Source organism: Streptomyces sp. NPDC046712, assembly GCF_040645695.1.
Taxonomy (GTDB): domain Bacteria; phylum Actinomycetota; class Actinomycetes; order Streptomycetales; family Streptomycetaceae; genus Streptomyces.
On the sequence record NZ_JBEYYW010000020.1, the window covers coordinates 1 to 57,671 of the forward strand.

Sequence of the window (57,671 nt, forward strand, 5' to 3'; positions counted from 1 at the left end):
GCACCTGGACGGCCTCGGGGTGCGGGGCCCTGGAGCGGAACGCGCCCGCAGGGGCGCCGTCCCGTGTGCCCACCCGTCCCGCCCCAGCGGGACGAATGCCCACACGGGGGGTGGGGAAGGCGGGACGTGCCCACACGGCGGGGGAAGGCGGGACGGTTGCCCGCACGCCGGGTGGGGGACGGGGTGGCGGGCCAACGCGCGGGGTGCCGGGGCCGCGGGGTCAGGGGAGGACGCGGCAGAGGGCCGCCAGCGCGCCCGTCCAGCCGCTGTCCGGCGGTGTCGCGTAGCCGACCACCAGGCCGTCCTGGGTCGTCGGCACCTCCGGGTGGCGGAAGCGGTTGAGGCCGAGGAGCGCCAGGCCCTGCCAGGCGGCCGAGCGCAGGACCGCGGGCTCGAGGCCCGGCGGGAGTTCCAGGACCGCGTGGAGGCCGGCCGCGATGCCGCTCACCCGGGTCTCCGGGGAGTGCGCGGCCACCGCCTCCACCAGCTCGTCCCGCCGCCGCCGGTAGCGCAGCCGCATCGCCCGGACGTGCCGGTCGTACGCGCCCGAAGCGAGGAACTCCGCGAAGGTCAGCTGCTCGAGCGAGCTGGACACCCAGTCCACCCGCCCCTTCGCCGCCACCACCTCGTCGACCAGGCTGTCCGGCAGCACCATCCACGCCAGCCGCAGCCCCGGCGCCAGGGACTTGCTGGAGGTGCCCATGTAGACGACCCGCTCGGGATCGAGGCCCTGGAGCGCGCCCACGGGCTGGCGGTCGTAGCGGAACTCGCCGTCGTAGTCGTCCTCCAGGACCAGGCCGCCCGAGGCCCGCGCCCAGTCGATCGCCGCCACCCTCCGGTCGGGATGCAGCGCGCCGCCGAGCGGGAACTGGTGAGCGGCCGTCAGCAGCACCGCTCCGACACCCTTCATGGAGGCCAGCCCCTCGGTCCGGGTGCCGAGCTCGTCGTACGGCAGGGCGGGCAGCCGCAGCCCCGCGCGGGTCAGCAGCTCCCAGTGGGCGTCGAGCCCGTACGACTCGACCGCCACCTCCCGTACGCGGCGGGCCCGCAGCACCTGGCCCATCAGCATCAGCCCGTGCACGAACCCGGAGCAGATCACGATCCGTTCCGGCCGCGCGTGGACACCCCGCGCCCGGGCGAGGTACTCGGCGAGCACGGTGCGCAGTTCGATCCGGCCGCGCGGATCGCCGTAGCCGAAGGCCTCGTGGGGCGCGGCCGTCAGCGCGCGCCGGGACGCCTTGAGCCATTCGGCGCGCGGGAAGGACGCGAGGTCCGGCACGCCCGGCTTCAGGTTGTACGTCGGCCGGGCGGGGTCCGGCCGGGCCGCCGCCGGGGGCCGCGCACCCGGCCCGGCCGGCCGCCGCGGCACCGCCCGCTGGGCGACCCGCGTCCCGGAGCCCTGCCGGGCGGTCAGCCATCCCTCGGCGACCAGTTCGGCGTACGCGTCGGCGACGGTGTTGCGGGCCACGCCCAGGTCCGCCGCGAGCGAGCGGGAGGACGGCAGCCGCACCCCCGCCTCCAGGCGCCCGCCGCGCACCGCCTCCCGCAGGGCGTCCATCAGTCCCGTACGCAGACCCGATCCGCGCAGCTCCAGATGGAGGTCGGCCCCGAAAGTGGCCCAGTCATTCGCCATATGAATGGACCATACTCCTGAGCCATCCCGACCGTACGGTGATGACCATGACGACGACGACGAACGACAGCGTGACGACCGGCGGGGTGAAGACCGAGTACGCCCACGAGCACGGCCCGCGCCTCAACCTCGCCGAGCAGGTCCCCGACTTCTACCGGGCGATGATCCGGCTGGAGCAGGCCGCCGCGAAGGACATCGACCCGACGCTCTACCACCTGATCAAGATCCGGGCCTCGCAGATCAACCACTGCGCGTTCTGCATCGACATGCACTCCAAGGACGCGCTGGCGGAGGGCGAGTCGGTCGCGCGGATCGTCCAGCTGTCGGCCTGGGAGGAGTCCCGGCACTTCTACACCGAGCGCGAGCTGGCCGCGCTCGCGCTGACGGAGGCCGTCACCGTCCTCACCGACGGCTTCGTCACCGACGAGGTGTACGCACAGGCCGCGGCCCACTTCGACCCGGCCGAACTCGCCCGGGTCATCGCCGCGATCACCGTCATCAACGCCTGGAACCGGATCGGTGTCACCACCCGGCTGACGCCCGGCCACTACACCCCCGGGCAGTACGCCAAGTGAGCCCCGAGACCCAGGCCGACGCGTTGCGCGCCCTGCACTCCGGGCGAAGCGCCGGCGATCCGCTGGTCGTGCCGGGTCCATGGGACGCGGCGAGCGCCCGCGTCTTCGAGGAGGCCGGCTTCCCGACGCTCGCGACACCGAGCGCCGGGATCGCCGCCTCGCTCGGGTACGAGGACGGGTCGACCCCGCCCGAGGAGATGTTCGCGGCCGTGACGAGGATCGTCCGGGCCGTCTCCGTACCGGTCACGGCCGATCTGGAGGACGGCTACGGCCTGGCTCCGAAGGAGCTCGTGGCACGGGTCCTGGAGACCGGGGCGGCCGGCGTGAATCTGGAGGACTCCGACCGCTCCGGTGGGCTCAAGGACCCGCGGGAGCAGGCCGCCTGGCTGGCGGAGGTACGCGCGGAGGCCGGGCCGCGGCTCTTCGTGAACGCGCGCGTGGACACGTATGTGCGCGGGGTGGACGACCCGGACGCCGCGATCGAGCGGACGAGGCTCTACACGGCGGCCGGCGCGGACTGTGTCTACCCGATCAACGCGCCGGCGGCCCACCTTCCGCTGCTGCGCGCCGCGACCGACGCGCCGCTCAACGCCCTCGCCCTGCCCGGCGGTCCGTCGTTCGCCGAGCTCGGACGGCTGGGCGCGGCCCGGATCACCTTCGGCCACGGGCTGTTGCTGCGCACCTTGCGGGGCCTCGCGGACCTGGCGGGAGAGCTGGCCGGCGACTGAACCGCCCGTACCCTCCGCCGACTTGGCGCCACAACGGGCTCCGCCCCCGGTCGCGGACGACCGGGGGCGGAGGAAAGCGGTTCGGCTCAGATGAGGCCGAGCTCGCGCACGGCGTCGCGCTCCTCGGCCAGCTCGCGGACCGAGGCGTCGATGCGGGTGCGGGAGAACTCGTTGATGTCCAGGCCCTGGACGATCTCGTAGGCGCCGTCCTTGCAGGTGACGGGGAACGAGGAGATCAGGCCCTCCGGGACGCCGTAGGAGCCGTCCGAGGGGATGCCCATGGAGGTCCAGTCGCCCGCGGCGGTGCCGTTGACCCAGGTGTGGACGTGGTCGATGGCGGCGTTGGCGGCGGAGGCGGCCGAGGACGCGCCACGGGCCTCGATGATCGCGGCGCCGCGCTTGGCGACGGTCGGGATGAAGGTGTCGGCCAGCCACTTCTCGTCGTTGACGACCTCGGCGGCGTTCTTGCCGGCGATCTCCGCGTGGAAGATGTCCGGGTACTGGGTCGCTGAGTGGTTGCCCCAGATGGTGAGGCGCTTGATGTCCTCGACGGACGCGCCGGTCTTGGCCGCCAGCTGCGAGAGCGCGCGGTTGTGGTCCAGGCGGGTCATCGCGGTGAAGCGCTCGGCCGGGACGTCCGGGGCGGCGGCCTGGGCGATCAGGGCGTTGGTGTTGGCCGGGTTGCCGACGACGAGGACCTTGATGTCGTCCGCGGCGTGGTCGTTGATGGCCTTGCCCTGCGGCTTGAAGATGCCGCCGTTGGCGGCGAGCAGGTCGCCGCGCTCCATGCCCTTGGTGCGCGGGCGGGCGCCGACGAGCAGGGCCACGTTCGCGCCCTCGAAGCCCTGGTTCGGGTCGTCGAAGATGTCGATGCCCTTGAGCAGCGGGAAGGCGCAGTCGTCGAGCTCCATGGCGGTGCCCTCGGCGGCCTTGACGCCCTGCGGGATCTCGAGGAGGCGCAGCTTGACCGGCACGTCCGCGCCGAGCAGGTGGCCGGAGGCGATGCGGAAGAGCAGCGCGTAGCCGATCTGGCCGGCCGCGCCGGTGACGGTGACATTCACGGGAGTGCGGGTCATGGCGATCTCCGTAAGACAGCTGGCGGTGGGGGTCCCTGCCCCTGGTGCTGGATACCCCTTGCGATCGACGATCGATCGGCCGATGGACGATCGATGTCTCGACGTGAAGAGATATCCAGCGGTCAGGCTATCCGACCCGGGACCCGCTCAACCCCCACCCCCTTGTGGTGCGGCTCACTGCCACCCGACTGCCTCCGCGCCCGGGCCACGGACGGTCATCGCTCCCCGGTGCACCCCTTCGCCCCGCTCCTGAGCGTCGCGCACGCCGTCGCGTCGGTTCCCTTGGCCACGGCGACCATCGGGGTGTACGCGTCGGCGTCGGCGTCCACGACCGCGTTCTGGCTGGTACCGGCGGCGGTGACGCGGACGGTGTCGCCGGGACCGGCCCCGGTGATCCGGGCCCATGCGGCGCCGCACGTCCGGCTGTACCTCACCTCCACCTGGCCGGCGGTGCCGACGCGGGCGCGGGCGACGGTGGTGGCGAAGGCGCCGCCGCAGCCCATCGCCTCCGGGTCCTGGCCCGCGCAGCCGGCGCCGGCGCATTTCACCCCTGCGGGGAGGGTGGTGCTCGGCGGGGCGCTCGGGCTCGCCGTGGGCGTACCGGCGGCCTTCTTCCCGTCGTCGCCGGTGGCGCCGCCCCCGAGGTCGGTGAAGAGGACGGCGGCGGCGATGACGAGCAGGGCGCCGAGGACGCCGGTCAGGATCAGGGCGGCGCGGCGCGGGCGGGACGCGCCGGAGGGCTGCCGGGGCGGTGCGGCGGCCGGCGGCGCCGGTCCCGCGGGGGCGCCGGTGCGCCGGGCCGGGGTCCCGTTCCCGCCGATCCCACTCCCGCTCCCGCCGCTCCCGCCGCTCCCGCTTCCGCCCCTCGTCTCGGTCGAGGCGTTCGCGCCGGCGGTGGGGCCGGGGTCTCCGAGGGCGGCGCGTGCCTGCGAGATCCGCAGGGCTTCCATGGTGAGGTCGTGCCGCAGTTCGGAGCGGCTCCAGGCGCGCTCGGCGAGCTCCCACATCGTTGTGAGGTGGCCGATGTCGGTGCCGGTCACCTCGGCGAGCGCGACGACGGCGCCCCTGGGCGCGAGGAGCCGACCGTTGAGATATCGCTCCCATGAGGTCTTGCTGTAGCCGGTGCGGTCCGCGACGGCGGCGATGCTCAGTCCGCTGCGGTCGATCAGCCGTCGTAACTGACTCGCGAACTCGCGTATCTGTGGGTCGAGTTCGTCCGGCAGCGCTTTCCAGCGAGGCATGCGCGTTCCCCCCTTGTCCCCCTTTGTGTTCCCCCCAGAAGGATGCTCGGGGCCAGGATGGCAGTTCCCGGGTCAGGAGCGCACGGGTGCGTACGAATCGGGCGTGCGCCCCCGAGGGGTAGCGGAATGGTCACTTCCGTGCCACAAGCCGCTGACGACCCTTGAACCACATTGGCGCGTACATGACGCTCGAAAGCAGGCGGCGCCCGTCCTCCCTCGGGGGAGAGGACGGGCGCCGCCGTGACGTCGCGAGCACCTGAGCGAGCACCTGACCGCAGGTGTCTAGGTGATCGTGAGATGGAGGATGTCCTCCAGGAAGGGGATCCTCAGCCAGGGGCCCGGCTGCACCATGAGCGCCAGCAGCACGATGAGCCCGCCCATGACCCCGTACGTGACCATGTCGGTGAACCGCGACCGTACGGCGAGCATCCCGACGGACGGCAGCGCGCGCCGCAGCCCCGCGCCCGTGAGCAGCGCGACCCCGACGAGGATCGCCCCGACCCGGAACGACTGCGCGAACAGATCCGTCCCGACGACGAGCAGCCCCAGCGTGGCCAGCCCGAGCACGGTCAGCAACGGCCACTGCCGCGCCGGCGCGGGCGCCCCACCGGGGGCGGCCCGCCCGCCGCCCTCGGGCCGCGCGGTGTCGGTGGTCATCGCGGGCGGACGCCGGGACCGCCCGGGGGCGTCCGCGGCGGGGGCCTTGGCGCCGGAGGCGTCCTTCGGCACGACGACCTCCAGGCCCTCGCTCAGGTCCCCGCCCAAGCCCTCGTCCAGGCCCTCGCTCAGGTCCCCGCCCAAGCCCTCGCCCGGGTCCTCGGCGCCGGTGGCGCCCTGGGCGCTCACGCGCGACGTCATGGTCAGAGCGCCGCGGCCGCGCGCTCCGCGGCCTCGACGACGTTGACCAGGAGCTGGGCACGGGTCATCGGGCCCACGCCGCCCGGGTTCGGCGAGATCCAGCCGGCGATCTCGGTCACACCGGGGTCGACGTCGCCGAGGATCTTGCCCTCGCCGTTCCGCGAGACACCGACGTCGAGCACGGCCGCACCCGGCTTCACGTCCTCCGGCTTGATCAGATGTGGCACACCGGCCGCGGCGACGATGATGTCGGCGCGCTTGAGGTGCGCGGAGAGGTCGCGCGTGCCGGTGTGGCACTGCGTGACCGTCGCGTTCTCGGAGCGGCGGGTGAGCAGCAGCGGCATGGGGCGGCCGATGGTGACGCCGCGGCCGACGACCACGACCTCCGCGCCGTTGATCTCCACTCCGTGCTCGCGCAGCAGCTGGATGATCCCGTACGGGGTGCACGGCAGCGGCGCGGGCTCGTTCAGTACGAGACGGCCGAGGTTCATCGGGTGCAGACCGTCCGCGTCCTTGGCCGGGTCCATCAGCTCCAGGATGCGGTTCTCGTCGATGCCCTTGGGGAGCGGGAGTTGGACGATGTAGCCGGTGCACGCCGGGTCCTCGTTGAGCTCCCGTACGACCGCCTCGATCTCTTCCTGGGTGGCGGTGGCGGGCAGTTCGCGCTGGATGGAGGCGATGCCGACCTGCGCGCAGTCACGGTGCTTGCCGGCGACGTACTTCTGGCTGCCCGGGTCGTCGCCGACCAGGATCGTGCCGAGGCCGGGCGTGACGCCCTTCTCCTTCAGGGCCGCCACACGGGCGGTCAGGTCGGACTTGATCGCGGCTGCGGTGGCCTTGCCATCGAGAATCTGGGCGCTCATGAGCCCATCCTCCCGGATGACCCCTCGCTTGTTCCAATTCGACTGCGCACGGCCTTGCGGGCTGGGGGTCCCCCCACGCCCTCAGGGCACAGGGGGCGCGTCCGGAGAGGTTGCACTTGCACAACTCCCGGCATTCCGACTGGACAAAAAGTCGATGCTACGACGACGATGACCGCGCAGTGCCGCGGGCAGTGCCGGGGGGCAAATCACTCATAGGCCGTGAAAGTACCTCCGCGCGGGCCGCGTCGTCCCCGCACAACCCACGGAGGAAACCCGCGATGAGCTTCGGCGAACCGAACAACCCCTACGGCCAGCCGCAGGGCCAGCAGCCCGGATACGGTCAGCCGCAGGGTCAGCAGCCCGGATACGGCTACCCGCAGCAGGCTCCGCAGGGTGTCCCCCCGCAGTACGGCTACCCGCAGGCGCCGCCGGTCCAGCAGCCGTACGGCGCGGCCGGTTACCCGCAGGGTCCGGCGAAGATGCCCGGTCTCATGACCGCGGCCCGCGTGATCATGTTCATCCTGGCGGGCCTGCAGATCATCGTCGCGATCATCGCCGGCATCGGCATCGCGGCCGCCTCGGAGGCCGTCGACTCGGACGCCGCGACCGGTCTGGCCGGCCTGGGCTTCGTGCTCGTCTTCATCCTGCTTCTCTTCGCCGGCCTGGGCATCTTCCTGGGCGTGAAGTTCTCCACCGGCGGCACCGCGATCCGCGTCCTCACGATCATCTACGCCTCGCTGATGCTCCTCGGCGGCCTCGGCAACTTCGCCTCCGGTGAGGCCACCGGCGTCCCCGGCGGCGTCATCAGCCTCGCCATCGGCGGCATCATCCTCGCCTCGATGGTGAACTCGCAGGCGTCCGCGTGGTTCAACCGCCCGCGCCAGCAGTACTGATCCGCACGGATCCACTCACGCGAAGGGGCCCGGTTCCGTCTGGAACCGGGCCCCTTCGCGTACGCGCACGCTCGTACGCGCGAAGTACAGCGAGCACATGGAGCGTCACACGCGACGCAGCACCGCGAACTGTCCCGCGCGCACCGACACCTCGTACCGCGCCTCCGGGTGCAGCGACGCCGCCAGCTGGACCGGGTCGGTCACCGGCTGGGACCAGCCCGAGTCGAGGTCGAGGGCGAGGAAGTCGGGGCTGACGCCCTTCGCCCCGCCCACCCAGTAGACGGTGCGGTCCGCCGTGAGGTGGGCCATGAGCGTCACATTGGTCTCCACGCTCGCCCCCTTCGGCACCGCGTCGACCGCCCGCCGGGCGTCCAGCGTCCGGGTGTCCGTGCGGTACGTCTCCGAGCGGAGCAGCTCCCGCAGCGGCAGGTCCAGGGCGACCACGATCGAGACCGCCGTGACGACGGGAACGGCGACCTTCCCGTACGCGACGAGCCAGCTCCGCGGCGAGGTGCGGACGGCCCGGACGGCGTCGACCAGGGCGAGGAAGACGACCGGCATCAGGATGGCGCTGTAGTGCCAGATCATCCCCCAGTGGTTCGGGTCCTGGGAGAGGAAACGCCAGCCGAGCGTCGGCAGCACGAGCAGCATCAGCGGGGAGCGCAGGGCGAGGAAGCCGGTGATCCCGACGAGGAAGAAGAGCATCTCCCACTTGACGTCGGAACCGAGCGACGAGAGCACGGCGTGCGCGAAGGAGACGTCGGCGCCCTCGCTCGACTTCTCGATCTTGGCCCAGTAGTCGTACTGGCCGACCCGGCTCGCGGCGGGGATCAGGACCAGGACCGTCAGGGCGAAGAAGGCGGCGCCGAACGCGGCCAGGGCGGCGCCGAGGCGCTTCTGCCCCCGTACGAAGAGGACCGCTCCGACCATGGCGACGGTGAGGCCCATGTCCTCCTTGACGAGGACGAGGGGGGCGGACCAGGCGACGGCGGCAGTCCAACGCCCCAGGAGCAGGGCCCGGCAGGTCAGGGCGAGGAGCGGGACGGCGAAGGCGATCTCGTGGAAGTCGGACTTGACCGCCTCCTGAAGGCCCCAGGAGAGGCCGTAGGCCACGGTGAGGCCGAGGCCGGCCGCGCGGCTGCCGAGCACCTGCTGAGCGGTGCGGCCGACGACGACGGCGGAGGCGGCGAAGAGCGCGGCCTGCGCGAAGAGGAGCGCAAGCGGGGAGGACCAGATCCAGTACAGGGGCGCGAGGAGTGCGGTGACCGGACTGAAGTGGTCCCCGAGTATGAGGAAGCCGGGGCCCTTGATGTCGACGACGGGCGCCCGGAGCTCGGCGTAGGCCCTGACGGACTGATTGAAGATCCCGAGGTCCCAGGAGGGCGTACGGAACTGCTCGTACTGGACCCACGAATAGAGGAAGTACAGGGCGCAGAGCACGCCCGCCACGAGGACGTACGGGCGTAGGGGCACGCCGGGAGGGCTGCCTTCCGGCGGCCCGGCGCCGGTCTCCGGGGCGGCGGTCTCCGCCGCAGCCCCGCTCTGTACATCCAACACCGCGCCCCCACTTAGCAGCCGCCGACAAAAGAGCAACCCATTAGACCAGAGAGGACACGACCGGCGGAATCGCCGGTCAAACCCGCACGGAAGGGGAAACCCGGAAAGAGGATCAAGGGAGTGTGACCGGCGTCACATTGACCGGAGTTGGAATTCACCACTCCACTCCCACCCACCCCCCATCTGTCCGCGATTCCCACAGGCTGCACGCGGAACGGATGAGCCGGCTCACGGATTCGTCACGAACGGAATCATTCGATCACGCCACGATATTTCGGCCACGTTTCAACGATGCTGGCCCGAACTCGCCCTGCGGAGCAAAAAGTTCCGTCCGAGGGCCCGAATCGCTGTGCTAGCTTCCTCGACCGGCAAGACCCGTTTCTCCCACTCACAGCACGTGAAAGGAAGAGCACATGGTCAAGCGCAGAGTGATGTCCGCCGTTCTCGGCACCGCGGCCGCGGCCGGACTGACGATGGTCGCCTCGGCTCCCGCCCAGGCTGTCGACCGGAACTGCTACGACGGCAACTTCTGTGTCTATCAGGCGCACGAGTTCAACACGAACTACCCGATGTACCGCTTCAGTGGTGCCGACTCCAACTGGTCCGACCAGTCGGCGATCTACGACAACGACAGTTCCTGGCGGAACCGCTGGAGCGTCACGGTGAAGGTGTACGCCTACGCCGGCTACTCCACCGTGAACACCTGCTTCAACCCGGGCTACCAGCTGGGCTCGGGCGGCAGCTCGCAGAACGACAACGGCCGCTCGCACAAGTGGGACGGCACCAGCTGGTGCTGACCCGCCGACCGGCGGACCGAGTCTTCGCACCACGGTGAACAGCCGGATGCCTCCCCCTCATCGCAGGAGGGGGAGGCATCCGGCCCCCACCATAGCCCCGAGAGGACCCAGATGCTCCCCCGTCACCGGATCGGCGCCGGCCTGGTCGCCGCCGCCGCCCTGACCGCACTCGTCGGCTGCAGCTCAGGCTCCGACACCGGCCGCGACGAGGCGGGCGCACCGTCCGGCGGCCCGGCGGCCGCCCCCGACGCGGCGAGCGCCGCCAAGGCCACGCAGGCCTTCAACTCGGCGAAGGAACTCGGCCGCCAGGTCGGTGCGATGGAGCTGCAGATCACCAAGAAGTGCATGGTCGCGCAGGGGTTCACCGTGCATCCGCCGGACCCGGCACCCATGCCGGACGCGGACGGCGCGGACGCCCCCGAGGGGCGCGTCTCCCCCACGTCCGAGCAGGCCGCGCAGCGCGGATACGGCGCCGCACCGGACGCCGGCGGCGGGCAGCCGGAGAACTCCACCCAGGAGCAGGCCGGCCCCTGGCGGGACCTGCCCGACACGGAGAAGCAGCGGTACACCCTGGCCAAGAGCGGCGACCCCGACCAGTTGGTCAGCTACGAGACCGGGGAGGGCAAGTTCTCCTCCCCCAGCGGCGGTTGCATGGGCGAGACCCGCAAGAAGCTCTACGGCGACATGCCGAAGTATCTCCGCCTCATGTGGATGACCGACAACGGAATGCGCCACGAGGCCGGCCGCCAGGCCGAGCAGTCCGACGCATTCCTCAAAGCCGTCGGAAACTGGTCCTCCTGCATGGAGAAGGCGGGATACGGCGGACTGAAGTCGCCGACCGACGCGGTGAAGAAGGCCAAGGATTACTACGGCGGAAAAGACTCCGGAAAGAACCTGGACGCGGCGGCCGTGGAAACCGGCCGGAAGAATGAGATCGCCCAGGCGAAAGCCGACGCGAAGTGTGCCGACACCTCGAAGTACGACACGGTGTGGCGCACCGCGAATCAGAAAGCACTGAGCGCGCTCTACGTCAAGAACGAGGCCGACCTGGTCGCCTATCAGGAAATCCTGACCGAGGCGCAGAAGAAGGCCCAGAAGATGCTGGAGTCCTGAGGTGGAGATCAGCGGCGGGGGCCGCACCGCGGACGAGGAGTCCGTCGGCGGCGAGCACGGCGAGGTAAGCGCGAGCCCGCGCCGCCGCTGGGGCCGGGTCGCGGCCGCGACCGGTGTCGTCGTCGCGCTGGCGGCCAGCGGCAGCGCCTGGCTCGCCGCCTCCCAGGCCCGTACGCCCGAGCAGCGCGCCGCCTCGGCCGCCGCCCCGCCGCGCTCCAGCGTCACCGTGCCCGCGGAGGCGGGGCCGCTGGTCGACCGCAGGACCTGGGACGGCACCCTGGCCCGCAGCAGCAACCTCGTCGTGCGCGGTCCCGAGTCGGGCGAGGGAGCGGCCCGGCAGGTCGTGACCCGGCTGTCGGTGAAGCCCGGCACCAAGCTGGCCAACGGCTCGCTCGGGGCGGAGATCTCCGGCCGTCCGCTGTTCCTCCTCGAAGGGGCTTTCCCGGCCTACCGCGATCTGCGCGAGGGCATGCAGGGCCCGGACGTACGCCAACTGCAGCAGGCGTTGCAGCAGTTGTACGGGACTCCCGTCACGGGCACGTTCGACGACCGCACGGCGCGGGACCTGAAGCGGTTGTACCGGAGCGCGGGATACCGGCCGCTCCTCGGCAGCGAGGGCGACACGGACCCCGGTGGGGCCGGCGGCTCCACCGGCTCCGGCGGCACGAGCGGCAAGACGGGCGGGAGCGGGAGCGGCGGGGGCGACACCGGAGCGACGACCGGGTCCGGCGGCTCTTCCGGGTCCGGAGCGACCGACGGTTCCGGGTCCGGAGAGACCGCCGGGTCCACCGGGACGCCGCCCGCCACCCGGACCGTCGTCACCCTCCCCATGTCCGAGGTCGTCTTCATGGGCTCGCTCCCGGCGACCGTCGGCGAGGTCTCCGGCCGGGTCGGCGCCAACGCCTCGGAGCCCCTCTTCACCGTGACCGGCGGCCGCTGGCAGATCAAGATCCCGGTGACGGACACGGCGCTGCCCGACTTCACCACCCTGCCCCAGGGCACGCGCGCGAAGATCTCCGGCGACCGGCTCGGCGGTGCCACGCTCCAGGGTTCGTACGAGAGGGTGTCGACCGGCACCACGCGGCACGCGTTCTTCGACGTCACCGGGACCGTGCCGGACACGGCGCTCGGCAGCCCGGTCAAGGTCGAGGCCATCCGCCGCAGCAGCTCGCCGGACTCCCTGATCGTCCCCGTCTCCGCGCTGTGGACCGACCCGGCCGGGCTCGTCTCCGTGACCGTCGTCCAGGGCGACCGGCGTCGGCACGTACCGGTGGACGTGGGCCTCACGGTCGGCGGCCGGGCGGCGGTGACCGGCGCCGATCCCGCCCTCGCGAAGGGCGCGCACCTGCTCGTCGGGTACGCCTATCGGGAGGCCGGACTTGGCTGACGAAGCCGCCCCCGGGCAGCGGGTGGTGATCTCGATGAGCGGGGTCTCCAAGACCTACCCGGCCGCCACACCCGTGACCGCCCTCAAGGACGCGACGCTGGAGATCCGTACCGGCGAGATGGTCGCCATCACCGGCCCCTCCGGCTCGGGCAAGTCCACCCTCCTCAACATCCTCGGCCTCCTCGACACCGCGACCGGCGGCACGTACGCGATGGACGGCGTCGACGTCCGCACGCTCGGCGAGCGGGAACGGACGCGGCTGCGGGCGACCCGGCTCGGGTTCGTGTTCCAGTCCTTCCATCTGGTGCCGTACCTGACCTGTCTGCGCAATGTGCAGCTGCCGCTGGTGCACACCCGCCACCCGCGCGCCGAGCGGCGGGAGCGCGCCGAGACGGCCCTGCGGTCGGTCGGGCTCGGCCACCGGATCTCCGCCCGTCCCACGACGCTGTCCGGCGGCGAACGGCAGCGCGTCGCCCTCGCCCGGGCCGTGGTGCACCAGCCGTCGGTCCTGCTCTGCGACGAGCCGACCGGGAACCTGGACTCGGCCAACACCGACCAGGTGATGACCTTGCTGCGCGGACTCGTCACCCCGGAGCGCACGGTCGTCGTCGTGACCCACGAGCGGGACGTCGCGGAACGGGCCGACCGTGAACTGAGGGTCGTGGACGGACATGTGGTCTGAACGGCGCGGCGGCGGGAAGGGGCGGCGGGAGCGGACCGGGACGGCGTTCACGGACATCGTCGTCCAGGCGGTCCACGCCGTCCTCGGGCGCCGCCTGCGCTCCGTCCTGACCGTCCTCGGCATCGCGCTCGGCATCGCCGCCGCGCTGGCGACCACCGGCATCACGGCGAGCGCCGCGGACGCCGTGTCCGGGCGCTTCGACGCGTTGAAGGCGACGGCCGTGACCGTTCGGTTCCACAACGAGGCGGCGCGGCCGACGACCGCGGCGGCGGTACGGGCGCGGAAGCTGAACGGCGTGCGGTCGGCCGGTCTGCTCTGCACGGCCGACGAGCGTCCGACGATCTCTGCCCTCGGCCCCGGCTACGACTGGGCGACCCCGCAGGAGTTGCGTGTGCTGGCCGCCGACGAGGGCGCCCTCGCGGCCCTCGGTGTCACCGCCCGCTCGGGGCGACTGCCGGACGCGGGGCACATGGCGCGCGGCGACGCGGTGGCGCTGGTGGACACGGTGGCCGCCAAGGCCCTCGGCCTGGACGCCCTCCTCGAACAGACGCCGGAGGCGGCCCCTTCGGTCCACATCGCGGGCCGGCCCTTCACGGTGATCGGCAGTTTCCGGGCCCCGGCCGGTGAGGCCCGGCTGACCGGCAGCGTGATCGTCCCGTACGCCTCCTGCGCAACGGACGGCGGCGTCCTGAACCGCCCCCAGCAGGCCGGAAGCGACAGCGGCGGCGGGGAGAAGAGCGCGGGCCGGAAGCTGGTCTTCGGCGCCACCGAGGCGGTCCTGCGCACCGAACTGGGCGCCGCGCAGCAGGTCGGGCAGGAGGCCCCGCTGGCGCTCTTCCCGGAGGGACCGGACCGGCTCGCGGCCATCGTCCCGGCCGATCTCGGCACGTTCCGCGGAGGCGTGGAGAGCGAGACCCGGGCCCTGTTCCTCGGCCTCGCCGGAGTGTCCCTGCTCATCGGCGCGCTCGGCGTCAGCAACACCACGTACGTGTCGGTGGTCGAGCGCCGTGCCGAGATCGGTCTGCGCCGGGCTGTCGGCGCAGGCCGGGCGGCGGTGTCGGCCCAGTTCCTCGTGGAGTGCGGGCTCCTGGGCCTGGTGGGCGGGGTGCTGGGGACGGCCGTCGGGGTGGATGTGACGGCCGGTACGGCGTTGGCGAAGGGCTGGCTGGTGGTCCTCGACCCCCGGCTCACCGCCGCCGGTCCGCTGCTCGGCCTCGCGGTCGGCATGCTGGCGGGGGTCTACCCGGCCCTGGCGGCGTCCCGTATCGCTCCCGCGGAGACACTGCGCGGCTGAACTCCCGTGCCGCCCCGCACATACGAAGGCACCGCGGGCCGGCGTGTGCCGGCCCGCGGTGCCTCATGCCTCGTGCCTCATGCCTCACCGAGGCGCGAAGATCAGTGGAAGAAGTGACGCGTACCCGTGAAGTACATCGTCACGCCCGCCTTCTTCGCCGCCTCGACCACCAGCTCGTCCCGGACCGATCCGCCCGGCTGCACGACCGCCTTGACGCCCGCCGCCGTGAGGATCTCCAGGCCGTCCGGGAACGGGAAGAACGCGTCCGACGCGGCGTACGAACCGCGGGCCCGCTCCTCTCCCGCCCGCTCGACCGCGAGCTTCGCGGAGTCGACGCGGTTGACCTGGCCCATGCCGACGCCGACCGAGGCGCCGTCCTTGGCGAGGAGGATCGCGTTGGACTTGACCGCGCGGCAGGCCTTCCAGGCGAAGGACAGCTCGGCCAGCTCCTGGGCGGAGAGCGCGTCTCCGGTCGCGAGGGTCCAGTTCGCCGGGTCGTCACCCTCGGCCTGGAGGCGGTCGGTGACCTGGAGCAGCGCACCGCCGTCGATCGGCTTGACCTCGACCGGGTTGGCCGGGGCGCCCTCGGCGCGCAGCACGCGGATGTTCTTCTTCTTGGCCAGGACCTCGACCGCGCCGTCCTCGTAGCCGGGCGCCACGATGACCTCGGTGAAGATCTCGGCGACCTGCTCGGCCATCGCCACGGAGACCGGGCGGTTGACGGCGATCACGCCGCCGAAGGCCGACAGCGGGTCACAGGCGTGCGCCTTGCGGTGCGCCTCGGCGACGTCCGCGCCGATCGCGATGCCGCACGGGTTGGCGTGCTTGATGATCGCGACGCAGGGCTCGGAGTGGTCGTACGCGGCCCGGCGCGCGGCGTCGGTGTCCGTGAAGTTGTTGTACGACATCTCCTTGCCGTGCAGCTGCTCGGCCTCGGCCAGGCCGCCGGTGCCGTCCACGTACAGCGCGGCACCCTGGTGCGGGTTCTCGCCGTAGCGCAGCACGTTGCTCCGCTCGTACGTGGCGCCCAGGAAGTCGGGGAAGCCGCTGTCGTCGGCGGCCGCGTAGTCGTCCGCGAACCAGGAGGCGACGGCCACGTCGTACGCGGCGGTGTGCTGGAAGGCCTCGGCGGCGAGGCGCTTGCGCGCGGCCAGCTCGAAGCCGCCCTCACGGGCCGCGGTCAGGACGTCCGCGTACCGCGCCGGGCTGGTGACCACGGCCACGGAGGGGTGGTTCTTGGCGGCGGCGCGGACCATCGACGGGCCGCCGATGTCGATCTGCTCGACGCACTCGTCAGGGGTGGCGCCGGAGGCGACGGTCTCCCGGAACGGGTAGAGGTTCACGATCACCAGGTCGAAGGGCTCGACACCCAGCTCGGCGAGCTGGTTGCGGTGGTCCTCCAGACGCAGGTCGGCGAGGATGCCGGCGTGCACGCGCGGGTGGAGCGTCTTGACGCGGCCGTCCAGGCACTCGGGGAAGCCGGTGAGCTCCTCGACCTTGGTGACCGGGACGCCGGCCGCGGCGATCTTCGAGGCGGTGGAGCCCGTGGAGACGAGGGAGACACCCGCCTCGTGCAGGCCGCGGGCCAGCTCCTCAAGGCCGGTCTTGTCGTAGACGCTGACGAGCGCGCGGCGGATGGGGCGCTTCGTACCTTCGGCGGTCACGGGATTGTTACCTTTCGTCCCTCAATGCGGTAGCCGTGCCGGGCCAGACGCCCCACGACCTCGACGAGCAGCGATCGCTCGACTTCCTTGATGCGCTCATGGAGCGCGGCTTCATCGTCCTCGTCCCGGACCTCGACCACGCCCTGGGCGATGATCGGGCCGGTGTCGACACCGTCGTCGACGAAGTGGACGGTGCATCCGGTGACCTTCGCGCCGTACGCGAGTGCGTCCCGCACTCCATGGGCACCGGGAAAACTGGGCAGCAGCGCCGGGTGGGTGTTGACGACCCGACCGCCGAAGCGGGCGAGGAACTCCTTGCCGACGATCTTCATGAAGCCGGCCGAGAGGACGAGGTCGGGCTCGTACGCGGCGGTGGCCTCGGTCAGGGCGCGGTCCCACTCCTCGCGCGTGGCGTGGTCCTTCACCTTGCACACGAAGGTGGGCAGTCCGGCGCGCTCGGCGCGCTCCAGGCCGGCGATGTTCTCGCGGTCGGCGCCGACGGCGACGATCTCCGCCCCGTACCCCTCGGGGTCGGCGGCGATGGCGTCGAGCAGGGCCTGGAGGTTGGTGCCGGACCCGGAGACCAGGACGACGAGGCGGGCGGCGGCCACTCGGTCACTCTTTCCGTGGTGTTTGTACGGTCGCACAAAGGAATCGTGCCTCCGAATACGGGGAACCCTACGAAGGGCCCGACCGTCAGCAACGATACCGGCACACCGGACGGCCCCCACGGGACGGGGGCGTGGCCGGGGGGTAGCGTCAGGGATCGACGACACTTGAGACACCCGCTGAGACACCAGTTGAGACGGCAGTTGAGACAGCAGTTGCGACGACAGAGGGAAGACGTTCAGCAGATGCCGGAACGCCAGTCCACGGACGACAACAACCCGTTCGCGCCGCCGCCCGAGGGGCAGCCGGACCAGCCGTGGCAGCCGCGGCGGCCGGAGGGCTCGGACGACGACGCGTCGTCCGGATCCTCGGGCGGCTCCGGAGACTCCGGAGGCCGCTGGAGCAGCCGCCAGCCGGGCCGCTCCTCCGACGGCTTCGGCCGCCGTCCCGAACGCCAGGGCGGCCCTGAGGGCCAGCGGCCGGGCCCGAAGTGGGACCCGACGGACCCGGCGCAGCGGCGGGCCCGGTACGCGCTGCTCGCGGGTATGTGGGCGTTCTTCTTCGCCATCTTCGAGATCCAGGAACTGGCGCTTCTCCTGGGCGCGCTCGCCCTGTACTGGGCGATCAGCGCGCTGCGGGCCAAGCCCAAGGCGGCCGCCACGGATCCCTCCACGCCGCCCGCGCCCGCCAACCCGGCCACCACCCTCCCCGCCCGGGCACAGCGCACGGCGGCCATCAGCGGCCTGGTCGCGGCGACCCTCTCCCTGCTGATCGTCGCGGGAAGTTTCACCATCCAGCTCGTCTACCGCGACTTCTACACCTGCGCCGACGACGCCCTGACCAAGTCCGGGCAGCTGGCCTGCAACGACCTGCTGCCGGAGCCACTGCGGGACGTGTTCGGAGTACGGGAGTAGATACGCCGCCTACTCGTCGGCCGGCGCCGGGGCAGGGGCGGGAGCAGTCGGGGGCGGGGTAGGCGCGGGAGGAGCCGGGGGCGGCGGCAACGTCGGCTCCCAGGCCGCCGGAAGGAAGTCGTAGGGCTCGAACCCGCTCTCGTCGTCGTCCTCGTCCTCGGTCTCGACGAGCGGCTCGCGTGCGGGCGCCGGGGCGGCGGCGGGCGGTACGGCCTCCGGCACGAGTGCGGCGCGCTCCGGCTCGGAGCCGCGCCGCAACCAGGCCCGTACACCCAGGGCGCGCTCCGGCCCGGAGCCGCGCCGCAACCAGGCCCGTACACCCAGGGCGCGCTCCGGCCCGGAGCCGCGCCGCGCCCAGGCCCGTACGCCCAGGGCCACCGGTACCCCCACCGCCATGCACCACAGCACCGCCGCCGCCCCCGCCTGCCACCACACCGGGCCGAACGCCGACAGCCGGCCCGACCCCAGCGGGCCGCCCGCGGCCGCGGCGAGGACCGCCACCGCCGCGCCGCACAACCAGGCCGCGACCAAGGCCGTCAGCGCCGTCTCCCGGCCCGTCCAGGCCCGCGCCGACCGCCCCACGTACCCGCCCAGGACCAGCACGGAGACGAGCGGGATCGAGACGGCGGCCCAGTGCGGCCAGGTGCCGTGGCCCTCGGCGGGCAGGGCGGCGAGCAGCGGGAACGGCGGCACGGCGGCGGTGCCGGTGAGACCGAGCGGCGTCGCCGAGGCACCCGCGCCGAGCGCGAACCCGGACCCGAGACCGTACGACACACCCCACACCGCCGCGTTCGGCACCAGCGCGACGGCCAGCAGCAGGACCGAGGCCCTCCCCGACCACTCCCCCGCGAGCCCGGCGAACGACTCCTGCGCGTCGCCGGCGTGCCACACCAGCGACGCGCCGAACAGCGCCGCTCCGCCACCGAGCAGGGCGAGGAGCACCGTCCCGGCCGAGCGCAGCGCCACGACCGCCTGCTCCTGTTCCGGCAAGGGCCGACCGATCGCCGTCCAGACGCCCAGGCCCGCCGCCGCGGTCACCGTCGCGGGCAGCCAGAGGCCGGCCGACAGCAGGTCCGCCGGGAGCGAACCGCTCGCCGCGTAGACCACGACGCCGGCCGCGACCAGCAGATATCCCCCGCAGACCGCGGCCACCGCACCGCCCGCGGAGTTTCCAGGCCCGGCCTTCTCGTCGGAGTACTGCTGCTCCACGGTCTCCCGTGCGGCCCGGAAGATCAGCCAGCCCGGCAGGGCCATGAGCAGCAGCGGGGCGATACCGAGGGGCGCGGGGACGCCGGAGAGGGTCTCCGTGCGGACCAGGTCCACCCCGTGGGCGAGCAGCCACAGCCCGGCCGCCGTGTGCAGGGCCCCACCGGGCCCGCTGTCGGGGTACGGCGAGCTGATCCACGCCGCCATCACCAGGACGGCGAGCGCGCCGAGCCCGAGTCCCGCCGCGACCCCGCCCCGCACGAAGGCGGCGGCCAGGGCGGCGGAACGGGCGCCCTGGACCAGCGGATCGGCCGTCGGCAAGGGGCTCTGCTCGGTCACGTGGGTCACGCGCCCATACTCCCAACGACACGCGCTTTTCACGCGTAACAGGCAAACCGCCGTTGTGTCGCTCAAGATACGTTTATGTACTTTTCCGCCCGGAGCGGCTCTGCGGGAGGTTGTCGCCGATGAGTCCGACGAGTCGGGGAACAGCCGATTCCGCATCCGCTTTCTCGCTGCCGTCGCCCAAGGAACGGCGCAGGCTGCGTGAGGCCAAGGGCCTGAGCGAGGAAGAGGTGGCCGGCGCGATCGGCGTCACGCGGGCCACCGTCCGGTCCTGGGAGACCGGCCGCACCGATCCGCGGGGTCGAAAGCGGGAGGCGTACGCGAGGCTCCTGAGCGCGTCCGAGGACGACCTCACTCCCTCCCCCGCGCCCTACGCGCCGACATCACCGGCCTCCACACAGACCCTCGCCGCGCCCCCTGCCGGCACCCGTCCCAAGGCGGCGGCCAAGCGGGCCGCGAAGCCGCCCGAGGCACCGGCGGCTGCCGCTCTCGGGCCGGGCGGGAAGACCTCATGGTCCGGCCCGGCCCTCCAGCCCCAGGAGCAGCCGACACCGGCGGAGACGGCCCCCGCGGAGCCCTCCCTCACGCCCGAGGAGGCCTTCGACGCGCTCTACGCGCACGCGGCCCCGGGTCTCATGCACCAGACCTACCTGCTGACCGGCCGCCGCCGGCTGTCCCGCGAGTCCGTCGAGCAGGCCTTCCACCACGCCTGGGAGCACTGGCCCGAGGTCGCGGTGGACCGCGACCCCGTCGGCTGGGTGCGGGCCGCGGCGTACGAGTACGCCCTCTCCCCCTGGCACCGGCTGCGCCGCACCCACAAGCATCCCGACGCCCCGCCCGCCGACGCCGACCGGCGGGAGCTGCTCGCGGCCCTGCTCGAACTGCCGCCGCCGTACCGCCGGACCGTCATGCTCTACGACGGGCTCGGCCTCGACCTGCCCGAGACGGCTGCCGAGACCGAGGCGAGCACCCCCGCCGCCGCCAACCGGCTGCTGCACGCCCGTACCGTCATCGGGGAGCGCGTGCCCGCGCTCGCCGACCCCGACGTCCTGCACGAGCGGCTCCACGCCCTGGTCGCGGAGGCGCCGACGGCGACGCTCGCGGAGCCCCGGGCCGTACGGACGGGCAGCGAGCGGCGCACCCGGATGTGGACCCGGATGGTGCTCGGGATGACGGCGCTGCTCATCGGCGCGACGGCCTTCACGGCCGCGACCGCACCCACGCAGTACCTGCCGCTGCACCACCCCGGCGAGGCGGTCGACGGCGTTCCCGTCCGCGGTGGCTCGCAGAAGCTCACCCAGGAGGACAAGAAGCTGCGGGAGATGCTCCGCAGCCGGCCCCACCCCGGGCCGGAGCGGCTCGTTCCCGAGCCCGCGTAGGCGGATACGCGAGTGGGCCCCGCCCCCACCCGGTTTCCCGGGTGGGGGCGGGGCCCACCTGTGCGGTTCAGACGATGCTGCTTCAGCCCGCGAGGATCGCGCGCGCCAGCTTGGCCGTCTCGGTCGGCGTCTTGCCGACCTTGACGCCCGCGGCCTCGAGGGCCTCCTTCTTCGCCTGGGCGGTGCCGGAGGAGCCGGAGACGATGGCGCCGGCGTGGCCCATGGTCTTGCCCTCGGGCGCGGTGAAGCCCGCGACGTAGCCGACGACCGGCTTGGTGACGTTCTTCGCGATGAAGTCCGCCGCACGCTCCTCGGCGTCGCCGCCGATCTCGCCGATCATGACGATCAGGTCGGTGTCGGGGTCGGCCTCGAACGCCGCGAGGGCGTCGATGTGCGTCGTACCGATGACCGGGTCGCCACCGATGCCGACGGCGGACGAGAAGCCGATGTCACGGAGCTCGTACATCATCTGGTACGTCAGCGTGCCGGACTTCGAGACCAGGCCGATGCGGCCCGGCTTCGTGATGTCGCCCGGGATGATGCCGGCGTTGGACTGGCCCGGGGTGATGAGACCGGGGCAGTTCGGGCCGATGATGCGGGTCTTGTTGCCCTTCGACTGCGCGTACGCCCAGAAGGCGGCGGAGTCGTGGACGGCGATGCCCTCGGTGATGACGACCGCGAGCGGGATCTCGGCGTCGATCGCCTCGACCACGGCGGCCTTGGCGAAGGCCGGCGGGACGAAGAGGACGGAGACGTTGGCGCCCGTCTTCTCCATCGCCTCGGCGACGGAGCCGAAGACCGGGACCTCGGTGCCGTCGAAGTCGACGGACGTGCCGGCCTTGCGCGGGTTCACGCCACCGACGATGTTGGTGCCGTCACCCAGCATGAGCTTGGTGTGCTTCATGCCCGTGGCACCGGTCATGCCCTGGACGATGACCTTGCTGTCCTTGGTGAGGAAGATAGCCATGATGTGCTTGACCTCGTCCCTTACTTCGCAGCCGCGAGCTCGGCGGCCTTGTCGGCCGCGCCGTCCATGGTGTCCACACGCTGCACGAGCGGGTGGTTCGCGTCCGACAGGATCTTGCGACCCAGCTCCGCGTTGTTGCCGTCGAGGCGCACGACCAGCGGCTTGGTGACCTCTTCGCCCTTGGAGGCGAGGAGCTCCAGGGCCTGGACGATGCCGTTGGCGACCTCGTCACAGGCGGTGATGCCACCGAAGACGTTGACGAACACGGACTTGACGTCCGGGTCGCCCAGGATGATCTCCAGGCCGTTCGCCATGACCTCGGCGGAGGCGCCGCCGCCGATGTCGAGGAAGTTGGCCGGCTTCACGCCGCCGTGGTTCTCACCGGCGTACGCGACGACGTCCAGGGTCGACATGACCAGGCCGGCGCCGTTGCCGATGATGCCGACCTCGCCGTCGAGCTTGACGTAGTTGAGGTTCTTGGCCTTGGCAGCAGCCTCGAGCGGGTTGGCTGCGGCCTTGTCCTCGAGGGCCTCGTGCTCCGGCTGGCGGAAGTCGGCGTTCTCGTCGAGAGACACCTTGCCGTCCAGGGCCAGGATGTCGCCGGAGGCGACCTTGGCCAGCGGGTTGACCTCGACGAGGAGCGCGTCCTCGGCGATGAAGGTCTTCCACAGGGTCACCATGACCTCGGCGACCTTCTCGGCCACCTCGGCCGGGAACGCCGCCTGGGCGACGATCTCGCGGGCCTTCTCGATGGTGACGCCCTCGTTGGCGTTGACCGGGACCTTGGCGAGCTTCTCGGGGGTCGTCGCGGCGACCTCCTCGATGTCCATGCCGCCGGCGACCGAGGCCATGGCCAGGAAGGTGCGGTTGGTGCGGTCGAGGAGGTACGAGACGTAGTACTCCTCGAGGATCTCCGGAGCGGTCTCCGCGATCATCACCTTGTGGACCGTGTGGCCCTTGATGTCCATCCCGAGGATGTCCGTCGCGCGAGCGACGGCCTCGTCCGGGGTGGCGGCCAGCTTCACGCCGCCGGCCTTGCCGCGGCCGCCGACCTTCACCTGCGCCTTGACGACCGACTTGCCGCCAAGACGCTCGGTGGCCTCGCGCGCCGCCTCAGGCGTGTCGATGACTTCACCGGCCAGCACCGGTACACCGTGCTTGGCGAAGAGGTCCCTCGCCTGGTACTCGAACAGGTCCACGCGCGTCCGTCCCTTTTCTGATGATCGCGGTTCGTTGTCTGCGTGGGCGTGCCGCGGAGGGCAACGTGACTGCGCTGTCACAAGGGAGGCGTACACGGTGTCCGTGGACGCGGCATGTCCGTCTCGCAGGTTATCCCCGAGGGACGTGGGTCCCTAAATCGCAGATCACAACAGAGCGGTGATACGGGTCACAGATCGTAGGGATCCCTAGGCGGTCCGTAGGGGGCCCCGGGGGTGCCCCCGGGGCCCACGACACAGGTGGGAACCGGGCGTTGCGGGCCTCACGACGCGCCCGGCCGCGGGGTGAGGGCTCCGCGGGCCCGGTTGTGATATGGGCCTCAGTGCGCCCGCACGAGCCCGGTCGGGTGGTGATCCGGCTGCGGATTCCGCAGCGCTAGGGCCTGTCCGGCACCGGCAGCGGGCGTTTCTCGATCGCCGCCGCCATCACCTCCGGGAAGAGGTCCGGGGTGCAGGCGAACGCGGGGGCGCCGAGCGCGGCGAGGGCGGCCGCGTGCTCGCGGTCGTACGCGGGGGCTCCCTCGTCGGAGAGCGCGAGCAGGGCCACGAACTGCACGCCGGACGCCTTCATCGCCGCGACCCGCTTCAGCATCTCGTCGCGTATGCCCCCTTCGTAGAGGTCGCTGATCAGGACGACGACGGTGTCGGCCGGCCGGGTGATCTGCGACTGGCAGTACGCCAGGGCACGGTTGATGTCGGTGCCGCCGCCGAGCTGGGTTCCGAAGAGGACGTCGACCGGGTCGTCGAGCTGGTCGGTCAGGTCGACGACCGCCGTGTCGAAGACGACGAGGCGGGTGGCGATCGAGCGCATGGAGGCGAGGACCGCGCCGAACACCGAGGCGTAGACGACCGAGGCCGCCATCGAACCGGACTGGTCGATGCAGAGGACGACGTCCTTCTTGACCGACTGCGCCGCCCGGCCGTAGCCGATGAGCCGCTCGGGGACGACCGTGCGGTACTCGGGCAGATAGTTCTTGAGGTTCGCGCGGATCGTGCGGTCCCAGTCGATGTCCCGGTGCCGGGGGCGGCTGATCCGGGCCGAGCGGTCGAGCGCGCCGGTGAGGGTGGCCCTGGTGCGAGTCGCGAGGCGCTTCTCGAGGTCGTCGACGACCTTGCGTACGACGGCCCGGGCCGTCTCCTTGGTCGTCTCGGGCATGGCCTTGTTGAGCGAGAGGAGCGTGCCGACGAGATGGACGTCCGCCTCGACGGCCTCCAGCATCTCGGGCTCGAGGAGCAGGGTGGACAGGCCGAGCCGGTCGATGGCGTCGCGCTGCATGACCTGGACGACGGAGCTGGGGAAGTACGTCCGGATGTCGCCGAGCCAGCGGGCGACGGAGGGGGCCGAGGCGCCGAGGCCGGCCGAGCGGTCACGTCCGGTGGAGCTCTTCGTGCCGCGTCCGTAGAGGGCGGTCAGGGCTCCGTCCATCGCGGAGTCCGTGCCTGCGAGGGAGCATCCCGTACCGTCCGCCTCGCCGCCCCCGAGAACCATGCGCCAGCGCCGCAGCCGCTCGTCGTTCCCGGTTCGTGCCCCGGTTCCGGTTCCGGTCCCTGATCCGGTTCCGGATCCTGTGTCCACTCCGGTTCCGCGCCCGCTTCCGGGTCCGGTTCCAGGTCCGGTTCCAGGCCCGCTTCCGGCTGTGTCGACTCCGGTTCCGTTCATCGGCCCACCCCTTGCAGCTCGTCGTGTCCGAGGATCAGCCGGAGGACCGGCAGCACGCCGTCGGCCCGTTCCTCGTCGATGTCCGCGGCGAAGCCGGCCAGGCCCGTGTCCGGACGGGCCGGCCCGCCGCGCGACGGGCCGCGGGCGACCAGCTCGCCCAGCGTGCGGCGGACGCCCGGTTCGTACGCGGAGAAGGTGCGCCGCAGCAGCGGCAGCACGTCGGTGAAGGTGTCCCCCGGGACACCGGTCAGCCAGTCGTCGACCAGCGCGAGCAGCCGCTCGTCGTGGACGAGGATCATGCCGCCTCCCGCGGCGCCTCCGACGAAACCCTCGATCCAGCCGGCGGCGTCGGCTGGCGCCGTCCCCGGCGAGAGGGCGAGGCCCATGAGCCGCGCGGCCTCGTCCTCGTCGAGCCGCCCCTCGTCGAGGAGCAGCCGGGCGGCCCGGCCCCGGATGATGCCGGGCACGCTGTCGCGGGCGACGAGCCTGCGGAGGACTCCGGTCCAGCGGTCGGTGCGCTCGGCGCTCTCGGGGAGCAGTCCGAGGGCGCCGTGGACCGCGTCGAGATGGCCGCGCATCTCGGTGGCGGCGTCGGTGTCGAGCCCGGCGCAGGCCGGCGGCAGACCGACGCAGATCCGTTCGGCGAGCCCCGCGGCGACCTCGCCGAGCGCGGCCGTGTCGGTGGCGCGGACGTCTCCGTAACGCAGGGAGCGGGCGAGTGCGGGCAGCGCCTGGGCGAGGTGTCCGACGTCGGAGTCGAGCGCGGCCCGGTCGGCGAGGGCGGTCATGACGACCGGCAGCGCCTCGCCGAGTCCGCCGAGCAGGCAATGCTCGGCGAGCGCGGTGACCTCGGCGAGTGTCGTGGCCTCCAGGGCGCGGGCCTCGGCCTTGGCGGTGGCGGCGGAGTCGACGGTGGTGCCCCAGACGCCGGCCTCCGCGACCCGGACGTGCAGCTCGGGCTCCCAGCGCAGCCGCCAGCTCTCCCGGAAGGTGCCGGTGCTGCCGCGGCCGGCGACCGGCTCGCCCCAGCCGACTCCGAGCAGCCGGAGTCGGTGCAGCAGTCTGCTGCGGGCGGCGTCGTTCTCCTTGCGCAGATCGAGCTCCAGCTCCCGCTCCTCCGCCTCGGGCTTGAGACGCAGCCCGCGCTGCAGCCGGGCGAGGTCACGCTGGAGCGGTACGGCGGGGGCGTCGGCCGGGACCTCGCCGAGGACGTCGCCGACCACGAGGCGGTCGCGGACGAGGTCGAGCGGGACGTCGGAGCCGTCGCACATGACGGCGCGTACGGCGTCGGTGGTCTCGCCGAGCCCGGCCAGCGGTCGGCCGCGCATCGCCGCGAGCGTCTCGGCGAGCCGTACGGCCTCGATGACATGGGCGGAGGACACGATCCGGTCCTCCTCCCTCAGGAGGCCCGCGACCTTGGTCATCCAGCGCTCGATCGGGCGGTCGGGGGCGGCGAAGAGATGTCCGTACCAGCCGGGCGCGTCGATGCCCGCGCCGTACCCGGAGCGGCGGGCGAGCCGGCGGTGGGTCCAGGGCACCCACGTCATCTCGGTCTTCACCTTGGGCAGGCCCTTGAGCAGGGCGCGGTCGGCGCCGACGGTCGCCCTGCGGGACAGCGCGGGCACGTGCCAGGCGCCGCAGACGACGGCCACGGCGTCCGCGAACTCCTTGCGGGCTGCGCGCAGTTGGAGCCGCATGTACGCCTCGCGGACCAGGTCGCGGGCGTGTCCGCCGGCGCCGTGGGCCTCGCGCAGGGCGCCCATGGCCTCGGCGAGCGCCTCGAACGGGGCCGCGGGGTCGGCGGGGGCGGTGGTGCCGCGGAGTTCCACCACGTCCTCCCACCAGCGCTCGGGGTCGTCGTACCCGGCGGTTCGCGCGAGCTCGCCGATCGGGTCGATCCGCAGCCCCTGATCCGCTTCGTCGCCGTCGCCCCAGGTGGGGTCGGTGGCGGCGAGGCTGTGCGTGGCGGGCAGGTCGATGAAGCGGACGGCGGCGCCGTGGGCCAGGGCCCAGCGGATCGCCACCCACTCGGGCGAGAACGCGGCGAACGGCCAGAACGCCGCCCGGCCGGGATCGTCCACGGCGTGGGCGAGGAGCGCGACCGGCGGCCGCATCCCGTCGTCGGCGGCGAGCGCGAGCAGCCCGTCCGCCTCGGGCGGCCCCTCGATCAGCACGCACGCGGGCCGCGCCGCCTCGAGCGCCGCGCGTACGGCGCGCGCGGACCCTGGCCCGTGGTGCCGCACGCCGAGCAGGAGGGGCCGGGGGACCGGCTGCCCGGACGGGCGTTCCCGCCTTGGCGGGGCCGCCCCCGGCGCCGTCGTCACCGAAGGTGTCGTCACGTGCTCACCTCGCGGCAGGCGCGGTAGAAGTCCTTCCAGCCGTCGCGCTCGCGGACGACCGTCTCCAGGTACTCCTGCCAGATGACACGGTCCGCGGCCGGGTCGCGGACGACGGCGCCGAGGATGCCGGCCGCGACGTCCGCGGGGCGCAGGACGCCGTCGCCGAAGTGGGCGGCCAGGGCGAGTCCGCCGGTGACGACGGAGATGGCCTCGGCCGTCGACAGTGTCCCCGAAGGGGACTTGAGCTTGGTGCGGCCGTCCGCGGTGACCCCGTCGCGCAGCTCGCGGAAGACGGTGACGATCCGGCGGATCTCCTCGACCCCTTCGGGGACGGCCGGCAGGTCGAGGGAGCGGCCGATCTGGTCGACGCGGCGCGCGACGATGTCGACCTCCGCCTCCGGGGTGGCCGGCAGCGGCAGCACCACGGTGTTGAACCGGCGGCGCAGCGCGCTGGAGAGGTCGTTGACCCCGCGGTCGCGGTCGTTGGCGGTGGCGATGAGGTTGAAGCCTCGGACGGCCTGCACCTCTTGGCCGAGCTCCGGCACGGGCAGGGTCTTCTCGGACAGGATCGTGATGAGCGTGTCCTGCACGTCGGCGGGGATGCGGGTGAGCTCCTCGACGCGGGCGGTCAGCCCCTCGGACATCGCGCGCATGACGGGACTGGGCACGAGCGCGTCCCGGCTGGGGCCGTGGGCGAGCAGCCGGGCGTAGTTCCAGCCGTAGCGGATCGCCTCCTCGGGCGTCCCCGCCGTGCCCTGCACCAGCAGGGTCGAGTCGCCGCTGACGGCGGCGGCGAGGTGCTCGGAGACCCAGGTCTTGGCGGTGCCCGGCACGCCGAGCAGGAGCAGAGCGCGGTCGGTGGCGAGTGTGGTGACGGCGACCTCGACGATCCGGCGCGGTCCGACGTACTTCGGTGTGATCACCGTGCCGTCGGGCAGCGTGCCGCCGAGGAGATAGGTGGCGACGGCCCACGGCGAGAGCTGCCATCGGACGGGCCGCGGACGGTCGTCGGCGGCGGCGAGCGCCTTGAGTTCGTCCGCGAAGGCGTGCTCGGCGTGCGGGCGCAGGGCCTCGGCGCCGGTACCGCTTCCGACGCCGGGCACGGCGCTCTCGATGGTTTCGGACACGGTCATGGATCCCCCTCCAGATCGTTCGACCTGATGTGTGATCCACCGTGCACCATGCCACTGACAATCGGCCGTCGCCGCAGGTCAGGGGCTAAATCCGCTGGTGCGGACGGGAGTTACCCGGCGATCGGGGAGACCGCGACGCAGCCCCCGGCCATCGCCTGCTCGCCCTTCGCCTCCTTGATGACCTTGCCCTTGTGGATGACCTTGCACGTGAGCTCGGCGGCCGGGTCGAGCGAGAGCGGCATGACGGCGGCGGGCATGATCCCCTTCAGCGTCACCGTCTTCTTCCACGGCGTGGCCGGCTTCGTCTCCTTCTCGAGCTTCGGCTCCATGGCCGTGCCGCTGCCACCGTGGTACTCGATCGACTCGATGTTCTTGCCGGTGACCTCGTACGTGACCTCGTAGGTCTCGTTGACGGCCTTGTCGACCTGGTCGGCGGCCTTGTCCGCGGCCTCGGAGCAGGCGCCGAGCCCGAACGCGAGGCCGGTGACGGCGAGGGCCGCGACGGCGGTGCGGATGGTGCGCTTCATGACAGGTCCCCCTGAGAGTTCTGTAGTTGGCCCTCGCAGACAACCGTAAAGGGAAAGTAAAGTCAAATGCCTTGTGAGACCTTCGCCGGGGTGCGAAACCGCAGGTCGGGGCCGATTGTCAGTGGGTCCCCCTAGCGTCGTGGACATGGATACACAGGGGGTGCGCTGGACGGCGGATCAGGTGCTGGCTCTGGCTCCTGACGACGCCTCACGCAAAGCGGGAAGCAAGCTCGGCACGGCCGGGCCGTGGTCCGGTGCGGGCAGCAGCGGCGAGGGTGCCGTCTGGGGACTGTGCAAGGGCAGCGGCAGCAAGCCGTACCACACAGTCGTCGACACCACGGGCCCGGCGTATTCGTGCAGTTGCCCCAGCCGGAAGTTCCCGTGCAAGCACGCGCTGGGGCTGCTGCTGCTCTGGGCCGAGGGCGGAGGGGACTTCGAGGCCGGCGACGCTCCCGGCTGGGCGGAGCGGTGGCTGAAGGGCAGGCGTGCGCGCGCCGAGGCGGCGCGGGCCGGGGCGGACGGTTCCGGCCGGACGCCCGCCGATCCCGAGGCCGTGCGCCGCAGGGCGGAGCGCCGGGCGGCCCGGATCACCGCGGGCGCGGAGGAGTTGGAGCAGCGGCTCGCCGATCTGCTGCGGGGCGGCCTGGCCTCGGCCGAGCAGGCGGGGTACGGCCTGTGGGAGGAGACCGCGGCACGGATGGTCGACGCCCAGGCCCCCGGACTCGCCGGCCGGGTCAGGGAGTTGGGTGCCATACCGGGGTCCGGGCCCGGATGGCCGGTCCGGCTCCTGGAGGAGTGCGCGCTGACCCATCTCCTCGACCGGGCCTGGCTCTCCGTCGACCGGCTCCCCGGCCCGCTGGCGGCGACCGTCCGCACCCGGGTGGGCCTGACCGCACCGGCGGAGGGCGCCTCGGTGCGGGACCGCTGGCTTGTGCTGGCCCAGTACGACTCCACGGACGGAAAGCTGACGACACGTCGTATCTGGCTGCACGGCAGGAAGACCGGACGCACGGCGCTGCTTCTCTCTTTCGGAGCCGCGGGGCGCGCACCCGAACTGTCTCTTCCGGTGGGCGTGGTGCTCGACGCCTCGCTCACCCTCCACGCGGGCGCGGGCGCGCTGCGGGCCGAGTTGGGCGAGCGGTTCTCCTCCCCCGCCAGGCTGGACGCACCACCCCGGGGCGGCACGGTCGGGGACGCGCTCACGGCCTACGGCCTCGCCCTGCGGGACGACCCCTGGCTGGACTCCTGGCCGGTGACGCTGACCGATGTCGTCCCGATACCGACGGACCACGGCTGGCAGCTCGCCGACGCGGCTCCGGTCACGGGCGGCGGCGAGGCGCTGCCGCTCAGCGGTCCCGCGCTCGGACGTCCCGGCCTGTGGCGGCTCGCCGCGCTCTCCGGGGGCGGTCCCGTGACCGTCTTCGGGGAGTGCGGGCACCGCGGGTTCACCCCGCTCGCCGCCTGGTCCGCCGACGCCCCCGGAGAGACGGTCCCGCTGCACTGACTCCGCACGACCGTCCGAACTACCGCCCGACGACAGCCTGGAGGACCTCGATGGACGCCTGGGAAGAACTCGTCACCTCGGCGCTGCTCGGCACCGACCGCCGCCCGCCCGCGCTCCTGGGGGCGGCGGCGGGAGACGCTCCCGTCGCGCTGCTCGACGCCGCGGCGCTGCACACCGTACGACGCAGGGCGGGGCTGCGGCCCGGGCCGGCCGGCGCGGCGCCGGAGCCCGCGCCCGAGGACACCCGCAGGCCCCTGCCCGAGCCCGCCCGCCGACGTCTCGTCCGGCTCCTCGCGGGCCGCGCGGCGGCCGCGCCGTCCGGGGGGCGGCGCGGAGCCTCGCCCGACCTCGCCGAGCTGCTTCCCCAGTGGCTCGCCGCCGCCGACGAACACGGCTACAAGGCACCTGCCTCGGCGCTGCCCGCCCTCCTCGACGCGGCCCGTGCCCGTACCGATCTGCGGCCGCAGGCCCTCGCGCTGGCCGGGCCGCGCGGACTGTGGCTGGCCCGGCTGAACCCGGAATGGAAGTTCGCGCTGCGCGGTGCGGGTGGGAGCTCCGCGCTCCCGGATCCCCGGGACGGCGAGTCGGTCCGAGCGCTGTGGGAGGAGGGGCTGTTCGCCGAACGGGTCGCGCTGCTCGCCTCCGTACGGGCCGAGGATCCGGCGGCGGCCCTGGAGTTGCTGCGTTCCACATGGGCGGCCGAGCGGGCCGAGGACCGGCTGATGTTCCTGGACTCGCTTCGGGCCGGACTCTCCGGCGCGGACGAGGAGTTCCTGGAGGCCGCCCTGTCCGACCGCAGTCGCAATGTGCGCTCCACGGCCGCCGAGCTGCTCTCCGCGCTGCCGGGCTCGGCGCTCGCGGGCCGGATGGCCCGGCGCGCCTCGTCCTGCGTCTCCCTGGACCGTACGGAAGGGGCGGCGACCGTCGTGGTCGAAGCGCCGCACGAATGCGACGAGGGGATGCAGCGGGACGGGCTGGCACCGACCCCGCCCTCGGGTCGCGGCGAGCGGTCGTGGTGGCTGGGCCAGCTGGTCGAGTCGGCGCCGCTGTCGTGCTGGCCGGCGCGGTTCGGCGGGCGGACGCCCGAGGAGATCGTCGCCCTGCCGGTCGCCGACGACTGGCAGGGGGAGTTGCACGCCGCCTGGTGCCGAGCGGCGGTACGGCAGCGGGACGCCGACTGGTCCCGGGCTCTGCTCGGCGCCCCGGCCGCCCCGCCGGCGACCGGCCCCGGCATCGCGTCCCTCGCGGAACGGGCGAAGCTCCTCTCGACGCTCCCGGACGAGGAACGGGCCCGCTGGGTGGCCTCGTTCATCGCGGCGAACGGACTGTCGGAGGCGTTCCAACTGCTCGGCGTGTGCACGGTGCCCTGGGCGGAACCGCTGGGCGGCGCCGTGATCGACGCCCTGGACATCGCCCGCGAGGCGGGCAGCTACCCCTGGAGCTTCAGCGGAGTGATGGGCCTCGCGGAACGCTGCCTGTCCCCGGACGCGGCGTCGCAGCTGGAATCCCTCACCGCCCTCCCCGCAGAACAGGAGGACGCGTCCCCGGGAGCCGGGAGTTACTGGTCGGAGGCTTTCCAGCGCCTGGTCTCGACGCTGCGCCTGCGGGCGCAGATGCTCGCGGAACTGACGGGCTGATCCGCGGCGCCGAAGCGCGTCGGAGACCGACCCGGCGCGACTGCCCGTTCACCTGCCAGGCGGACGACACCGCGGACAGGTTGAGACCTGCCCGACGGCGCTCCGGCGGTCAGCAGCACAGCCGCGCGCAGCAAGTTCCACCCGCGGGCCGACTGCCTGCCGTCCGGCGGCATTACGGTGCGGCGCGGCCAGACGGCTCGACCGCCCGAGGGTCCGACGCCTGGGCGGTCCGGCCACCGCTCGCAGCGCCCCCGGCAGCCCGCCGCGGCCATGGGCCGATCACCCGGGTGGCCTGAGCGCCAGGGGGGTGGGAGCGCCCCGTGCCGCAGACGCGCCCGGCCCTGGGGCAGGGAAGGGCAGGGCCCACCCGACCTCCGCCGTCAGGCGGCGGGCCGGGCCCACCGGTCCTCCGCCGTCAGGCGGCTACGCGGACGTTCGCGTTCACCCAGTCCACGATCGACGCCGTCGTCGCGCCCGGCGTGAAGATCTCCGCCACGCCCTTCTCCTTCAGCGGCGGGATGTCCGCGTCGGGGATGATGCCGCCGCCGAAGACCTTGATGTCCTCCGCGTCGCGCTCCTTCAGGAGCTCCAGGACCTTCACGAAGAGCGTGTTGTGCGCGCCCGAGAGGATCGAGAGGCCGATCGCGTCGGCGTCCTCCTGGATCGCCGTGTCCACGATCTGCTCCGGCGTCTGGTGCAGCCCCGTGTAGATGACCTCCATACCGGCGTCGCGCAGCGCCCGCGCGATCACCTTGGCCCCGCGATCGTGGCCGTCGAGACCCGGCTTGGCCACCACCACGCGGATCGGACCGGTCACACCCATCACTGCCTCCACATGCGACCCCCGCGCCTATTTGCCGGGGAGGTGAACGAACGTTATCGCCAGCATCCCGCAAGCAGCCGTTTCGCGGTGGACAGCGAGGGGGAAATCACACGTGGGACATGTTCGCTCTGCGCCGGACCCTCCCCGGGCCCTCCTCCTGGGCCCACCAGCCGCAATCGGGTCGTGCGCGAGGGAGCCGCTACGGGGTCGTCGTACCTCCGCGCCGTCAGCCGCACGGCACGGGGGTACGACCCGACGCCACGCCGTTCGGCGCCCCGCGTGCCGTTCGGGAGGTCGCCGATGGAGCTCACCAGGCTCACCAAGGTCACGACTGCGCTGAAAGCCAACGCCCTGGAGCTGGCGATCCTCACCGGCCATCTGATCCTCTACCCCTCCGGCATCGTTCCCGAGCGCCGCGGCCCCACACCGGACACGAAAGCCGGCGCCGCCCCCGGGCGGCCGGTCGTGCTTCTGCACGGCTTCGTCGACAACCGTTCGGTCTTCGTGCTGCTGCGCCGCGCCCTCGCCCGGCACGACCGTCGCCCTGTCGAGTCGTTCAACTACTCTCCGCTCACCTGCGACCTGCGCGCCGCCGCGGAGCTGCTCGGCCGCCACGTGGAAGCGCTCTGCGCCCGCACGGGCCGTCACGAGGTCGACATCGTCGGGCACAGCCTGGGCGGCCTCGTCGCCCGTTATTACGTACAGCGGCTGGGTGGTGACTCGCGGGTGCGGACGCTGGTCATGCTCGGCACCCCGCACTCGGGCACCGCCGCCGCGCCGTGGGTCGGCGCCCACCCCCTGATCCGCCAGATGCGCCCCGGCTCCGAGGTGCTGCGGGACCTCGCCGAGCCCGCGCCGGACTGCCGTACCCGCTGCGTCAGCTTCTGGAGCGATCTCGACCAGGTGATGGTGCCGGTGGAGACCGCGCGGCTCGACCACCCCGATCTGCAGGTGCACAACGTCCGCGTCAGCGGGATCGGCCATCTCGCCCTGCCGGTGCATCCGACCGTCGTGGCCGGGATCCTCGAGGCCCTCGACGCCGAGGACCCGGCCGACGCCACGCCGGGGGCCGAACCCGGCGCCGCGTCCGTGGCGTGATCCCGGGCCGCCCGCCCCGGCGCGCGACCCGGCGCACTTCCCGGCACACGGACGCCTGACGACCCGCCAGAAGGTGTCTGTTCTTCGAACGTTCCTCGAACACAGAGCCAAAGCTCTTCCCCGAGGCCGCCGAAACACGGCCGATTGCCCGTTTCCTGCGGACCCAAAACCCTCCGAAGATTGTCGCCTGCGTATACCGCCGGGTACAGTCGCGCCACTGCTTAACCCCGGGACACCCCTTTGCGGGCCCACCCCGGACTGGTCCTGCCGCCGAGGCGAGAGAGAAGTTGGTGAACGACCAGCACCCCCACGCCGGGTACGTCGGAGACGACGCCCACAGCACAGGCGGCTTCGCCGGCGACCCGCTCTTCGGCGCCCTCCCGGACGGTTACGGAGCGAGCCACAGCGGCCAGTACGACACCACTCAGTGGAGCGGCAGCCACCAGTGGGACGCCGGCACGTACGACACCTACGTCGCACAGCAGCCGATGACGCAGCAGCAGTACGACACCACCGGTCAGTACGACGCCACGGGCCAGTGGGACGCCACCGCCTGGAGCGAGGCCCAGCAGACCGGGCAGTACGAGACCGCGCACTTCACCTCGTACGACACCACCGGCCACTGGACGTCCCCCGCCTTCGAGACGGGTACGTACGACGCCACCGCCTGGAACTACGCCGCACCGGAGCAGGACCTCCTGGTCGCCGAACCCGTCGTTCCGCAGCAGTACACCCCCGAGTACGAGTTCGTCCCCGAGCAGCCGGCCGAGCACACCCCGCAGGCCGAGCACACCGCGCAGTTCGAGGCCGTCGCGCAGGACGCCACGTACACGGACGAGTACACGGCAGACGAGTACACGGCGGACGAGTACACGTACGAGTACACCTACGAACCCCCGGCGGAGTCCGAGGAGCCGGCCGTCGAGGTCCTCACGGAGTCTCCGGCCGCCGCGACGACCACCGCCGCCCGCCCGGTACGCCGTTCCTCCGGTGGCAGCCGAGGCCGTCGCCGTACGCCCGCCAAGCGCTCCGCGCTCCTGACCGTCGCCGTCCCCTCCGCCTGCGTCATGGGCGTCGCCGGGATCGCGGCCGCCTCGGTCGGCGGGCTCGCCGACGCGGGCGCGGACAGCAAGGACGACACGACGGCGCTCGCCGCCGCCGACCCTGCCTCGGTCAAGCCGGTCGCCGCCAACAACGAGCTGGACACCCAGCTCGCGGCGCTCAGTGCCGACGCCCGTGACTTCGGCGACCGCGCCAGCCGCACCCAGGAGCGCATCGACCTCAGGCTGCGCCAGGAAGCGGAGAAGAAGAAGCGCGAGGAGGAGGCGGCCCGCAAGGAGGCGCTGCGTCCCAAGTTCGCGCTCCCGGTGAAGCTGCACGAGCTCAGCGCGCGCTACGGGCAGGCGGGCGTCAACTGGATGTCCGTGCACACCGGTATCGACTTCCCGGTCCAGTACGGCACCAAGGTGATGGCCGCGACCGACGGCACGGTCCGCACCCAGTACAACAGCGCCTACGGCAACATGGCGATCGTGACCGCCGCGGACGGCACGGAGACCTGGTACTGCCACCTGAGCAGCACCAAGATCCGTACCGGCAAGGTCAAGGCCGGTGACGTCATCGCGTACTCCGGCAATTCCGGCAACTCCACCGGCCCGCACCTCCACTTCGAGGTGCGCCCGGGCGGCGGCGCGGCGATCGACCCCGAGGCGTGGCTGCGCAGCTACGGCCTCAGCCCCACCGGCTGACCGACGCATCCGAGACATACGGGAGAGGGGCCCGGCCAATGTGGCCGGGCCCCTCTCCCGTATGTCGTCCTACAGCTTCTCGACCGGCGCGTACCGCAGCAGCAGCCGCTTGGGCTTCTCGTCGCCGAAGTCGATCGTCGCCTGTGCGTCGGCACCGGCGCCCGTCACCTGCATGACCGTGCCGAGGCCGAACTGGTCGTGCGTGACCCGGTCGCCCACCTGGAGCGCGAGCACCGGCTTGTCGGTGGTGCGGCGGGTGGCGAAGCCCGAAGGGCCCGAGCGCGCGCGGGAGGAGGAGAGCGAGGAGGTGATCCCCGAGGTCGGCCCGGCGGGCTTGACCATGGGGCCGGTCCGCTTCCACTCCAGATACGTCGCCGGGATCTCCTCCAGGAAGCGCGAGGCCGGGTTGTACGACGGCTGGCCCCAGGCGCTGCGCATCGAGGAGCGGGTGAGATAGAGCCGCTCACGGGCGCGGGTGATGCCCACGTACGCCAGCCGGCGCTCCTCCTCCAGCTCCTTGGCCTGGCCGAGCGCGCGCATGTGCGGGAAGACGCCGTCCTCCATGCCGGTCAGGAACACCACGGGGAATTCGAGGCCCTTGGCGGTGTGCAGCGTCATCAGCGTGATGACGCCGGAGCCCTCCTCGTCCTCGTCGGGGATCTGGTCGGAGTCGGCGACGAGCGCGACCTGCTCCAGGAACTCGGCGAGGGTCGCGGGCTCCTCGCCGCGCTCCTGCTCGAACTCCAGGGCCACGGCGGCCAGCTCCTGGAGGTTCTCGATCCGGGTCTCGTCCTGCGGGTCGGTGGAGGCCTGCAGTTCGGCGAGGTAGCCGGTCCGCTCGAGCACCGCCTCGAGGACGACCGCAGGGCCGGCGCCGGAGTCGACGACGGTACGGAGCTCCTCCATGAGGGTGTTGAAGCGCTTGACGGCGTTCGCGGAGCGGGCCGCCATGCCGTACGCCTCGTCGACCCGCTTCAGCGCCTGCGGGAAGGTGATCTTCTCCCGGAGGGAGAGGGCGTCGATCATCGCCTCGGCGCGCTCGCCGATGCCGCGCTTGGGCACGTTCAGGATCCGGCGCAGCGGGACGTTGTCCTCGGGGTTGGCGAGGACGCGCAGGTAGGCGAGGACGTCGCGGACCTCCTTGCGCTCGTAGAAGCGCACGCCGCCGACGACCTTGTAGGGCAGGCCGACGCGGATGAAGATCTCTTCGAAGACGCGGGACTGGGCGTTGGTCCGGTAGAAGACGGCGACGTCGCCGGCCTTGGCGTCGCCCGCGTCCGTGAGCCGGTCGATCTCGTCGGCGACGAACTGGGCCTCGTCGTGCTCGGTGTCGGCGACATAGCCGGTGATCTGCGCGCCCGCGCCCGCGTTGGTCCACAGGTTCTTGGGGCGGCGGGACTCGTTGCGCTCGATGACGGCGTTGGCGGCGGAGAGGATCGTCTGCGTCGAGCGGTAGTTCTGCTCCAGCAGGATCGTCGTCGCGTTCGGGTAGTCCTCCTCGAACTGCAGGATGTTGCGGATCGTCGCGCCGCGGAAGGCGTAGATCGACTGGTCCGCGTCACCCACGACGCACAGCTCGGCCGGCTCCAGGTCCTCGTAGCCGGTGCCGACCAGCTCCCGTACGAGGGTGTACTGGGCGTGGTTGGTGTCCTGGTACTCGTCGACGAGGACGTGGCGGAAGCGGCGGCGGTAGTGCTCGGCGACGTCCGGGAACGCCTGGAGCAGGTGGACCGTCGTCATGATGATGTCGTCGAAGTCCAGGGCGTTGGCCTCGCGCAGCCGTGCCTGGTACATCCGGTACGCCTCGGCGAGCGTCTTCTCGAAGCCGTCGGCGGCCTGGTCGGCGAAGGTCTCCTCGTCGATCAGCTCGTTCTTCAGGTTCGAGATCTTGGCGCTGAAGGACTTCGGCGGGAACTTCTTCGGGTCGAGGTCCAGATCGCGGCAGACCAGCGCCATCAGGCGCTTGGAGTCGGCGGCGTCGTAGATCGAGAACGAGGAGGTGAAGCCGAGCTTCTTCGACTCGCGGCGCAGGATGCGGACGCAGGCGCTGTGGAACGTCATGACCCACATGGCGTTGGCGCGCGGGCCGACGAGCTGCTCGACACGCTCCTTCATCTCGCCGGCGGCCTTGTTGGTGAAGGTGATCGCCAGTATCTGGCCGGGGTGCACGTGCCGGGTGGCCAGGAGGTGGGCGATGCGGTGGGTCAGCACCCGGGTCTTGCCGGAGCCGGCGCCCGCGACGATGAGCAGCGGGGTGTCGGTGTGGACGACGGCGGCGCGCTGCTGTTCGTTCAGCCCCTCGAGGAGCGCGGCGGCGTCCACGACGGGGCGGGCGGCTCCGTCGCGGTAGTAGGCGTCCCTGGCCGGCGGCGCGTCGAAGCGCCCCTCGAAGAGGTCGTGCGGGACCTCCTCCGCGGCCGGGGCGCCGTGGGCGTGGTGCTCGTCGTCCTCGGGCGGGGGCGGAGGCTCCTCCGAGGAGTGGTTCTGGAGGCTCGCCAGGAAGCTGTCGTCAAAGAGGCTGCTCATCGCCTAACGAGTCTAGGCCGCCGCACTGACAGCCCGCTGCCACCTCCCGAAGTGACCGAATTATCGCGGAGGGTGACCATCCGCTTCAGGTCACGAAAATGTATCGGGCATATCGAACATCGGCCTTCACAGCCGCCCCACGGGTTGGCTAGCGTGCTCGCCCAAGCAGCCCGTCCCCTCCGGCGGCGAATCGCGTCGAGCGGGCGGCCCACGCCGAATCAGGCCCTGGCCGACGCCAGTTGTGGCCGCGCATGTCGGCGGCCACGGAAGGAGATGCCGGTCTTGGCGTCCCATCGCAAGCCGCGCAGCACACGTCCGCACTCCCCCGCCGTCGGGGTCACGACGGCCGCCATAGCCTCTGTCACCCTGCTGTCCACGCAGAGCGCCCAGGCGGCACCCGCCGCCCCGCCGAAGCCGACGGTGGAGGAGATCCAGAAGAAGGTCGACGACCTCTACCGGCAGGCCGGCACGGCGACGCAGGAGTACAACCGGGTCAAGGAGGCCACCGACCAGCAGCGCCGCAAGGTCGACCGGATCCTGGACGACGTGGCCAAGCGGACGGACGCGATCAACGAGTCCCGGCGGGCGCTCGGCTCGTACGCGGCGGCGCAGTACCGGACGGGGGCGGTCGGACCGACCGCCGCGCTGATCTTCGCCGACAGCCCGCAGTCGTACTTCGACCAGACCCACCTCATGGACCGGCTCTCGGAGCGGCAGCGCAGCGCGGTGGCGGACTACGAGGACAAGCGCCTCGCGGCGGCCAAGCAGCGGGCCGAGGCCACGAAGAGCCTGGAGAGCCTCACCGATTCGCAGGCGAAGCTGCGCACGAGCAAGCAGACCGTCCAGCGGAAGCTCACGGAGGCACGGACACTCCTGGCCCGGCTGACCGCCGAGGAGAAGGCCCGGCTCGCGGAGCTGGAGCGCAAGCGCGAGGCCGAGGCCCGGCGCAAGGCGGAGGAGCAGGCGAAGGCCGAGGCGGCCAAGGCGGCCGCGGAGGCCGAGCGGCGCAGGCAGGAGGAGGCGGCCGAGGAGCCCGCCGAACCGCCGGCGACCGGCGGAACGACGGGCGGATCGGCCGGCTCGACGTACGCGGCGAAGGCGGAGAAGGCCCTGGCGTTCGCCCGGGAACAGATCGGCAAGCCGTACGTATGGGGCGCGACGGGCCCGAGTTCGTACGACTGCTCGGGGCTGACCCAGGCCGCCTGGAAGGCCGCGGGCGTCGACCTGCCCCGCACCACCTGGGACCAGGTGGAGGTGGGGACCCGGGTCGCGACGGCGGATCTGCTCCCCGGCGACCTCGTCTTCTTCTACGACGACATCAGCCACGTCGGCCTGTACATCGGCGGCGGCAAGATGATCCACGCGCCGAAGCCGGGCGCCAACGTCCGCGAGGAGTCGATCTACTACATGCCGATCTACGGGAGCGTGCGCCCGGCCTGAGCCTCGGCGCCTGGGCCTCCGCGGGGGCTCACGTCCACAGGGTCGCGATGAAGATGTTGGCCACGGTGAGGCCGCCGACGGCGCCGAAGAGGCCCTTGTCGACGGTCTCCTCGTCCCGCTTCACATATACGAGGGCGAGGATCACGACGAGGACGGCGAGCTTGACGCCGATCTTCACGTTGTTGACGGTCTGGTCGTCCGCCTGGTTGAGGCCGACCAGGGCGACGCCGGTGATCAGCATCGTCAGCGCGCCGTGCAGCATCGCCGGCACGAAGCGGGCCGTACCCGCGCCCATCGCCTTCATCTGGGTGAGGAATCCGCCGAGGAGCGCGCCGATTCCGATGATGTGCAGGGCGACGAAGACATTGATGAGTACGTCCATGGGGCGGAGCCTAACCGGGCCGTAGCACCGCTGTTCGGCCGGGTCCAGCCCGTCCGGTGCATCGGTCATGGGCGTGCCGCAATACGGCATCCACCCGTCGCCCGCGCCGGAAGCGAACGGTCCCAGAGCGCCAACTGGCGCCAATACCGGTCAACTCCCCGCCCCTCCGTGACCCGCAGGTTTAGCGTCCTCCCCCAGGTGGCCGGCTCCCCACCACCGTCGGTTCTTCCGGCGGCAGTCGGTCGCCCCCGCCGAGAATCCGGCGGTGGGCCGTCTCCCCTGTGCGGTCCATCGCCGGACCCGGTGGGCATCGACCCCCACAGGGAGAGGATGTGACCCGCCCTCGTGGCAGCTCACCGGAAGCCCAGGAACTCACCCCTCGGTGGCCAGGCGGCACGGACCGCCGCCACGCTCGCCCTCGCCTCCGCGGCCACGGCGACCGTCTTCGAGGGCTCCGGGCACGCCGAGCCCAGGCTCACCCCCGCGCAGGTCAAGGCGAAGGTCGACCGGCTGTACCAGGAGGCCGAGGTCGCCACCGAGCGGTACAACGGGGCGAAGGAGAAGGCGGACGAGGCGCGGGGCGCGCTCGACCGGCTGCGCGACGAGGCCGCCCGCAGGACCGATCGCCTCAACACCGCCCGCGACGGGCTCGGTTCCACGGCGGCCGCGCAGTACCGTTCCGGGGGCCTCGATCCCGCCGTACAACTCGCTCTGACCTCCGACCCGGACGAGTACCTGGCGCGCGCCGCGCTCGCGGAGAAGGCCGGGGAGCGACAGGCGGCGGCGGTCACCTCCGTACGGCGTGAGCTCGCCGGGATCGGGCAGCTGCGCGCCGAGTCGACGGAGCGCCTGACACAACTGCGCGGCCACGAGGCCGAACTGCGGCGTCAGAAGGCCGCCGTGCAGGGCAAGCTCGGCGAGGCGCGGACGTTGCTGGCCCGGCTGACCGCCGAGGAGCGGGCGCGGTACGAGGCGGCGGCGGCCGGTTCGGGACGGAGCGGCTCCGGTGGGTCCGCCGACGGGACGGGGGCCCGCGCCGACCGGACCACCGTGGCCCGCGGTCCGGTCACGGCGCCGAACGGCCGCGCCGCGCAGGCGATCTCCTTCGCCAGGGACCAGCTCGGCAAGCCGTACGTGTGGGGCGCGACGGGCCCGTCGGCCTACGACTGCTCGGGCCTGACGCAGGCCGCCTGGCGCTCCGCCGGGGTGTCGCTGCCCCGTACGACGTACACGCAGATCAACGCCGGGCAGCGGGTGTCGCGCTCCGAACTCGCCCCGGGTGACCTGGTGTTCTTCTACTCGGGCATCAGTCACGTCGGGCTGTACATCGGCGGCGGGCAGATGATCCACGCGCCCCGCCCGGGCGCTCCGATCCGGGTCGCGCCGATCGACGAGATGCCGTTCGCCGGGGCGACGCGGGTGGGGTGAGGCCGGAAATCCCTTGACCTTTGGATAGTGGCGCTATCTACTATAGGTAGTGTCACTATCCAATCGTGGAGAGGACAAGCCGTGCCCACGCTCCCCTGGACCGTTCCGCACCAGCCCCGCCCCGGCACGGAGGCGCAGGTCATGGCCTCCCGCTTCGAGGTGCGCTCCCTGAAGGACGTCCCTCTCTTCTTCCTCCGATCGCTCAGCGCCTGGCGGCAGGTGAAGTCGGCGCCGGGCGCCCTCGGTGCCTCGCTGATCGCCCAACCGCTGAAGCGGACCTTCTACACGCTCTCGGCGTGGGAGGACCGCGACGCCCTGTACGCGTACGCCCGCGCCGAGCCGCACCGCTCGATCATGAACGGACTCCGCTCGACGATGCGCGACTCCACCTTCACCTTCTGGCAGGTGCCGGTGGAGCGGCTGCCGATCAGCTGGGACGAGGCCAAGCGGCGGCTCGCCGAGGAAGCGGCGAAGAACCCGGCCTCCTAGCCGAAGCCGGGTGCCGGCGCGACCGGACTCAGACCAGGCGGCGGGCCGTCGCCCAGCGGGTCAGCTCGTGCCGGTTGGACAGCTGCAGCTTGCGCAGGACCGCCGAGACATGCGACTCGACCGTCTTCACGGAGATGTAGAGCTGCTTGGCGATCTCCTTGTACGCGTATCCCCGGGCGATCAGCCGCAGCACCTCACGCTCCCGCTGGGTGAGCCGGTCGAGGTCCTCGTCCACCGGCGGGGCATCGGTGGAGGCGAAGGCGTCGAGCACGAAGCCGGCCAGACGGGGGGAGAACACCGCGTCGCCCTCCTGGACACGGAAGATCGAGTCGACCAGGTCCGTGCCGGTGATCGTCTTGGTGACGTATCCGCGGGCGCCGCCCCGGATCACCCCGATCACGTCCTCCGCCGCGTCGGAGACCGAGAGCGCCAGGAACCGCACCGGGTCCTCGGGCGCTGCCATCAGGCTCGCGCAGCGGCGCAGCACCTCGACACCGCCGCCGCCCGGCAGATGCACGTCGAGCAGGACGACCTCGGGGCGGGTGGCGGTGATCACCGTGACCGCCTGGTCGACGTCCGCGGCCTCGCCGACCACCTCGACGCCGGTGACGTCGGTCCTGCCGATCTCGGCCTGCACGCCCGTGCGGAACATCCGGTGGTCGTCGACGAGCACGACCCGTACCCGGCGCTCCGTGGTCTGTGCCGCCGTCGTCCCGGTTCCGGTCTCGTCACTCATGCGTCCGCCCTCTCCATCTCAAGCTCCACTTCGGTGCCTCCGCCCGGCACGGACCGCAGCCGGGCCGAACCGCCGTTGCGCTGCATCCGGCCGATGATCGATTCTCGTACGCCCATCCGGTCGTCGGGTACGGAATCGAGGTCGAAGCCGGGCCCGCGGTCCCGAACGGAGACGAAGACCGTACGGCCCTCGACCTCGGCGTAGACCTGCACCGCCCCTCCCTCGCCACCGTACTTGGCGGCGTTGACCATCGCCTCGCGCGCGGCCTGCATCTGGGCGGCCAGTTTCTCGTCGAGCGGGCAGTCGCCCACGACGACGACCTCCAGCGGGACGCCGTGCTTGTCCTCGACCTCGGCGGCGGCCCTCTTCACCGCCTCGGCGAGCGTCTCGGGCTCCTCGCCCTCGTCCTTGCCGGTGCCCTCCGGCTTGTACAGCCAGTTCCGCAGCTCCCGCTCCTGGGCCCGGGCGAGGCGGCGCACCTCGCCCGGCTCGTCCGCGTTGCGCTGGATCAGGGTGAGGGTGTGCAGCACCGAGTCATGGACATGGGCCGCGACCTCGGCACGCTCCTGGGCGCGGATGCGCATGGTCCGCTCCTCGGAGAGGTCCTGCGACATCCGCACCAGCCAGGGGCCGGCCAGCAGCGCGATGCCGGTGAGCACGGCTATCGCGGCGGTCAGTGCCGTGCCCAGCTGGGCCGCGGAGCCGCGGACCACCATGAAGACGGTCAGTCCCATGCCGACGAGGGCGACTCCGGCGAAGCCGCGGGCGAGCTGCAGGGTGCGCCGACGGCGGCCCGTCTCGGTCCAGCTGGCCCGGCGGGCGTTGTCCGCCTGCCGCCAGACGAGCACCACTCCGACGCCGATCAGGAGCGTCGGCCAGACATAGCGGTCCGTCTTGTTGCCCCAGTCGATGTTGCCCGCGAAGATCGCGGCGCCGATCGCGAGCGCGATCAGCGCGAAGACCTGGCCCCGGTCGGGCTTGCGCAGCCTGCGCCGGCCGTCGGGGGTGGTCTCGAACACGGGCCGGGGCGCGGAGCGTCCACCGACACCGAGCGGGACGACGATCCAGAAGACCGCGTACAGCAGGGCGCCGAGGCCGTCCGCGAGGAGCAGGGCGGCGAACAGGGCGCGGACCCATACGACGGGCAGGCCCAGATGTCCCGCGAGGCCGCGCGCGACACCACCGAGCCACCGGCCGTCGGCGCTCCGGTAGAGCTTGCGCACGGGCGGTTCGTCGGTATCGGTGACACGGGCGGCTGCTGGCATGAACCGATCGTCACACGTGGGGTCGGGCGGAGACATCAGGGTCGGCCCTGAGATCGCCCCTAGGAAGCGGCCCCTAGGAGCTTCTCGGGGTGGACTGCCCGCGGAATATCAGGGTCGCGCCAGGGTCGGCCCCGGTGCCGCGGCCGGGCGGCGGACGTCACCATGGACGCATGACGAGTTCGACGCCTTCCCACCACGAGGCCCCGCCGCCGGCGGAGGCCCCGCCCGTCGCGGCCCTGCGCCGCTCGCGGCGGCACAAAGTCGTGGCCGGTGTGTGCGGCGGCCTCGGCCGGCACTTCGATCTCGATCCGGTGATCTTCCGGATCGCGGTCGGCGTGCTGTCCGTGACCGGCGGCATCGGGCTGATCTTCTACGGCTTCGCCTGGCTGCTCCTCCCGCTCGCGGGCGAGGAGGAGAACGAGGGCCGCAGACTGCTCTCCGGCCGGGTGGACGGGACGGCGCTCGCGGCGGTGCTGATGGCACTGGTCGGCTGCGGCATCTTCCTCTCGATGCTCGGCAACGGGGGGACGCTGGCGTTCGCAATGATGTTGTCGATAGCGGTGTGCGGCGCCGCGGTCTGGTCGCAGCGGCGGATGCAGGCCGTCGGCACCGACGCCGAGGGCCGGATGGACGCCGCGACCGCGCAGGCGGTGGCGGAGGCGCCGCCGGAGGCGAAGGCACCGCCCCTGGTGGAGTTCCCCTCCTGGTGGAAGGACCCGATAGTCAAGGACGGCTCGACCGGCAAGATCGCCGTCGGCTATCTCTGGGGCCCGCACGGCGTGGTGGACAAGGACGGCCGGCTCGAGAACGGCGAGATCCCCGTGCCCGGCAGCCAGTGGGGCACGGACGAACCCGGCGCCGGGCGACGGCCCCCGGCGTCGGCGGTCCGACCCGGCCCGCGCTCCATCGGCGGCCTGGTCTTTCTGCTCGCGCTGCTGGCCGGCGGCCTGGGCACGGGCCTGTCCTGGGAGGCCCATCCGCTCGGCACCAGCCTGCAGATCGGCCTGGTCGCCGCTCTGGGCGTGTTCGGCCTCGGCCTGGTGGTCAGCAGCTTCCTCGGCCGGACCGGATTCGGCACGATCTTCCTGACCGTGGTCACCGCGGGCCTGCTCGCCGTGGCGGCGGCGCTGCCGAAGGAGATCTCCACGGAGTGGGTCCGTACGACCTGGAAGCCCGCGTCGGTCGCCGCCGTACAGCCCCGCTACGAACTGGGCACGGGCGTCGGCACGCTCGATCTGTCCCGTCTCCCGGTGCCCGCCGGGACGACGGTCGAGACCTCGGCCGTCGTCGGCGCCGGGAAGCTCGAAGTGGTCGTCCCGAAGAACGTCACCGTGAAGCTGCGGGCCCAGGTGGGCCTTGGCGATGTGCAACTGCCTCAGCAGCCGCCCGGCGACATCGACATCGCGCCGGACCGCGACGAGACACGGACGCTCGCCCCTCCGAAGGGCACGGCGCCGGCCGGAACGGTCGATCTCTCGCTGGAGGTCGGTCTCGGACAGGTGGAGGTCACCCGTGCTGCTTCATGAGTTCCGTCCGGGCCGGCTGATCGCCGGCATGACCGCCCTCGCTCTCTCCGTGATGTACGCGGGCGACGCCGCGGACGCCTGGGCCATCCCCTGGTACGAGGTGATCCCGGTCCTCTGCGCCGGCCTGGGCACGGCGGCCCTGGCGACCTGGGTGGCCTACCGCATACGCCGTGGTGCGGCGCGTAGGGCGTCGAGCGAGAGGACAGGAGCCCCGGCGAGCACGAGCGGCAGCCAGGACATCAGATAGGCGAGGTCGTTCCCGTAGTAGTACGGGTCGGTCTGCCAGCTCACGGTCAGCCAGAGGCTCAGCGAGATCAGTGCCCCGCCGAGGGCGGCCAGCCTGGCGAACAGGCCCACCAGCGTCCCGATGCCGACGGCGATCTCGCCGCACGCGATGGCGTAGCCGAACCCGACGGGGTTGCGGAGCGCCATGTCCACGAGGGCGGGGATGGCCGAGGTGTCCCGGACGCCGCGCATCATCTCGCCGATGGACCCGCTGCCGGTGTCGGACATGAAGGCGGGGTCGGTGAGCTTGTCGAGCCCCGCGTAGATGAAGGTGATTCCGAGGAAGAGCCTCAGCGGCAGCAGGGCGTACCGCGACGCGGTTTCCTTCCACCCGGTGAACCGGCCCCATCGGCCGGGACGGCCCGGGCCGGCGGGTCCGCCGTAGCTGCCGTCCCCGGTTCCGTACGTCCCGGTCGTCCTGTGCATTCGTTCCGACATCGCCGGCCTGCCTCTCCGCGCCACTGTCCGCAGAACCGATTGTTCCCCGGACCCCCTGTCCGGGGATACGCGAGGAACCCCCGGAGAGTTCAGGCGCGTCCGGTCGGCTCAGTCGACGACGTCGATCGTGACCCGGTTGGTCTCCACACCCGAGGCCGTCACCACCCACACCTCGACCCGCCCCGGCTCCACGTCCACGGGCAGCGGGACGGTCAGGGACGAGTCCGTCGGGTTGGCGAAGCCCCCCGGGACCGGGACCAGCGGGACGTGCGCGTGGACGGATCCGATGCGCACGACCAGTCGGGTCAACGGGTCCAAACCGTTCGCGCCCGCGGGGACGAAACCGGTCCCCCGGATCTCGATGTCGTCGCCGGTACGGATCGGGGCGTCCAGATCGCCGGCCTCGCGGGACCGGACGACGGAGTGGATCGCGGGCCGACCGCCCTCCACGCACTTCGCGGCGAGATAGCCGGCCGCCGCCACGGCGACGAGGAGGACCAGGGCCCACGGCAGCCCGGGCAGCCGGGCGGGTTCGCGCCCGAGCCGCACGGCGCCGAAGGCGAGGGCGGCGCCGGACACCAGGACGTACACGAGGTCGGTGAGGCAGGCCCGCCCGTTGTCGTCGCAGAACAGGTCGGCGACGCGGGGCCGGTCGGCGCGGACCTTCTGCAGCCGCTGCCCCACGACCCGTGCCCACACGATCCGGCGGGTGGCGACGGCGACCCCCGATGTCAGGGCGAAGAGGGCCAGCAGCCCGGCGCCGTGGGAGATCTCGAGGCCGGTCCGGTCGGCGCCGGTGACCAGGCGCAGCGCGAGGAAGAGCACGGCGTAGACGGCGAGGAGCAGCCAGCCGGCCGCGACCGCACGGGAGGTGGAGAGCCGGTTGTCCTCCCCGATCAGTGGCGCGAGAACCCCGCCGCGCGCCCGGTGGGCGTGAGCGGCGCCGGTCAACGGGACGGCGAGGAGCAGCGCGGCGACCAGGCCGGCCGTGCGCGCAGCCGTCCATCCCGAGCCGATCGCGGTGAGCGCCTGCCCGAGGAGCAGGGCGAGGACCGCGCCCCACACGGCGCCGAGTGTGGCGCGCCGGACCCGCCGGAGCCATGCCTCGCCGGCCTCGCGGCCCCGCGCCGCGACGGTGCGGGCCGACTGGGCGAGCTCGTCGGAGACCCACTGCCGGGAGGCGCCCGGCGAGTGTGCGACGGCCGCGGGCACCCCATGGCCGGCGGCGAGCTCGTCCCGCCGGGCCAGGAAGGCGGCGACCGCACGCCGGTGACCCGCGCGCCCGCCCTCTGCGCACCGCACGTGGTCACCGCACTGTCTCGCCTCTTGCACCGCCACGACGTTCACTTCCTGATCGGTCAACTGGCCCATGAGTCCTGGGAATTGTGCCGCACCCGAGAGCCGTCCGCCTGCTCCGTGCGCCCCGCGCGAGAGTGATTGAACCGTCATCACATTGACGTAAAGACAGTTGAAGACACCTTCTACGACAGGAGTTCGGGCTCCGCACGGCTGATCCTGCGCCACAGCGGCTGGTAGTTGATCCACGCCGCGAGATCGGTACCGAGCTGTTCGCGGGTGGCCACCGCCTCCCGGTGCCCGATCGGCACAGGCTTGCCCGCGGCCCGCGCGGCCAGCTGCACCTTGGCGCACCGTTCCATCGCGATGAACCACCAGGCGGCCGCGTCGACGGAGGACCCGACGGTCAGCAGGCCGTGGTTGCGCAGCACGATCGCCTTGTACGCGCCGAGGGCGGCTGCGATCCGCCGCCCCTCCTCCCGGTCGACGGCGACCCCGGTGTACGCGTCGTAGAGCGCGTGGTCCTGGTAGAAACCGCAGGCCTCCTGGGTGATCGGCTCGATCAGCTCGCCGAGGGCCGCGAGCGCCCGCCCGTAGGTGGAGTGACTGTGCGCGACGGCGACGACATCGGGCCGGGCCCGGTGCACCTGGGCGTGGACGGCGAAGGCCGCCTGGTTGATGTGCGCCCCGCCCCGGAGGACCTGCCCGTCCCCGTTGACCAGGACGAGGTCGCTCGCGGTCACTTCGTCGAAGGGTTCGCCGAAGGGGTTCACCCAGAAACAGTCCGCGTACTCGGGGTCCCGGGCGGTGACATGACCGGAGACGCCCTCCTCGTACCCGAACCGTCCGAAGAGTCTGAGCGCGCCCGCGAGTCTCTGCTTGCGGTACGTCCGCTCCTCCTCCACGGTTCCGTGGACGGGAGGCATCGCGACGTGGAGCTTCTCGACGGGTACGGGGGCCGGTGTCTCGCTCATGCGCGGGAAGGTAACGCCGGGCCGTGCAACTGGCCAGAGAGATCACACGCCGAACACGCGGAACACTCCGAACACGACGAACCGCCGCACATGACGAAGCCGCCGCCCCCGGATGGTGGGGGCGGCGGCCTCAGACGCCTACGGGAGCGACTACTCCCACTCGATGGTGCCCGGCGGCTTGCTCGTCACATCGAGCACCACGCGGTTCACATCGGCGACCTCGTTGGTGATCCGGGTCGAGATCCTCGCCAGGACGTCGTACGGCATCCGCGTCCAGTCCGCCGTCATGGCGTCCTCGGAGGACACGGGGCGCAGGACGATCGGGTGGCCGTAGGTGCGGCCGTCACCCTGCACACCCACCGAGCGCACATCGGCGAGCAGCACGACCGGGCACTGCCAGATCTCGCGGTCGAGACCGGCGGCCGTCAGCTCCTCGCGGGCGATGGCGTCGGCCTCGCGCAGCAGGTCCAGACGCTCCTTGGTGACCTCGCCGACGATGCGGATGCCGAGGCCGGGGCCCGGGAAGGGCTGGCGCTGGACGATCTCCTCCGGCAGGCCGAGCTCCTGGCCGACCATGCGGACCTCGTCCTTGAACAGCTGGCGCAGCGGCTCGACGAGCTCGAACTCCAGGTCCTCGGGGAGGCCGCCCACGTTGTGGTGCGACTTGATGTTCGCGGTGCCGGTGCCACCGCCGGACTCGACGATGTCCGGGTAGAGCGTGCCCTGGACGAGGAACGCGACGTCCTCGCCGTGGCCCGCCGACTCGGCGACGATCTCGGCCTGCGCCTGCTCGAAGACGCGGATGAACTCGCGACCGATGATCTTCCGCTTCTCCTCGGGGTCGGAGACCCCGGCGAGCGCGGTGAGGAATCGCTCCTGCGCGTCGACGACCTTCAGCTGGACGCCGGTCGCGGCGACGAAGTCCTTCTCGACCTGCTCGGTCTCGTCCTTGCGCATCAGACCGTGGTCGACGTACACGCAGGTGAGCTGCGAGCCGATCGCCTTCTGCACGAGCGCGGCGGCCACGGCGGAGTCGACACCGCCGGACAGACCGCAGATGGCGCGCTTGGTGCCGACCTGGGCGCGGATGGCCGCGACCTGCTCCTCGATCACGTTGCCGGTGGTCCAGCTCGGCTCGATGCCGGCGCCCCGGTAGAGGAAGTGCTCCAGGATCTGCTGGCCGTGCGTGGAGTGCAGCACCTCGGGGTGGTACTGGACGCCGTACAGCTTCTTCTCGTCGTTCTCGAAGGCGGCGACCGGTACGACGTCCGTGGACGCGGTGACGGTGAAGCCCTCGGGGGCGGCGGAGCAGGCGTCGCCGTGCGACATCCACACGGACTGCTCGGTCGGGGTGCCCTCGAAGAGGGTCGATCCGGCCTTGGAGACGTGCAGCGGCGTACGGCCGTACTCACGGGCGCCGGTGTTATCGACGGTGCCACCCAGGGTGGTCGCCATCAGCTGGAAGCCGTAGCACATGCCGAAGACGGGGACGCCCGCCTCGAAGAGCGCGCGGTCGAGGCGGGGGGCGCCCTCGGCGTACACGGAGGACGGGCCGCCGGAGAGGATGATCGCCTTCGGGTTCTTGGCCAGCATCTCGGCCACCGGCATGGTGGACGGGACGATCTCGCTGTAGACCCGCGCCTCACGGACGCGTCGGGCGATGAGCTGGGCGTACTGGGCGCCGAAGTCGACAACGAGGACTACGTCCGGGTTGGTGACGTCGGGCGCGGCAGCGGGAGTCGCTGATGACACTACGGCGGCCTTCCGGCGGTAGGGAGGGGGTCCCCCGAAGGGGGGCTATTTGTCGATTCTACCGGCGCGCCGGGGTCGCTTTTCGTCTCACCATCCGAACCCGGTTTGGCCGGGCCCCCGGGAGGGGGTCCATACTGTCGCCATGCGCAAGCTCTCGACCTTCGTCTTTACCTATGGCACCGGCCCGTCCGGCTGCCATGGTCGTGCTGCTTGAGCAACTGACAAGCGACTTCCCAGGCGCCCCGGGCCGACAAGGCCCGGGGCGTTCTGTCGCTTCCGGGCCGTGCCGCTCCGGGGCATCCAGACACCGAGGAGCCCCACCATGACCGCGACGACCACCCAGACCGAGAAGACCGGCGCCCGTACCGACGAGGCCGCCGCGCTCATCGGCGACGCCCGCGAGCGCATCGACTCCCTCGACGACAGGATCATCGGCCTGATCCAGGAACGGATGGCCGTCTCGGCCGTGATCCAGGAGGCCCGGATCGGCTCGGGCGGCCGCCGGGTGAACCTCGCGCGTGAGATGGAGGTGCTCGGCCACTACAGGGACGCGCTGGGCAAGCCGGGCACGGCGCTGGCGATGACGATGCTGGAGCTGTGCCGGGGCCGCATCTGACTCCGTGGGGGCGAGGTGTGGACCTGAGTTCGGTCCCGCTCTCACCCGTACGGCGCGTGACCGGGCCCGCACCCCTTCGTTGGTCCCGTTGTCCGTGCCAGCCAGGGGCGGGCCCGAAAAAACCACGCGTGGCTTCGCTGGGGCGTGTGACGTACCGCAAGTACGTCGTGGGACCTCGCCCCAGCGCGCGTGACCGGACGGCAGGGGACAGCAGCCCGGTCACCGAGAAGGTGCGGTCGGCCTCGGGGACGCCCGGGGCCGACCGCAACCGGTCCAGACGACAACCCCACACCACCCGTCCCCACCTCCCCCTCCACCCCACGCGGCGCAAACCCCCGGCGCCGCTCCCCCTCGGCACCGCCGCTGCCCTGACACCGGTGCCGACCGTCAAGGGCCCCGCCGCGCGACCGGAATCGCGCGGCGGGGCCCTTGCCATTCCGTAGGTGACGCGCGTCACACCAAGATTCCGTGCAACGCCTACAACCAATCCCCCTGGCCACAGGTCATGTATGCAGCACCACCCAGAAGCTGGAGAGGCGCTGCACTCGGAGGGGGGTGCAGCGCCTCTTCCATGTCCGGGTCCGTGGCCTGGCCGATCCTTGCCGTGGCCGGTCCGTGTCCGGTCCGACGTTACGACTTCTTCGGCGGGACGGCCGGCATCCCCAGGAACGGCAGCTTCAGCGCGCCGAAGGCGTCCGCCGGGACCGCCGGGGACTTCGGGGCGATCGCCGTGAGGCGTACGTAGTCCTCGCCCTGAGCCGGCCGCGGGTCCTCCTCGCCCTTGTTCGGCCAGAAGGACATCGCGCGCTCGGCCTGGGCCGTGATCGTCAGCGAGGGGTTGACCCCGAGGTTGGCCGAGACCGCCGCTCCGTCGACGACCGAGATCCCCGGGTGCCCGAAGAGCCGGTGGTACGGGTCGATGACGCCGGACTCGGCGTCGGCGCCGATCGGACAGCCGCCCAGGAAGTGCGCCGTGAGCGGGGTGCCCATCAGCTCGCCGATGTTGGAGCCGGCGAAGCCGTTGATCTCCTCGGCGAGCAGGGACGCCGCCCGGGTCGCCTCCGGGATCTGGTTCGGGTTGGGCGCGCCGTGGCCCTGGCGGGCCGTGAGGAGGCCCTTGCCGAGGCCGCCGGGCTTGCGGAAGGTCGTCAGGGAGTTGTCCAGGGACTGCATGACGAGACCGATGATCGTCCGCTCCGACCAGCGGCGGTTGGAGAGGGCGCGGATCGCGAGCGTGGGGTGCTTCGCCATCTCGAGGAGCCAGTTCCGTACCCGGTGCGCGCCGTAGGGCACCTGGAGGATCGTCATGCCGCCCATGGCGTTGGAGCCCTTGCCGTAGCGGACCGGCTCGATGTGGGTGTGCTCGTCCGGGTGGATCGAGGAGGTGATCGCGACTCCGCGCGTGAAGTCGACCTTCTCCGCGCCGTGCTTCTTGCGGTAGCGCCGGTCGGTGGTCTGCGAGCCCACCAGCGCCTCGGAGTTGGTGCGGGTCAGCTCGCCCAGCCGGGCCGAGATCCGGGGCAGCAGCCCGGTGTCCTTCATCCGGTGCAGCAGCGTCTGCGTCCCGTACGTGCCGGCCGCGACGACGACCCGGCGGGCCGTGAACGTACGCCCCTTCCCCTTCTTCTTGTTGTCCGTGGGGAGCGTCTTGACCGCGTAACCTCCGCGCGAGTCCTCGGTGAGGGCGACGACCGAGGTCATGGGGTGGACGACGGCGCCGGCCTTCTCGGCGAGGTAGAGGTAGTTCTCGTTGAGGGTGTTCTTGGCGCCGTGGCGGCAGCCCGTCATGCACTCGCCGCACTCGGTGCACGCCTTGCGCGAGGGCCCCGCGCCGCCGAAGTACGGGTCGGCCACCTCCGCGCCCGGCTTCGCCTTCGCCGTACCGTCGGCATCGTCGCCGTCTCCGAAGAAGACCCCGACCGGCGCCATGTGGAAGGTGTCGCCGATCCCCATGGCCTGCGCGGTCGCCTTGAGATGGACGTCCGAGGGAGTCGTCGTCGGGTTGAGCCGGACGCCCAGCATCCGCTTGGCCTGGTCGTAGTAGGGCGCCAGCTCCTCCTGCCAGTCCGTGATGTTCTTCCACTGCGGGTCGTTGAAGAACGGCGCGGGCGGTACGTAGAGGGTGTTGGCGTAGTTCAGCGAACCGCCGCCCACGCCCGCGCCGGCCAGCACCATCACGTTGCCCAGCAGATGGATGCGCTGGATGCCGTAGAGACCGAGGGCGGGGGCCCAGAGGAAGTTCTTCAGGTCCCAGGAGTTCTTGGGGAGATCGCTCCGTGTGAAACGGCGGCCCGCTTCCAGGACACCGACCCGGTAGCCCTTCTCGGTCAGGCGCAGGGCCGTGACCGAGCCGCCGAAACCGGAGCCGACGACGATGACGTCGTAGTCGTACGAACCGTCCTCGTCCTGATTCTGGGCAGGGGGTACCGCGGTCATGGCTCTCCTCGTACGAAAAGGGACAGGTGGGAGCGGGCTGCCGGCGGGCGGGAGCCGGGCTGCCGGCGGGGGGTCAGCGCAGGCGCAGGGCCTTCATCGCCTTCAGGGACAGGCTCATGAACGCGGCGTACTTCTCGTCGTCCATCCCGAAGGCCGGCGCGAGCGGCATCAGCCGCTGCTGGGCCACGGTCTGGGCCTCGGTGAACTTGAGGATGCCCTCCGAGCCGTGGCGCCGGCCGAGCCCGGAGTCCTTCATGCCGCCCATCGGCGCCTGGACGCTGCCGTAGGCCGGCGCGTATCCCTCGTTGATGTTGACGGTGCCGGTGCGCAGCCGGGCGGCGACGGCGTGGCCGCGTCGCGAGTCCTTCGTCCAGACCGAGGAGTTGAGGCCGTACGGAGTGCCGTTGGCCAGCTCGACGACCTCGTCCTCGTCCTTGAAGCGGTAGATGGAGACGACCGGGCCGAAGGTCTCCTCGGTGCAGACGGCCATCGGAGCCTCGACGCCGTCGAGGATGGTCGGCTCGTAGAAGAGCGGGCCGATGTCGGGGCGGGCGACGCCGCCGGCGACGAGCTTGGCGCCCTTGGCGACGGCCTCCTCCACGTGCTTCGTGACCGTCTCCAGCTGCCGCTCCCCGACGAGGGAGCCCATGTCGGCGCCGTAGGAGAGGGAGTTGCCGAGGCGCATGGCCTTCGTACGGGCGGCGAAGCGGGCGACGAAGTCGTCGGCGATCGACTCGTGGACGTACAGGCGCTCGATGGAGATGCAGAGCTGTCCGGCGGAGGAGAAGCAGGCGCGGACCGCGCCGGCGGCCGCCTTCTCTATGTCGGCGTCCTGGAGGACCAGCATGGCGTTCTTGCCGCCGAGTTCGAGGGTCACGCCGACGAGCCGGGCGGCGGCGCCCTGGGCGACCTCGCGGCCGGTGCGGGTGGAGCCCGTGAAGGAGACGTAGTCGGCGTGGTTGACGACCTCGGGGCCGACGACCGGTCCCTCGCCGATGACGACCTGGAAGACCTCGGCGGGCAGGCCGGCCTCGATGAGCAGGTCGCGGGCCCACAGGGCGGTGAGCGCGGTCTCGGTGTCCGGCTTCATCACGACGGCGTTGCCCGAGACGAAGGCGGGCAGCGCGTCGCCGACCGACAGCTCCAGGGGGTAGTTCCAGGGCGCGATCTGGCCGACGACACCGCGCGGCTGGCGGAGCTCGGTGACCTTGGTGAGGGTCGGTACGACGCCGGTGTGGTGCTTGGGGCGCAGATAGGAGGGGGCCTTGCGGCCGTAGTGGCGGGCGGCGACGGCGACCGCCTGGACCTCCTCGTGGGCGTGCAGACGCGCCTTGCCGGTCTCCAGCTGGATGAGGTCGAGGACCTCGGCCTGGCGCTCGAGGACCAGGTCGTGGAAGCGGAGCAGCACGGCGGCGCGGGCGCGGACCGGGGTCGCGGCCCAGGCGGTCTGGGCGGCGCGGGCGCGGGCGAAGGCCTCGGCGACGTCCTCGGGGGTGGACTCGGGCAGCTCGGCCAGCTTCTCCCCGGTGAAGGGGGTGTGGTTCGCGGTGCGGCCGGAGCCGACGACTCCGCGGGTGAGCTGGGCGACCACCTCGGGGGTGACCACGTCGGCGGCGGTGCGGGCACCGGCCGGCGAGGGCGCGAGGGGGTTCGTGCCGGTGGCGGCGGGGGCCGGGGTGGTGAGTGCCTGCGAGTCCGTCATGAGGGCGAGAGTAGGCCGCATTCCGACCTTTGGGTACCCGTCGGTAACGCGTTTTCACCGGGTGCGCACAATCGCGCCAGCGATCGCTGGCATATAAGCCCTGATCAGGGGCTTACGGCGGCCGGGAGGGCGATTTCGCGGATTTCCGGCCCGGTCAGTCGCCCGGCGCCCGCCAGTGCTGGAGGACGATGTCGAACTGTTCCCGGGTGGTCTCCCAGCTCGACTCCGGCGAGGCCATGTACAGGGCGTACTCGGTGCCGTCGTCCGTGAAGTACAACTGGTCGATGGCGTGCCTCGGGCCCGGGAACTCCTGCTTCTCGTACCAGGTGAACTCCCACCGGGCGGAGCGGACCTGGTCGCGGTAGGTGTTCTGGTTCAGCTTGATCTTCTTGTACTGGAGCCGCTTCTTCAGCGTCTTCTCCAGGTCCAGCACGTGCATGTACGGGTTCTCGAAGTCGGGTGTGGGGTCGACGCTGATCCGGATCCGGTGGCGCCCGTTGTCCGGCGTGTAGTCGACGCTGTCGCCGTCCGTCTGGCGCTTCCAGCCCTTGGGCACCGCCAGGCTGAAGCCCTTGGGGTCCTCGACGCGGTGCCAGCCGGCCGGGAGGCCGTCCTCGGCGGGCTTCGTCACCCCGGGCTGCGTGCTCCGACCGGCGTCCCCGCCCTTGCCCCCACCGCCGGAGTAGTTCATGGCGGCGAAGACGGCGCCGCCGGCGACCAGACCGGCGAGAACGGCCGCCAGGACCGCCGTACGCCAGCGTCCACGGCCGCCCTTGCCGGCCGAGGCGGACGGCGCGGGCGGGCCGGGCGGTGCGGCGAGCGTCGGGGCGGTGGCCGAGGGGGCGGGCACCGAAGGAGGCGTGGCGGTCGACTCCGGCATCCGGGCGGTCGCCGAGGTCAGCTCCTCCTGCCCCACCCGCTGCGTCGGTACGTACGCCTGCGCGGCGACGGGCGTACGGCCCTCCATGGCATCGAGCAGCATCCGCCCGGCCTCGTCCGCACGCGGCCGCTCCGCCGGGTCCTTGCGCAGCAACGCGACGATGACGGGCGCCAGCGCACCCGCCTTCTCCGGATGCGGCGGCTCCTCGGTCACCACGGCCTGCATCGTGCTGATCGGCGACGTCCGCCGGAACGGCGACGTCCCCTCCACCGCCGTGTACAGCGTCGCGCCCAGGGACCAGAGGTCGGAGGCCGGCCCGGGGTCCCCGCCCCGTACCCGCTCGGGCGCCAGGTAGTCGATGGAGCCGACGAGTTCACCGGTCCGCGTGATCGTCGAGTCGCCCTCGATCGCCGCGATGCCGAAGTCGGTGATCAGCACCCGTCCGTCGCGGGCCAGCAGCACGTTGCCGGGCTTGACGTCCCGGTGCAGGACGCCCGCCGCGTGCGCGGCGCGCAGGGCGCCGAGGACGTGCAGTCCGATACGCGCCGCCTCGCGGGGCTCGATCGTGCCCGCCTCCTTGGCGGCGTCGGCGAGCGAGGGCCCGTCGACGTACTGCATCACGATCCACGGCCGGTCGTCGTGCTCCAGCACGTCGTGCACGGTGACCACACCCGGGTGCGTGATCCGGGCCGCGGCCCGGGCCTCCTTCTGCGTACGGGCGTGGAGAACCAGCCGGTCGGCCTCGGCCACGAACCGACCCGCGGTCAACTCCTTGACCGCCACCACCCGGTGCAGGACTTCGTCGTGTGCCCGCCAGACCTTGCCCATGCCACCGCGGCCGATGCTCTCGGCCAGTCGGTAACGACCGGCGAGCAGCAGCCCCGCTCCCGTGTCCGCGCTCTGCGAATGTTCCACTGTCCCCCGCCTGTTCCTTCGGATGCCAGGTTACGGAGGGGGAGACGGGGGACGGAACCTCGGGGCGGGCAAAGGAACAGCACTGTGACCAGCCGGAGGTGACCCATCGCTTTTCGGCCACATTTGGTAGCGCTGTGCAACCGGCCTCAGCGGGTCGGCCGGTACGCCTTCACGGCCTGGTCGTAGATCTCCGAGACCTTGTCACGTTCGCTCTCCGGGCCGATGACCTGGACGACGTGGTAGCGCCCGCCGTCGATCAGGGCGAGGTTGCGGACGAAGACCTCACGTCCGGTGGTGTCCTGCCATGTGAACTGACCCACCGCCATGGTCTGCTGCCCCACGTCGATCCGGCGCAGCCCCGAGGCGCTGGACCAGGAGGAATCCCGCCACGGCTGCAGCTCCCGCTCCTTGGTGCGCTGGTACGCCATCGGGTCGGAGCCGTTGGCCTGAACCGTGTCCCGGCCGGGCACGACGATCAGGGTGAAATCGCCTCCGGTGTAGCGGACTTGTCCGGCGTCGTTGATCGGGCTGCGCCGCCAGTCCTTGGCGACACCGATCTGGAAGCCCTCCGGATCCTTGCGCAGGGTGTACCCGGCGGCGAGGGCGGGGGTGCTGGGGTCCGCGGCGGGCGGGGTCGTCCTCGCGGCACTCGGCCTGGTGGTCGGCCCGGCACTCGGCTTGGTGGTCGGTCCGGTGCTCGGCTTGGTGGTCGGTCCGGTGCTCTGTCCGGTACCGGGCGCCGTGTTCTGTCCCGTGGGCCGTGCGCCTTCGGTGTCGCCGTTCTTGGGCATGAACATCACGGCGTACACGACCGCGCCGGCGAGCAGCAGCAGGATCAGGAGCAGGAGCGTACGCCCGAGGGAGCGCGGGGAGCGGCCCGCGCCGGTGGTGCGCGGGGAGCGGGGCGCACGCGGGGCCCGTTGCGGAAGCTCCTCGTGGAACTGCTCCTGCCGGAACTCGTGGCGCCGGTCCTGCCGCTGCTCGTCGCGGCGGTCGGGGCGTGCGCCCCGCGGCTCCTTGCCCTTCCTGTGGCGATGACGACCGCCGGCCGCTCCCCCGCGGCGCCTGCGCACCAGTTCGCCGCGGCGGCGCACGACGGGGAGCCGGGTCGCGTCCAC

47 protein-coding genes (1 of these 47 running past the window's edge) are annotated in these 57,671 nt (G+C 72.2%); 19 read left to right on the forward strand and 28 right to left on the reverse strand.

Annotated features, from left to right (window positions below; translation table 11 throughout):
* Positions 1-220: 220 nt before the first annotated feature.
* The gene (locus tag ABZ939_RS24605; protein ID WP_361859063.1) at positions 221-1,633 is read right to left on the reverse strand and encodes a PLP-dependent aminotransferase family protein; all 1,413 of its coding nucleotides are present in this window, start codon (positions 1,631-1,633) and stop codon (positions 221-223) included.
* Positions 1,634-1,680: 47 nt separating this feature from the next.
* Between ABZ939_RS24605 and ABZ939_RS24610 the strand changes: the two genes are divergently transcribed.
* Together ABZ939_RS24610 and ABZ939_RS24615 are read left to right on the forward strand one after the other, a co-directional pair.
* Positions 1,681-2,208, forward strand: a complete 528-nt coding sequence (locus ABZ939_RS24610) for a carboxymuconolactone decarboxylase family protein (protein WP_361859066.1) — start codon at positions 1,681-1,683, stop codon at positions 2,206-2,208.
* Positions 2,205-2,936, forward strand: a complete 732-nt coding sequence (locus ABZ939_RS24615) for an isocitrate lyase/phosphoenolpyruvate mutase family protein (RefSeq protein ID WP_361859069.1) — start codon at positions 2,205-2,207, stop codon at positions 2,934-2,936. The genes ABZ939_RS24610 and ABZ939_RS24615 overlap by 4 nt, the downstream gene beginning before the upstream one ends.
* Positions 2,937-3,022: 86 nt before the next feature.
* Here ABZ939_RS24615 and ABZ939_RS24620 read toward each other — a convergent pair whose 3' ends face one another.
* From ABZ939_RS24620 to ABZ939_RS24635, 4 genes are all read right to left on the reverse strand, one after another.
* Positions 3,023-4,012, reverse strand: a complete 990-nt coding sequence (locus ABZ939_RS24620) for a malate dehydrogenase (RefSeq protein WP_361859072.1) — start codon at positions 4,010-4,012, stop codon at positions 3,023-3,025.
* A gap of 215 nt (positions 4,013-4,227) precedes the next feature.
* Positions 4,228-5,253, reverse strand: coding sequence for a DUF2690 domain-containing protein (locus ABZ939_RS24625; RefSeq protein WP_361859074.1), 1,026 nt, complete (start codon positions 5,251-5,253; stop codon positions 4,228-4,230).
* A 282-nt stretch (positions 5,254-5,535) separates the two neighbouring features.
* Positions 5,536-6,111: a DUF3017 domain-containing protein gene (locus tag ABZ939_RS24630; protein WP_361859076.1), complete on the reverse strand. Its 576-nt coding sequence runs from the start codon at positions 6,109-6,111 to the stop codon at positions 5,536-5,538.
* 2 nt (positions 6,112-6,113) lie between these two features.
* Complete coding sequence (locus ABZ939_RS24635; RefSeq protein WP_361859079.1) at positions 6,114-6,974, reverse strand: bifunctional methylenetetrahydrofolate dehydrogenase/methenyltetrahydrofolate cyclohydrolase; 861 nt, start codon at positions 6,972-6,974, stop codon at positions 6,114-6,116.
* 278 nt (positions 6,975-7,252) lie between these two features.
* Between ABZ939_RS24635 and ABZ939_RS24640 the strand changes: the two genes are divergently transcribed.
* Positions 7,253-7,867 carry a hypothetical protein gene (locus ABZ939_RS24640; protein WP_361859082.1) on the forward strand — a complete coding sequence of 205 codons (615 nt, stop codon included), beginning with the start codon at positions 7,253-7,255 and terminating at the stop codon, positions 7,865-7,867.
* 105 nt (positions 7,868-7,972) lie between these two features.
* Here the strand turns inward: ABZ939_RS24640 and ABZ939_RS24645 are convergent, their stop codons facing one another.
* A complete protein-coding gene (locus ABZ939_RS24645) occupies positions 7,973-9,424 on the reverse strand; it encodes a DUF2079 domain-containing protein (protein ID WP_361859085.1) in 1,452 nt (483 codons plus the stop codon).
* A 413-nt stretch (positions 9,425-9,837) separates the two neighbouring features.
* On the opposite strand from ABZ939_RS24645, the gene ABZ939_RS24650 reads away from it, so the two are divergent.
* From ABZ939_RS24650 to ABZ939_RS24670, 5 genes are all read left to right on the forward strand, one after another.
* Positions 9,838-10,221: a peptidase inhibitor family I36 protein gene (locus ABZ939_RS24650; protein ID WP_361859088.1), complete on the forward strand. Its 384-nt coding sequence runs from the start codon at positions 9,838-9,840 to the stop codon at positions 10,219-10,221.
* 111 nt (positions 10,222-10,332) lie between these two features.
* The gene (locus tag ABZ939_RS24655) at positions 10,333-11,334 is read left to right on the forward strand and encodes a hypothetical protein (protein ID WP_361859091.1); all 1,002 of its coding nucleotides are present in this window, start codon (positions 10,333-10,335) and stop codon (positions 11,332-11,334) included.
* Between the two features lies 1 nt (position 11,335).
* Entirely contained in the window at positions 11,336-12,721 is a 1,386-nt protein-coding gene (locus ABZ939_RS24660; RefSeq protein WP_361859094.1) for a hypothetical protein, read from the forward strand.
* The gene (locus ABZ939_RS24665; RefSeq protein ID WP_361859097.1) at positions 12,714-13,403 is read left to right on the forward strand and encodes an ABC transporter ATP-binding protein; all 690 of its coding nucleotides are present in this window, start codon (positions 12,714-12,716) and stop codon (positions 13,401-13,403) included. The genes ABZ939_RS24660 and ABZ939_RS24665 overlap by 8 nt, the downstream gene beginning before the upstream one ends.
* A complete protein-coding gene (locus ABZ939_RS24670; protein WP_361859100.1) occupies positions 13,393-14,697 on the forward strand; it encodes an ABC transporter permease in 1,305 nt (434 codons plus the stop codon). The genes ABZ939_RS24665 and ABZ939_RS24670 overlap by 11 nt, the downstream gene beginning before the upstream one ends.
* A 101-nt stretch (positions 14,698-14,798) precedes the next feature.
* Here the strand turns inward: ABZ939_RS24670 and purH are convergent, their stop codons facing one another.
* Together purH and purN are read right to left on the reverse strand one after the other, a co-directional pair.
* Positions 14,799-16,361 (reverse strand): bifunctional phosphoribosylaminoimidazolecarboxamide formyltransferase/IMP cyclohydrolase, encoded by a 1,563-nt coding sequence (gene purH, locus ABZ939_RS24675; protein ID WP_361859103.1) that lies wholly within the window; start codon positions 16,359-16,361, stop codon positions 14,799-14,801.
* Entirely contained in the window at positions 16,358-16,972 is a 615-nt protein-coding gene (gene purN, locus ABZ939_RS24680) for a phosphoribosylglycinamide formyltransferase (protein ID WP_361859106.1), read from the reverse strand. Before purN ends, purH begins: the two co-directional genes overlap by 4 nt.
* Before the next feature lie 243 nt (positions 16,973-17,215).
* Here purN and ABZ939_RS24685 point away from each other — a divergent pair, with 243 nt between their 5' ends.
* A complete protein-coding gene (locus tag ABZ939_RS24685; RefSeq protein WP_361859109.1) occupies positions 17,216-17,884 on the forward strand; it encodes a hypothetical protein in 669 nt (222 codons plus the stop codon).
* 9 nt (positions 17,885-17,893) lie between these two features.
* Here the strand turns inward: ABZ939_RS24685 and ABZ939_RS24690 are convergent, their stop codons facing one another.
* Positions 17,894-19,438 (reverse strand): DUF6350 family protein, encoded by a 1,545-nt coding sequence (locus tag ABZ939_RS24690; RefSeq protein ID WP_361859112.1) that lies wholly within the window; start codon positions 19,436-19,438, stop codon positions 17,894-17,896.
* 119 nt (positions 19,439-19,557) lie between these two features.
* On the opposite strand from ABZ939_RS24690, the gene ABZ939_RS24695 reads away from it, so the two are divergent.
* Positions 19,558-20,814 carry a sigma factor-like helix-turn-helix DNA-binding protein gene (locus ABZ939_RS24695; protein WP_361859115.1) on the forward strand — a complete coding sequence of 419 codons (1,257 nt, stop codon included), beginning with the start codon at positions 19,558-19,560 and terminating at the stop codon, positions 20,812-20,814.
* 82 nt (positions 20,815-20,896) lie between these two features.
* Here ABZ939_RS24695 and sucD read toward each other — a convergent pair whose 3' ends face one another.
* The 6 genes from sucD to ABZ939_RS24725 form a co-directional block, all read right to left on the reverse strand.
* Entirely contained in the window at positions 20,897-21,781 is an 885-nt protein-coding gene (gene sucD / locus ABZ939_RS24700; protein WP_260229316.1) for a succinate--CoA ligase subunit alpha, read from the reverse strand.
* Positions 21,782-21,801: 20 nt separating this feature from the next.
* Positions 21,802-22,980 carry an ADP-forming succinate--CoA ligase subunit beta gene (sucC, locus tag ABZ939_RS24705; protein ID WP_361859118.1) on the reverse strand — a complete coding sequence of 393 codons (1,179 nt, stop codon included), beginning with the start codon at positions 22,978-22,980 and terminating at the stop codon, positions 21,802-21,804.
* A gap of 394 nt (positions 22,981-23,374) precedes the next feature.
* Positions 23,375-24,487 (reverse strand): VWA domain-containing protein, encoded by a 1,113-nt coding sequence (locus ABZ939_RS24710; protein WP_361859121.1) that lies wholly within the window; start codon positions 24,485-24,487, stop codon positions 23,375-23,377.
* Positions 24,488-24,654: 167 nt separating this feature from the next.
* Entirely contained in the window at positions 24,655-26,901 is a 2,247-nt protein-coding gene (locus ABZ939_RS24715) for a DUF5682 family protein (RefSeq protein ID WP_361859383.1), read from the reverse strand.
* Positions 26,902-26,993: 92 nt separating this feature from the next.
* The gene (locus ABZ939_RS24720) at positions 26,994-28,130 is read right to left on the reverse strand and encodes an AAA family ATPase (protein ID WP_361859124.1); all 1,137 of its coding nucleotides are present in this window, start codon (positions 28,128-28,130) and stop codon (positions 26,994-26,996) included.
* A 110-nt stretch (positions 28,131-28,240) separates the two neighbouring features.
* Positions 28,241-28,657, reverse strand: coding sequence for a hypothetical protein (locus ABZ939_RS24725; RefSeq protein ID WP_361859127.1), 417 nt, complete (start codon positions 28,655-28,657; stop codon positions 28,241-28,243).
* A gap of 145 nt (positions 28,658-28,802) precedes the next feature.
* Here ABZ939_RS24725 and ABZ939_RS24730 point away from each other — a divergent pair, with 145 nt between their 5' ends.
* Together ABZ939_RS24730 and ABZ939_RS24735 are read left to right on the forward strand one after the other, a co-directional pair.
* Complete coding sequence (locus tag ABZ939_RS24730) at positions 28,803-30,161, forward strand: SWIM zinc finger family protein (protein WP_361859130.1); 1,359 nt, start codon at positions 28,803-28,805, stop codon at positions 30,159-30,161.
* A 50-nt stretch (positions 30,162-30,211) separates the two neighbouring features.
* Positions 30,212-31,798 carry a DUF5691 domain-containing protein gene (locus ABZ939_RS24735; RefSeq protein WP_361859133.1) on the forward strand — a complete coding sequence of 529 codons (1,587 nt, stop codon included), beginning with the start codon at positions 30,212-30,214 and terminating at the stop codon, positions 31,796-31,798.
* A 415-nt stretch (positions 31,799-32,213) separates the two neighbouring features.
* Here ABZ939_RS24735 and ABZ939_RS24740 read toward each other — a convergent pair whose 3' ends face one another.
* The gene (locus ABZ939_RS24740; protein ID WP_361859136.1) at positions 32,214-32,621 is read right to left on the reverse strand and encodes a cobalamin B12-binding domain-containing protein; all 408 of its coding nucleotides are present in this window, start codon (positions 32,619-32,621) and stop codon (positions 32,214-32,216) included.
* Positions 32,622-32,921: 300 nt separating this feature from the next.
* Here ABZ939_RS24740 and ABZ939_RS24745 point away from each other — a divergent pair, with 300 nt between their 5' ends.
* Both ABZ939_RS24745 and ABZ939_RS24750 read left to right on the forward strand, forming a co-directional pair.
* Positions 32,922-33,719, forward strand: coding sequence for an alpha/beta fold hydrolase (locus ABZ939_RS24745; protein ID WP_361859139.1), 798 nt, complete (start codon positions 32,922-32,924; stop codon positions 33,717-33,719).
* A gap of 290 nt (positions 33,720-34,009) precedes the next feature.
* A complete protein-coding gene (locus ABZ939_RS24750; protein ID WP_361859142.1) occupies positions 34,010-35,467 on the forward strand; it encodes a M23 family metallopeptidase in 1,458 nt (485 codons plus the stop codon).
* Positions 35,468-35,536: 69 nt separating this feature from the next.
* Here the strand turns inward: ABZ939_RS24750 and pcrA are convergent, their stop codons facing one another.
* Entirely contained in the window at positions 35,537-37,993 is a 2,457-nt protein-coding gene (gene pcrA, locus ABZ939_RS24755; protein WP_361859145.1) for a DNA helicase PcrA, read from the reverse strand.
* Between the two features lie 273 nt (positions 37,994-38,266).
* Between pcrA and ABZ939_RS24760 the strand changes: the two genes are divergently transcribed.
* Positions 38,267-39,433 carry an NlpC/P60 family protein gene (locus ABZ939_RS24760; RefSeq protein WP_361859148.1) on the forward strand — a complete coding sequence of 389 codons (1,167 nt, stop codon included), beginning with the start codon at positions 38,267-38,269 and terminating at the stop codon, positions 39,431-39,433.
* Positions 39,434-39,461: 28 nt separating this feature from the next.
* On the opposite strand, the gene ABZ939_RS24765 is transcribed toward ABZ939_RS24760, so the two are convergent.
* Positions 39,462-39,815 carry a hypothetical protein gene (locus ABZ939_RS24765; RefSeq protein ID WP_361859151.1) on the reverse strand — a complete coding sequence of 118 codons (354 nt, stop codon included), beginning with the start codon at positions 39,813-39,815 and terminating at the stop codon, positions 39,462-39,464.
* Positions 39,816-40,160: 345 nt separating this feature from the next.
* Between ABZ939_RS24765 and ABZ939_RS24770 the strand changes: the two genes are divergently transcribed.
* Together ABZ939_RS24770 and ABZ939_RS24775 are read left to right on the forward strand one after the other, a co-directional pair.
* On the forward strand, positions 40,161-41,243 hold the full coding sequence (locus ABZ939_RS24770) for an NlpC/P60 family protein (protein ID WP_361859154.1): 1,083 nt from the start codon (positions 40,161-40,163) through the stop codon (positions 41,241-41,243).
* 81 nt (positions 41,244-41,324) lie between these two features.
* Positions 41,325-41,732, forward strand: coding sequence for a DUF3291 domain-containing protein (locus ABZ939_RS24775; protein WP_361859157.1), 408 nt, complete (start codon positions 41,325-41,327; stop codon positions 41,730-41,732).
* A 28-nt stretch (positions 41,733-41,760) separates the two neighbouring features.
* On the opposite strand, the gene ABZ939_RS24780 is transcribed toward ABZ939_RS24775, so the two are convergent.
* Both ABZ939_RS24780 and ABZ939_RS24785 read right to left on the reverse strand, forming a co-directional pair.
* Positions 41,761-42,468: a response regulator transcription factor gene (locus ABZ939_RS24780; protein WP_361859160.1), complete on the reverse strand. Its 708-nt coding sequence runs from the start codon at positions 42,466-42,468 to the stop codon at positions 41,761-41,763.
* Entirely contained in the window at positions 42,465-43,733 is a 1,269-nt protein-coding gene (locus tag ABZ939_RS24785; protein WP_361859163.1) for a PspC domain-containing protein, read from the reverse strand. Before ABZ939_RS24785 ends, ABZ939_RS24780 begins: the two co-directional genes overlap by 4 nt.
* A gap of 170 nt (positions 43,734-43,903) precedes the next feature.
* On the opposite strand from ABZ939_RS24785, the gene ABZ939_RS24790 reads away from it, so the two are divergent.
* The gene (locus ABZ939_RS24790; protein ID WP_361859166.1) at positions 43,904-45,259 is read left to right on the forward strand and encodes a PspC domain-containing protein; all 1,356 of its coding nucleotides are present in this window, start codon (positions 43,904-43,906) and stop codon (positions 45,257-45,259) included.
* Between the two features lie 156 nt (positions 45,260-45,415).
* Here the strand turns inward: ABZ939_RS24790 and ABZ939_RS24795 are convergent, their stop codons facing one another.
* From ABZ939_RS24795 to guaA, 4 genes are all read right to left on the reverse strand, one after another.
* A complete protein-coding gene (locus ABZ939_RS24795; protein ID WP_361859169.1) occupies positions 45,416-45,970 on the reverse strand; it encodes a DoxX family protein in 555 nt (184 codons plus the stop codon).
* Between the two features lie 120 nt (positions 45,971-46,090).
* Positions 46,091-47,329 (reverse strand): hypothetical protein, encoded by a 1,239-nt coding sequence (locus ABZ939_RS24800; RefSeq protein ID WP_361859386.1) that lies wholly within the window; start codon positions 47,327-47,329, stop codon positions 46,091-46,093.
* A 134-nt stretch (positions 47,330-47,463) separates the two neighbouring features.
* Entirely contained in the window at positions 47,464-48,252 is a 789-nt protein-coding gene (locus ABZ939_RS24805; RefSeq protein WP_361859172.1) for a class II aldolase/adducin family protein, read from the reverse strand.
* A gap of 150 nt (positions 48,253-48,402) precedes the next feature.
* On the reverse strand, positions 48,403-50,004 hold the full coding sequence (gene guaA / locus ABZ939_RS24810) for a glutamine-hydrolyzing GMP synthase (RefSeq protein WP_361859175.1): 1,602 nt from the start codon (positions 50,002-50,004) through the stop codon (positions 48,403-48,405).
* 322 nt (positions 50,005-50,326) lie between these two features.
* Between guaA and ABZ939_RS24815 the strand changes: the two genes are divergently transcribed.
* Positions 50,327-50,620: a chorismate mutase gene (locus ABZ939_RS24815; protein WP_361859178.1), complete on the forward strand. Its 294-nt coding sequence runs from the start codon at positions 50,327-50,329 to the stop codon at positions 50,618-50,620.
* A gap of 630 nt (positions 50,621-51,250) precedes the next feature.
* Here the strand turns inward: ABZ939_RS24815 and ABZ939_RS24820 are convergent.
* The 4 genes from ABZ939_RS24820 to ABZ939_RS24835 form a co-directional block, all read right to left on the reverse strand.
* Positions 51,251-53,056 (reverse strand): GMC family oxidoreductase, encoded by a 1,806-nt coding sequence (locus ABZ939_RS24820; RefSeq protein WP_361859181.1) that lies wholly within the window; start codon positions 53,054-53,056, stop codon positions 51,251-51,253.
* A gap of 73 nt (positions 53,057-53,129) precedes the next feature.
* Complete coding sequence (locus ABZ939_RS24825) at positions 53,130-54,758, reverse strand: succinic semialdehyde dehydrogenase (protein ID WP_361859184.1); 1,629 nt, start codon at positions 54,756-54,758, stop codon at positions 53,130-53,132.
* Positions 54,759-54,912: 154 nt separating this feature from the next.
* Positions 54,913-56,553, reverse strand: coding sequence for a serine/threonine-protein kinase (locus tag ABZ939_RS24830; protein ID WP_361859187.1), 1,641 nt, complete (start codon positions 56,551-56,553; stop codon positions 54,913-54,915).
* Between the two features lie 146 nt (positions 56,554-56,699).
* Positions 56,700-57,671, reverse strand: partial view of a protein kinase gene (locus tag ABZ939_RS24835; protein WP_361859190.1) — the 3' portion only. 1,758 nt of this gene lie beyond the right edge of the window; 972 of the gene's 2,730 nt are visible here — the last part of the coding sequence; its start codon lies off the right edge, out of view; the stop codon is at positions 56,700-56,702.

Excerpts from the sequence above, each read along its gene's own strand:
- ABZ939_RS24605 (WP_361859063.1), bottom strand. The coding sequence starts at position 1,633 with ATGGCGAATGACTGGGCCACTTTCGGGGCCGACCTCCATCTGGAGCTG.
- ABZ939_RS24610 (WP_361859066.1), top strand. The coding sequence starts at position 1,681 with ATGACGACGACGACGAACGACAGCGTGACGACCGGCGGGGTGAAGACC.
- ABZ939_RS24620 (WP_361859072.1), bottom strand. The coding sequence starts at position 4,012 with ATGACCCGCACTCCCGTGAATGTCACCGTCACCGGCGCGGCCGGCCAG.
- ABZ939_RS24625 (WP_361859074.1), bottom strand. The coding sequence starts at position 5,253 with ATGCCTCGCTGGAAAGCGCTGCCGGACGAACTCGACCCACAGATACGC.
- ABZ939_RS24630 (WP_361859076.1), bottom strand. The coding sequence starts at position 6,111 with ATGACGTCGCGCGTGAGCGCCCAGGGCGCCACCGGCGCCGAGGACCCG.
- ABZ939_RS24635 (WP_361859079.1), bottom strand. The coding sequence starts at position 6,974 with ATGAGCGCCCAGATTCTCGATGGCAAGGCCACCGCAGCCGCGATCAAG.
- ABZ939_RS24640 (WP_361859082.1), top strand. The coding sequence starts at position 7,253 with ATGAGCTTCGGCGAACCGAACAACCCCTACGGCCAGCCGCAGGGCCAG.
- ABZ939_RS24650 (WP_361859088.1), top strand. The coding sequence starts at position 9,838 with ATGGTCAAGCGCAGAGTGATGTCCGCCGTTCTCGGCACCGCGGCCGCG.
- ABZ939_RS24655 (WP_361859091.1), top strand. The coding sequence starts at position 10,333 with ATGCTCCCCCGTCACCGGATCGGCGCCGGCCTGGTCGCCGCCGCCGCC.
- ABZ939_RS24670 (WP_361859100.1), top strand. The coding sequence starts at position 13,393 with ATGTGGTCTGAACGGCGCGGCGGCGGGAAGGGGCGGCGGGAGCGGACC.
- ABZ939_RS24685 (WP_361859109.1), top strand. The coding sequence starts at position 17,216 with ATGCCGGAACGCCAGTCCACGGACGACAACAACCCGTTCGCGCCGCCG.
- ABZ939_RS24695 (WP_361859115.1), top strand. The coding sequence starts at position 19,558 with ATGAGTCCGACGAGTCGGGGAACAGCCGATTCCGCATCCGCTTTCTCG.
- sucD (WP_260229316.1), bottom strand. The coding sequence starts at position 21,781 with ATGGCTATCTTCCTCACCAAGGACAGCAAGGTCATCGTCCAGGGCATG.
- ABZ939_RS24710 (WP_361859121.1), bottom strand. The coding sequence starts at position 24,487 with ATGGTTCTCGGGGGCGGCGAGGCGGACGGTACGGGATGCTCCCTCGCA.
- ABZ939_RS24720 (WP_361859124.1), bottom strand. The coding sequence starts at position 28,130 with ATGACCGTGTCCGAAACCATCGAGAGCGCCGTGCCCGGCGTCGGAAGC.
- ABZ939_RS24725 (WP_361859127.1), bottom strand. The coding sequence starts at position 28,657 with ATGAAGCGCACCATCCGCACCGCCGTCGCGGCCCTCGCCGTCACCGGC.
- ABZ939_RS24730 (WP_361859130.1), top strand. The coding sequence starts at position 28,803 with ATGGATACACAGGGGGTGCGCTGGACGGCGGATCAGGTGCTGGCTCTG.
- ABZ939_RS24735 (WP_361859133.1), top strand. The coding sequence starts at position 30,212 with ATGGACGCCTGGGAAGAACTCGTCACCTCGGCGCTGCTCGGCACCGAC.
- ABZ939_RS24740 (WP_361859136.1), bottom strand. The coding sequence starts at position 32,621 with ATGGGTGTGACCGGTCCGATCCGCGTGGTGGTGGCCAAGCCGGGTCTC.
- ABZ939_RS24745 (WP_361859139.1), top strand. The coding sequence starts at position 32,922 with ATGGAGCTCACCAGGCTCACCAAGGTCACGACTGCGCTGAAAGCCAAC.
- pcrA (WP_361859145.1), bottom strand. The coding sequence starts at position 37,993 with ATGAGCAGCCTCTTTGACGACAGCTTCCTGGCGAGCCTCCAGAACCAC.
- ABZ939_RS24760 (WP_361859148.1), top strand. The coding sequence starts at position 38,267 with ATGCCGGTCTTGGCGTCCCATCGCAAGCCGCGCAGCACACGTCCGCAC.
- ABZ939_RS24765 (WP_361859151.1), bottom strand. The coding sequence starts at position 39,815 with ATGGACGTACTCATCAATGTCTTCGTCGCCCTGCACATCATCGGAATC.
- ABZ939_RS24780 (WP_361859160.1), bottom strand. The coding sequence starts at position 42,468 with ATGAGTGACGAGACCGGAACCGGGACGACGGCGGCACAGACCACGGAG.
- ABZ939_RS24785 (WP_361859163.1), bottom strand. The coding sequence starts at position 43,733 with ATGCCAGCAGCCGCCCGTGTCACCGATACCGACGAACCGCCCGTGCGC.
- ABZ939_RS24790 (WP_361859166.1), top strand. The coding sequence starts at position 43,904 with ATGACGAGTTCGACGCCTTCCCACCACGAGGCCCCGCCGCCGGCGGAG.
- ABZ939_RS24795 (WP_361859169.1), bottom strand. The coding sequence starts at position 45,970 with ATGCACAGGACGACCGGGACGTACGGAACCGGGGACGGCAGCTACGGC.
- ABZ939_RS24805 (WP_361859172.1), bottom strand. The coding sequence starts at position 48,252 with ATGAGCGAGACACCGGCCCCCGTACCCGTCGAGAAGCTCCACGTCGCG.
- ABZ939_RS24815 (WP_361859178.1), top strand. The coding sequence starts at position 50,327 with ATGACCGCGACGACCACCCAGACCGAGAAGACCGGCGCCCGTACCGAC.
- ABZ939_RS24820 (WP_361859181.1), bottom strand. The coding sequence starts at position 53,056 with ATGACCGCGGTACCCCCTGCCCAGAATCAGGACGAGGACGGTTCGTAC.
- ABZ939_RS24825 (WP_361859184.1), bottom strand. The coding sequence starts at position 54,758 with ATGACGGACTCGCAGGCACTCACCACCCCGGCCCCCGCCGCCACCGGC.